Here is a 55,923-nt window from a genome sequence, read left to right as displayed (position 1 = left end):
ATGGTAAGTTGGAAGAGAAAGATGAAAATTTTTCAAATGGTCGCTTAGTTAGAAACTTTTTTGATGATGTTGTGTTGGCTCAATCTAAACGATTAGCAGCAGAAAGTGGAGGATTGAGTAAAACACAACTTGTCCAAATAATTGAGTCGGATATACCAGTATGCACTTCAAAGACTATAGAGTAACTATTTAATCTTTCTATACATCTATAGGAAGTCTTATGCCAACTGTTACATTTTAAACTCAACATAATTGATGATTATTTCTGATTGAATGATAAACAAAAAGAAGCTGGAATGATTGTTCCAGCTTTTTTGCTTATCTTGAACGTTGTTTTCCAGCGTTACGATTTTTCTTTTTATTTTGTTTTCTATTTTCAATAACGGCCTGTGCTTGAGGTGTTACATCTTTTTTACGACCAGAATTTTTAATGGCTTTAGGCGGATTATTTTTATATTCTTCAGCTACGCGTTTTCTGAGTTGAGGACGGATGTAATGATTGATAATCAATTGTTGGATAATCATGATGAAACCACCGACTACCCAATAAAGTGTTACACCTGCTGGAGCTGTGAACGAGAAGATGACAATCATGAGCGGACTCATGTACATCATTTTCTTCATTTGCTCTTTTTGAACCTCATCAACGCCGACAAGGGTCAAAGCAGATTGAATGAAATACAAAATTCCGACGATAATGGTGAGAAGAATGCTGGCTTTTCCGAGTGGAATTCCTAGGAAGACACTCTTAGCTACTCCTTCAGTGTATTGAGCAGAGAAATAAAGGGCAGAGAAAAATGGTAATTGAATCAGGAGAGGAAGACATCCGATACCTCCGAGCATATTGACACCATTTTCTTTTTGAGCAGCCATGAGAGCTTGCTGAGCAGCCAGTTTTCCTTCTTGTGTTTCAGCGTTCTTCATGCGTTCTTGGATAGGTTCAAAAATAGGCTTCAAATAATTCATCTTTTCTGATTGGTAAGTTGATTTCCAAGACTGATAAAGTCCAAGCGGAAGGATAATCAAGCGGACAATCAAAGTAACAATGATGATGGCAACACCAAAACCAAGCCCCATATTATTAGCAAAATACTGAATGGCAAGGCTCATTGGTCTTCCGATAATATCCCAGACAAATCCAGCAGGCTTACCATTTTTGACTTGTACACATCCTGAGAGTAGCAGAAGCATAGACAGCCCTAACCCTGAGAATAAAATACGATTTAATTTTTTCACGTGTTTGTTTCCTTTTTCTAAAAAATAATACCTTTCTATTCTACTGTTTTTTTCCTAAATATACAATAGTTCTTGAGACCTAATTTGCAATTTTAAAATCTGAATAGGAATCAAAATTAGCCATTGTGACATCTAAATAGCTGACTTTTGAAAATGGCGTTGGTCCTTTGCGGATTTCTTGGATAAATTTTGCCATGAGGGCAGAATTCTTCGCTTGTGCTAAAATCTCTACAGTTCCGTCTTCATTATTCCAGACACGACCGGTGATACCACCGATTTCTTTGGCAAGTGTGTAAACACCCCAACGAAAGCCGACACCTTGCACACGACCTTGCGCAATCATTCTTACTTTTTGCATGTGAGCCTCCTTTTTGTGATATAATAGTTCTATGAATATTATAACCTCAAAAGCTAATAATGTGGTAAAAAATACTAAAAAATTACTTCAAAAAAAATATCGAAAAGATTCTTATTTGATTGAAGGCTGGCATTTATTTGAAGAAGCAGTCAATGCACAAGCTAAAATTCGGCATATCTTTGTTTTAGAAGAATTTGTCGACAGAGTGCAGGATTTTCCTCAAGTTCATGTAGTGACGGCAGAAATTTTGGCGGATTTGGCTGATTCCAAAACACCGCAGGGCATCGTGGCAGAAATTGCTTTTGAAAAACAGATGCTTCCTTCCGTTCTCAAAGGGAAATATCTTTTTTTAGAAGATGTGCAAGATCCGGGGAATGTGGGCACGATTATCCGAACAGCTGATGCGGCTGGCTATGATGGGGTGTTTATTTCGCAGCATTCAGCAGATATTTACAATCTGAAAACTCTGCGTTCCATGCAAGGCAGCCATTTTCATTTGCCTGTTTACCGAGTAAAAACAGCAGATTTTCTTGACCTTGCTAAACAGGCACAATTGCCGATATTGGCAACAACGCTTTCAAAAGATTCGATGGATTATCGGAAGTTAGCACCACTGTCGAATTTTGCTCTTGTGTTGGGAAATGAAGGTCAGGGGATTAGTTCTGAAATGGCAGAAGCAGCTGATTACCTCATTCATATTTCGATGAAAGGACGAGCTGAGAGTTTAAATGTCGCCGTGGCAGCAGGCATTCTCATCTTTGCTTTAAGCTAAAATTTAGAAATATATTTATAATTAGAAGCACATGGAGGTGGTTCTATGCTTTATAAAGAAGACAAAGAGTATATGGAGCATGTTGGACAATTGATTGCTCAACCACGCGTCCAGAAATTAAAAACCATAACACACCATATTTATTCCAATCGCTTGGAGCATTCGATTCATGTTAGTTATACGAGTTATAAAATTGCTAAAAAATTAGGTTGGGATGCAAAAAGTACCGCACGTGGCGGACTTCTGCACGATATGTTTTATTATGATTGGCGGGAAACGAAATTTAATAAAAGTCATGCTTGGGTACACCCTCGCTTAGCAGTACGAAATGCACGGAAAGTAACCAATTTAAATAAAGTGGAAGAAGACATCATTATCAAACACATGTGGGGAGCAACATTGGCACCACCACGGTATAAAGAAGGCTATATTGTCACCATGGTGGATAAATACTGGGCGATCAAGGAAGCCATGGCGCCAGTTCGGAAAAGAATGGCTAAAAGAAGACTTTTTCATCGAAAAATGTTAAAATCGTAACATATCATAATAAAGGAGAGAGCTTATGAACAATACAGTTATTCAAGAAAATAGTGGTATCAATAGTTTTTACGCTAAAGTTTATTCATTAGTCGGTATGGGGATTGGCATTTCTGCCCTTGTCTCGGCTTTGATGTTAACAATATTTCAAGATGTGATTTATTCAGTAATAATGGCGAATAGTTGGATTTTTTATTTGGCAATTTTTGCTGAGTTGGTTCTTGTCTGGGTGGCTTCAGGGATGTCTGCCAAAAACAATCCAGCTGCGTTGCCAACTTTTCTAGTTTATTCGGCTTTAAATGGCTTTACGATTAGTTTAGTGTTGGCTCTTTACACACAAGCAACGGTTTTAGCAGCCTTCGTTACTTCTTCAGCGATGTTTTTTGCTATGGCATTGATTGGGAAATTTACCAAAAAAGATCTTTCTGGTCTGGGCAGAGCCTTTATTGCAGGTCTGATTGGAGTTATCATCGCTAGTTTGGTGAATATTTTCCTTAGAAGTTCTGGACTAGATTTCATCATTAGCATTATTAGTGTGATTATCTTTTCTGGATTGATTGCTTGGGATAATCAAAGAATCCGCTATGTCTATGAGCAATCAGGCGGAAATGTAGCGGCTGGTTGGGCAGTTTCACTCGCCTTAAGCCTTTACCTTGATTTTATCAATCTGTTCCTCAGCATTCTTCGTATTTTTGGAAGAGATAATTAAAAGTAAGAATTAGAAGCTGGACTGATTCCAGCTTCTTTTTTTATGGCTATGGCTTCTTCTTTTATGATATAATAAAGCAAATGAAAAGAAAGTATGAGACTTGCTATGAAAGAACCATTTCTTAGTCGCGAAAAGTTAGCTGAAATCACAACTCAATTTCCAACTCCATTTCATTTATATGATGAGAAAGGAATTCGTGAGACAGCTCGTGCGCTTCAGAAAGCCTTTTCTTGGAATCAAGGATTTAAAGAGTATTTTGCAGTGAAAGCAACTCCGAATCCGACTATTTTAAAAATCTTGAAAGAAGAAGGTTGTGGAGTAGATTGCGCCAGCTATGTAGAACTTTTGATGAGCCAAAAAGTAGGCTTTTCAGGAAATGACATGATGTTTTCGTCCAATGATACGCCTGCAGAAGAAATACAATTTGCGCGTGAATTGGGAGCTACTATCAATCTTGATGCTTATGAAGATGTTGCATTTTTACAGGAAGTGGCGAGCATTCCAGAAATCATTTCTTGCCGCTATAACCCAGGCGGTGTATTTGAGTTGGGAACAGATATTATGGATTCTCCAGAAGAAGCCAAATTCGGGATGACCAAAGAACAACTCATCCAAGCATTTAAAGATTTAAAAAATTTGGGCGTTAAAAAATTTGGGATTCATGCCTTATTAGCTTCTAATACTGTTACGAATGATTATTATCCTGAATTAGCCCGTCAGCTATTTGAATTAGCCGTTGAGGTCGTAGCTGAGACCAATGTGGACCTGGATTTTATCAATCTTTCAGGCGGAGTAGGCGTTCCTTATCGTCCAGAAGAAAAAGCAAATGACATTTTAGCGATTGGGCAAGGAGTTCGCCGAGTTTATGAGGAAATTTTAATACCTGCAGGTTTAGGAAAGGTTAAAATTTTTACGGAACTGGGACGTTTTATGCTGGCCACTCATGGGTTATTGGTGACGAAAGTATTGCATAAAAAGAAGACTTATCGCACTTACATTGGTGTAGATGCTTCAGCAGTGAACCTGCTGCGTCCTGCTATGTATGGCGCTTATCATCATATTACAAATATGGATCACCCAGACGGACCGACAGAAATAGTGGATGTGGTCGGCAGTCTTTGTGAAAATAATGATAAATTTGCCATTCAGCGCGAACTGCCGATTACCAATATTGGGGATACCCTAGTGATTCACGATACAGGAGCGCACGGTTTTTCAATGGGCTATCAGTACAATGCTAAACTTCGTTCAGCTGAAATTTTACTGGAAGAAGACGGCGGTGTACGAATGATTCGGCGTGCTGAAATACCAGAGGATTACTTCGCAACTTTGTATGGCTTTGATTTTGAAAAATAGACAATTTTTGATATAATAAGAAGATGTAAAAAGGGAAAAGAGGATTACATATTTATGAATTTACTATTAGCTATTTTGTTGATTATTGTGGCTTTTTTTGGTGGCATGCTCGCTGGAATGTATCTAGTTCGCAAACAAATTGAAAAAGAATTTGCAGACAATCCACGTTTGAATATTGATGCGGTTCGTACAATGCTATCTGCAAATGGACAAAAACCAAATGAAGCAAAGGTACAACAAGTGTATCGTCAAATTAAAAATCAACAAAAAGCAGCACTTGAAAATGCTAAAAAGAAAAAATAAGCTGTTAAAACAGTATAAAATTTGATTTTTAAAGAGATAACTGAATGGGGATTTGGGCCTTGCACCCAGTCCCTTCTTTAGAAAGAAGAACTTATGGATAATCGACCAATTGGTTTTTTAGACTCAGGCGTGGGCGGTTTGACAGTTGTTCGCGAACTGATGCGGCAGCTTCCACATGAGGAAGTGATTTATATCGGTGATTCTGCACGTGCGCCTTATGGACCAAGACCAGCAGATCAGATTCGCGAATATACATGGCAATTAGTGCAATTTCTTTTAACTAAAAATGTCAAAATGATTGTTCTTGCCTGCAATACAGCTACTGCTGTGGTTTGGGAAGAAATCAAAGAAAAATTGGATATTCCAGTTTTGGGAGTGATTTTACCGGGAGCTAGTGCAGCAATTAAAGCCTCTCAACATGGGACGATTGGCATTATTGGAACGCCAATGACGATTCAATCAGATATTTATCGGCAAAAAATCGAACGTCTCTTACCGGAAGTGGAGGTGACAAGTCTTTCTTGTCCCAAGTTTGTCCCACTGGTAGAGTCTAACGAGCTGTCGTCTAGCATTACGAAAAAAGTGGTCTATGAGAGCTTGATGCCGTTAAAAGGCAAGGTAGATACTTTAGTGCTAGGCTGTACGCATTATCCTTTACTAAAACCAATCATTCAAAATGTAATGGGACCAACAGTGAAACTGATTGATAGTGGAGCAGAATGCGTGCGGGACATTTCTGTTTTGCTCAATTATTTTGAAATCAATCACAGCAGAGAAGGAGAACTTCCTCAACACCGCTTTTTTACAACAGCAAATGCGAAAAGTTTTGCTGAAATTGCAGAAACGTGGTTAAATAAAGAAATAAATGTGGAGCATGTGACCTTATGAGTAGCAAAATTTATGAGTATAAAGATACCCAAGATTGGTATGTTGGAGAATGGTCTCCCTATGGTGGTGGATTCTATTTTAAAGACGTCGTTTCAGAAGAATTGAGTCGCATGGAAGAAGGGCTCCGTCAATTAGTAGTTGAAGAGCAGTCTTTTTCTGTTGCAGTGATTCAATATAACTCCATAATGTCTTTTGTTCAATTTGTCCTGCAAATGATTAATGAAAATCAAGATTCACAGTTTCAGGCGCAATTTCATAAAGGTGCTATTCTGATTACGGAAAAGGGACAGTTAGTTTTAGTGCATTTGCCTAAAAATGGGATTCAGCTGAATGATTTCTTTTCTCAGAAAAACTTGTCAGGTTTGACAGTCGGAGATACGATTTTAGTCGCTACTCGCAATGAAGGAAAAACTGCTGAATTTCGTAAAATATTTGAAAAATTAGGCTACAAAATTGAAAACCTGAATGACTACCCTGATTTGCCAGAGGTCGCAGAAACTGGGATGACTTTTGAAGAGAATGCTCGTTTGAAAGCAGAGACCATTTCTAAGCTGACTGGCAAAATGGTATTGGCGGATGACTCAGGCTTAAAAGTGGATGCACTAGGTGGTCTTCCTGGAGTTTGGTCTGCTCGCTTTGCTGGAAATGATGCAACAGACTTAGAAAACAATGCAAAATTGCTACATGAATTAGCAATGGTTTTCGACTTGAAAGATCGCTCTGCACAGTTTCATACCACTCTGGTAGTGGCAAGTCCTGACAAAGAAAGTCTGGTCGTAGAGGCTGACTGGCCAGGCTATATCAATTTTGAGCCGAAAGGTGAAAATGGATTTGGCTATGATCCTTTATTTTTAGTAGGTGAAACAGGCAAAACATCTGCAGAATTAACAATGGAAGAAAAAAACGCTCAATCACATCGAGCTCAAGCAGTTCAAAAATTAGTGGAGGTATTTCCAACATGGCAAAACAAACCATCATCGTAATGAGTGATTCTCATGGAGATCGTGCTATTGTAGAAGAGATAAAGACCTATTATCTCGGAAAAGTAGATGCTATTTTTCATAATGGTGATTCTGAGCTGCCAAGTGATGACGAAGTGTGGCAAGGAATTTACGTTGTAGCTGGGAACATGGATTTCTATGATGGTTATCCAGATCGCTTAGTGACAGACTTAAACGGCACCATTATTGCGCAAACTCACGGACATCTTCAACAGATCAATTTTGGTTTTCAAAAATTGGATCTCTGGGCACAAGAGGTAAATGCAGATATTTGTTTGTATGGGCATTTACATATTCCAGATGCGTGGATGGAAGGAAAAACACTCTTTTTAAATCCAGGTTCTATCAGCCAACCGCGCGGTGTTATCAATGAGCGACTTTATGCTAAGGTAGAGATTAGTGATGATGCATTTCAAGTGGACTATTATACGCGTCAACACGAACTGTATTCTCGCCTATCAAAGGAGTTTGCTCGATGATTGCTAAGGAATTTGAAGATTTTCTCTTACAGCAAGAAGATACTTTTTTAACACCGGCAGAAAACTTAGCTGTCTTGATTGATACTCACAATGCTGATCATGCTATTTTGTTGTTGAGTCAGATGACCTATTCGCGAGTACCCGTTGTGACAGATCAGAAAAAGTTTGTTGGAACTATTTCGCTGACAGATATCTTGTCTTACCAAATGCAGCATGAAATCCCTGATGAGGAATTTATGACAACGGATATTGTTCACATGGCGAAAAAAGATGACCTGACAGTCGGTCCGGATTTTACATTGACAGAAGTGCTGCATAAGTTAGTAGATGAGTCCTTCTTGCCAGTCGTTGATCAGGACAATACATTTCAAGGAATTATTACACGCAAATCTATCCTAAAAGCAGTTAATGCTCTTTTGCATAGTTTTGCGAATGAATACGAGATTCATCCAAAATGAAAGAAGAAATAACAACCTTTTTAGAAGGAAAAAATTTATCTGAGAATTCAAAAACAGCTTATTTTTATGATTTGGAGCAGTTCGTAGATGTGACCCATGCAAAAATTACAGAGACCAATCTGCGGATTTATCAGGCTTCTATCGCTGACTTTAAACCTTCTGTTCAGAAACGAAAATTATCTGCTGTTAATCAATTTTTGCATTATTTATATAAGCAACGATTGATTTCAGACTTTTATCGTTTGGAGTTGCCAAAAGTGGGAATTCCGAAAGAACATGATGCGGAAATTTTGGATTTGTCTGATTTTTATGCAGATACAAATCAATACAACGGTCGTTTAATTGCCTTACTTATTCTAGAAATGGGGCTTTTACCAAGCGAAATTTTGCAGTTGAAGGTAGCAGATGTCAATCTGGATTTTCAGATTATTCGCATTGAGAAAGCAGGTCAAAAGCGCATTGTGCCCATTCCAGACCAATTGATTGGAGAATTGGAAACAACTCTGGAAGGAACTTACTTGTTAGAAAAGAATGGAAAAAGCTATTCGCGGCAATGGGGCTTTCGTCAATTAGAAGCTTTTTTGATTGAAAAAAATCAAGCTACTTTATCAGCTCAGAGTTTGCGGGAGCAATATATTTTACGCCAGCGAGAAAAAGGCATAGGAATATATGAAATTGCGCGCAATTTAGGCTTAAAAACAATGATGACGTTGGAAAAATACAGATAATGGACATAAAAATTAAAGATTTTGAAGGCCCATTGGACTTATTGCTTCATTTGGTGTCAAGATACCAAATGGATATCTATGATGTGCCGATTACAGAGGTCATTGAGCAATATCTGGCTTACGTAGCGACGCTTCAAGCTATGAAGTTAGAAGTGACGGGTGAATACATGGTAATGGCAAGTCAGCTCATGTTGATTAAAAGCCGTAAACTCTTGCCAAAAGTAGCTGATAGCTTAGAAACTGAAGAAGATTTGGAGCAAGATTTGCTTTCTCAAATTGAGGAATATCGGAAATTCAAATTATTAGGTGAGAAAATGGCGGAGCAACATGAAGAACGAGCTCTTTATTATTCCAAACCTAAAATTGAATTGGTGTATGAAGGTGCAACATTGCTCCATGATAAGACAACGATTGATTTATTTTTGGCTTTTTCTAAATTAATGACGCAAAAAAGAGAAGAATTTGCTCAAAGTCATACAACGATTGTCAAAGATGAATATAAAATCGAAGACATGATGGATGTGATACGTGAACGCTGTTATTCTCAAGAAAAAATTGCTCTGCAAGCCATTTTTTCAGAAACAAAAGATATGAATGAAGTGATTACCTTATTTTTAGCGACATTGGAATTAGTAAAAGTTCAGGAAGTTCAAGTGATACAAGAAGAAAATTTTGGGAATATTTATCTAATAGGAAAAAGAAATGAGTAAGTTAGCAGAGATTGAAGCCCTGCTCTTTGTGGCGGGCGAGGACGGCTTGCGTGTCCGTCAACTGGCAGAGCTCCTCTCTATGCCTCCTACGGGAGTGACACAGAGTTTGGAGAAATTGGCAGAAAAGTATCAAAAAGATGAAGATTCAAGTCTTGCCTTGTTAGAGACGTCGAATACTTATAAAATTGTTACCAAGCAAGATTTTGCTGAATTGTTGCGGGAATATTCAAAAGCCCCTATCAATCAAAGTTTATCAAGAGCTGCCTTGGAAACTTTGTCCATTATTGCTTATAAGCAGCCCATTACGAGAATGGAAGTGGATGAGATTCGTGGGGTCAATTCTAGTGGTGCTATTTCAAAGTTGCAGATATTTGACTTGATTCGTGAAAATGGAAAAAAAGAAGTGCTAGGGCGCCCAAATCTTTATGTGACAACGGATTATTTTTTGGATTATATGGGAATCAATAGCTTAGAAGAATTGCCAATAGTAGAAGAGACAGAGTTAATGGCAGAAGAAAGTCAGCTATTTACTGAAAGGATAGAGGATGAGAATCAATAAATATATTGCCCATGCTGGGATTGCGAGCCGTAGAAAGGCAGAAGAGTTGATAAAACAAGGGCTTGTCACTGTGAATGGACAAGTTGTTCGTGAGTTGGCGACGACGATTAAGTCAGGTGATCGTGTTGAGGTCAGTGGTCAGCCAATTTACAATGAAGAAAAAGTGTACTATCTCTTAAATAAGCCACGCGGTGTCATTTCCAGTGTGACAGATGACAAAGGTCGCCCAACGGTGGTTGATTTGTTGCCAAATGTCACAGAGAGAATCTATCCAGTTGGTCGACTTGATTGGGATACGTCAGGTGCTTTGATTTTGACAAATGATGGTGATTTTACAGATGAGATGATTCATCCGCGAAATGAAATTGATAAGGTCTATGTAGCTCGTGTTAAGGGGATGGCTGATAAAGAAGTTCTCCGTCCCTTGACCAAAGGTGTGGAAGTTGATGGCAAAAAAACCAAACCAGCGGTTTACGAAATTCTGAAAGTAGACCCGGTTAAGAATCGTTCGGTTGTTCAGTTGACCATTCATGAAGGACGAAATCACCAAGTGAAAAAGATGTTTGAAGCTGTTGGTTTGCAAGTAGATAAACTTTCTCGTACGCAATTTGGTCATTTGAATTTAACTGGTCTTCGTCCGGGTGAAGCTCGCCGTCTCAATAAAAAAGAGGTCAGCCAGTTACATAACCTAGCTGTGACGAAGAAAAAATGATGAAAAAAATCTTTATCGAACCAGTGCGCTTTTATCAAAAGTTTATCTCGCCAGCCTTTCCACCCTCTTGTCGCTATCAGCCGACTTGCTCAAATTACATGATTCAAGCGATTGAAAAGCACGGTGCTAAAGGTGCCTTAATGGGAATTGCACGTATTTTGCGTTGTCATCCTTGGGCAGAAGGAGGAGATGATCCTGTACCAGATGTTTTTAGTTTGAAGCGCAATTATGCAGAAGACAAAGAAAAAGGTTGAGACGCATCCTCTATAAAGAGGTCAACCAGAGATTCTTTATAAAATACTATAACTTAATAGTACAAATATAAAAAACGAACAATTTTGACATTCTAACTAACAGAAAATCAAAATTGCTCGTTTTTTATATTTCTTGCTGGCCTTTTGTTGCCGGTTCATCTCATACTCAATGAAAATTGAAAAGTTTTAAAGGTATTCGCTGTGTGAAATCTAACTATCTTTTCTATAAAGTCAGCTTAGACGAACGATTAAAATATCTTGAATCTACTTCGTATTTACTCTTCATTTAAAGACTGATATAATAATCATGAAAGCGCTTGTAAATTTAATCTTAAAAAGGAGAGCAAATGATTTTGGAAACAAGAAATATTGCCATTCAAGATACTTATGGTGAGCGATTCCAGCATTGTTGGGGATGCGGTCCTAAGAATGAGTCAGGCTTGCATTTAAAAACTTATCCTAGTCTAAACGGAACTAGCTGCATTAGCAAGATAACACCAGCTCAACAGTATACCGGTGGTGTTCCAGCTAATCTATTTGGCGGTATGATTGCCATGATTTTTGACTGTCATGGTACCGCTTCAGCAGCCTGGTTTGCTCATCAAAATAAGGGCTTAGATTTGACAGAAGAAACGGTCATTGGACGATTTATCACAGCTCGCTTGGAAATAGATTATAAAAGTCCAACGCCCATTGATGAGGAAATTACGGTCATCTCTCGACTTGAAGAACTAGGCCAAAGAAAAGCCATTGTGGCAATGGAGATGACAGTAGCGGGTCAGGTGCGTGCCAAAGCTAGAATGGTAGCAATCGCAGTGAAAGATAACATGTAGTATGTTTCGAAGATGAGACTACGCACTAAATTGTTGTTTCATTTAGTTCCTATACGGTAAACTTTAAAATAGTGCAAAAATGCTTTCTCTATAATATAATCAGAGTGAAAAATTATGGAATGTTAGTTTGTCTCTAACATTCTTTTTTGTGTTTAAATAGAATCATCATAGCTTATCTGATAAGAAGTAGATAGTAAACCAATCTCAGCGGAGAATGAGTAAGAATTATTGTTGCTTTTTGAGATGAACACAATAAATTACTAATCACAAAGATCTCACTAGGATTACACACCTAATGAAGATTTTATATTGGTTTGCATGGTTTTTTAAGCAAGTGTAGCAAAACCATGGAAGGTATTTTAGGATTTATCTATTTAAAATTTTTTTAATTATTTGAATAGTTATATGTTTAAACGGGGAAGGATAATATCTAAAAGTTCCCATTTTTCTCAGGACATAACCATTGAAATTTTGTTTAAAACGAAATACACTGTCAGAACCATCAAAATGACCAGTAATACCCAAAAGGTTGTAATAGGGAATACCTCGCTTGATTGATTCTCGCATTACATAATCTTGCAAAAGAGCGGGTGCGTAGAATTTGTTAAATTCAGGATAGGATCCAGAAAAGAGATAGACCGTCGAGATAGACCGTCTCTTGGGAAGTGTATACAAAAAGACTGCCAGCTAATATTGTACTTTTGTCTCCATACTTTTTAATAGTTGGTATACTTCGTTTTTTCGTATTTCAAACGTTTCAAATTGACTAGATAGTTCTCGAAATTGATTCAGTTTTTTTTCAGAGGAATGGTTGTTTTCTTCAAGATAATCTTGTAGTAATTTAATCTTTTTAGATAATTCATTCTGATTATTTTGTAAATGCTCCAGATAATTTTTGAAATTTATGCTCGCTATAATAAATTCTGCATTGCTTCCAAAGCTATCATAAAATTTTTCATAATAATCTAAAGTCTTATCATTATAGTTGCGACGTTCAGAAGTTGATGAAGTAATCTGCTTAAATTTATAAAGCTCATTACGTTTAAGTTTATGCAGTTCTATACCAAATGTTTTAGCCTTTTTGACTAATGATTTTCCTTGTTTAATAAAAGACTTTAGTAATGTTTCTTCTGTTAAGTCATCTAGGTCTTTTACAAAATGCCAATCACCTTCACCTCCAGGATAGTCCTTTTGCAAGCCATCAAATTGGTAATTCAGGTTGGTGAGCATAGATACAAGTTCCTTCTTTTCTGTACTAATGGGATCGCCTTTACTATTGAAGACTTGATAAATATCATAGGGTTTCACAACCAGCTCCATAGCATTTAATTGTTTTGCATAGATTTTTAACTCTTCATAAAATTTAGGCAAGAACTCATAGTTAGTGACAACAGGTCCAGAGTTGATTTCTAGGTATGGACCACCTGCCATTTTTGTACTAAATAATAATGCTGATACTTGTAATTGATTGTTATCAAAGAAGCCAATGAACTCAACATTATATCCTCTTTTTTTCAATAGAATAGACATTTCTACGGATTGGATAAAGGATTTTCGTTTCGCTTTTTGATAATGTTGCTTAAATGCTTCTTTAGTAATTATTTCTAAAGGCATTGTTCTGTACTCCTTAATCATTTGTAGGTTAATAAACAGAGCTGGTGAAGCTACAGAATAAAATTATTTCTTATTTGAAAACGTTTTTATTTTGAACTATTTTATCACCCAGAATTTAACCCTGTCAAAATATTTGCTCTTGAATTTTAATATTATGAAATTTTTAATTCACCAAAATTTTGTATTTATAAAAGAATAGGCAAACGAAGCCATATGAAATTCAGGTTTCTTACGGATTTTATTTATGACTTAGTTGATAAAAGAAAATAAAAAAACAATCCAAAGGAGCATTTCCTCTAGAAAACAAAAGACAAACCTACCAAAATGGTGATTTGTCTACAGTCTGAGATATTAGTTTTATGACCAGCGTTTAGGCAATATGCTATCGTTTGGACCATGTCTGTGGCATAAAGAGCAGGATCATTGGGTAAATCTCTAAACGCCCTGCGATCATGGCAAGAGAGAGTAGGAGTTTGGAAATAGGACCAAAGATGGCAAAGCTATCAGTTGTTCCTAACATTGGTCCAATGTTGTTGAAACAGCTAAGAACGGCACTGACGACTGTCATCAAGTTATTATTATCTAAACTAACGATGAAAATGAGAAAGATGATAATCATCGTATAAAGTACAAGGTATTTTAAGATTTTATGCTGAGTGTCTTTGTCAATGACACTATGATTGACGTGCAGAGTCAATACCCGCTTTGGTGAGAGGGTGGACAATACTTGATTTTTAGCAATGCGAACCAGCATTAAGCAACGAACTACCTTTAAACCGCCGGCGGTTGAACCAGCAGAACCCCCTATACACATAAGAATGAGGAGGATGAACTGAGAAAAGAGTGGCCAAGCCGTGGTGTCTCCAAAACCAAAGCCGGTTGTAGTAATAATATTAGAGACTTGAAAAAATGAAATCTCCAAAGTTTGAGAGAGGTCTTGATAGATATGAAAGACATTAAGGCAGATGAAAATCGTTGCAGATGCTACAATAATGAGATAAGTTCGCAATTCTTCATCGCCAAAGGATGCTTTAAATTTCCTCAATAGTAAAAAGTAATAGAGATTGAAATTCACTCCAAAGATAAGTACTCCAAAACTGACTAGATACGTAATGAGAGAGCTGTTATAGTGAGCAATTCCGTCATTGTAGACACTAAAGCCTCCTGTTCCCGCTGTTCCCATGGCAATGATAAAGCTATCAAATAGAGGCATGCCTGCCAGATAATAAATCACTACAAAAATAGCAAAAAGTGCTAAATACAGCAAATAGAGAATTTGTGCAGTATCCTTTAATTTAGAGACAACTTTACCAAAAACAGGACCAGGGACTTCTGCTCGCATTACTTCCAAATGACCATTTTTATTATTTTCCATAATAGCAAGAGCAAAGACAAGTACTCCCATACCTCCGATTAAGTGGGTAAAACTACGCCAAAAGAGTAAGGAATGTGACAAAACAGAGACGTCTGGTAAGATAGAAGCTCCAGTTGTTGTAAAGCCTGAACTGATCTCAAAGAAAGCGTCGATGAGATGAGGAATTTGTCCTGAAAAAACAAAAGGAAGCGCCCCAAAGAAGGACCAAAGTATCCAGCATAAGGCGACAATTAAAACCCCTTCTTTGGCATAAATATGATGATTTTTGGGCTTAAAAGAACTGCCTAAAAGTCCGACTGCCAAGAGAATGCCAATTGTAGCGCTAATTGAGAGCAGGTTTTGATTGGGTTCATGATAGATAAATGCTACAATGAGGGGAATCAGTAGCAGTCCTGCTTCAATGATTAACAATTTTGAGAGGAGGAAACGAATCATACTTCTATTCATGGCTTACCTCTCTAACAAATCATATATTTGCGTGATATTTTGGATTAGTGTCGTGACGATGATTTGGTCGCCTATTTGAATGTGGTCTTCCCCCGTTGGGAAAATAGGTTTTCCATTTCGGATAATGGCAGCAATCAAGACACCTTTTTTCAGTTTGAGGCTGGAAAGTGGTCTTCCAGTCATTTTATTTTCTTCCTTTATTTGAAATTGCAGGGTTTCGATTTGTCCATTGGCAAGGTGGTGCATGGCTTGTAAATCAGAATATTGGGCATTCACACGTCCGCGGACAAAGTGCATAATCGTGTCAACAGCGATTCTCTTTGGTGTTACAATGCTTGAAAATTCCTGACTGTCAATGATTTCAAGCAAGCTAGTCCGATTGACTTTCGTGATATTTTTTTGAATACCCATGCTTTCAAGGAACATAGATGAAATGATATTTTCCTCATCGATACCAGTCAAAGTGGCAACAGCGTCATAGTGCTGAGCACTTTCTTCTAGTAAAATGTCTTTTGCGGTACCGTCTCCTTGAACAATATGTAAATGTGGAAATTCTTGACTAAACCATTCAGCATGTCTCGGATTGATTTCAATCACCTTCAGTTTTATTTTGCTATTTTTTAGGATATTGAGTAGGTAATAAGCAATTTTCCCAGCTCCAATGAGCATCAGACTTTTTATGACTTTTGGTCGAACGAAATTATGGAAAAGAATAACCTCAACTCGGTTTCCAGTGACATAGATAGTATCATTCTGCAAAATGGTGATTTCACCGTCTGGAATGAACAATTGGTTATCGCGTTCGATGGCACAAATCAGAACATTTCCAAATTTTTTTCGGAATTGAGATAAAGTCATCTGGCAGAGGTTGCTATTTTGTTTGACTTTGAAGGCCATTAAACTGACACGTCCATTTGAAAAATGCTCCACAGAAAGCGCGTTAGGAAATTCGATGATATTTGCAATGTATCGGGCTGCTAGTAGCTCAGGATTAACAATGAGCGAAAAACCAAGAATATTTTTTTCTTTAAAATAAGAATTTGAATATTCTGGGTTACGAGCACGAACAATCGTTTCTTTTGCCCCCATTTTTTTAGCTAATACAGCTGAAATCATATTAACTTCATCTTGCTCCGTCATGGCAATAAAAATGTCACAATGTCCGACATCAGCCTGTTCTAAAATTTTAAAATTGGCACCGTTACCCACAATGCCCATAATATCATAACGTTTTGTAACCCTATTGAGGACAGATTCATTTTGTTCGATTAGAATCACATCATGATTTTCCGCCACAAGTGAACGGCAGAGTGCAGCTCCAACTTTACCGCCACCGACGACAATAATTTTCATCTTATACCTCCCAAGTATCCTATCCTATCATACCTTTTTTTGCAAAAATTTCATTATTTTGAAGAAAGAAAAAGAGATATTTTATTCAGAAGAGTCCAGTAATTGAAAATAAAAAGATAAAACTTGAAAATTCATCATAAAAATCTAGAAAATATGAAAAAATAAAGCTTTTTTTGTTGACATGTGCTAAGAAAGTGATATACTAAGAAAGTACCCTCATTGATTTACCTCAAACCTGTTGTGATGTAAGTTAATGAGCCTTAAACCACGCTGTCTGCTGAGCTTGACTCCGGGCAGTGTGGCTATTTTTTTGCTTGATAGCAATCACAGCTCACTAAGATAGATGAGAAGGCTATAACATATGACAACATTTCAAAATCACATTGTTCTTTTTGAACCACAAATTCCTCAAAATACAGGAAATATCGCACGGACTTGTGCGGCAACCAATTCACCTCTTCATATCATTTTACCAATGGGATTCCCGATTGATGACCGTAAGATGAAACGAGCTGGCTTGGATTATTGGGATAAGCTGAACATTACTTATTATGACAATTTAGAAGAGTTCATGAGTAAAATGGATGGACATCTCTATTTGATTTCTAAGTTTGCGGAGAAGGTTTATGCGGAAGAAAATTTTGCAACTGCTGGAAATCACTATTTCATGTTTGGGCGTGAGGATAAGGGATTGCCAGAAGATTTTATGCGTGCTCATTCTGAAAAAGCCTTGCGGATTCCGATGAATGATGAACATGTCAGAAGTCTGAATTTGTCAAATACAGTTTGTATGATGGTGTATGAAGCCCTGCGCCAGCAAGATTTTACAGGATTAGATCTAGTACATCACTATGCATATGACAAATTAAAATAGGATTTCTTAAAAGAATGGACGACATCGGATAAAATGCTTGCTCTAGCAGGCTTTTTTTGTTATGATTAAAGGGTCTTCAGGGCAGGGTGAAATTCCCGACCGGCGGTAATTTGTAGCCGTTGACAATCTTTTGTTTTTATATAGCGTTGTAGTTTCTTTGTGTACCCTTGAAACGCCACTTCATTTAAAAACAAAATCTTTGCCAACTGGATAGCTGCTTTAAGTCCGCGAGCGTAAGCTGATGTGGTGCAAGTCCACAACCGACAGTACAGTCTGGATGGGAGAAGACGAAAGGCAATGAAGAAGGTCTAAAAGTACAGCTTTTAAATTTTATTTAAGGAGATTTTCTTATACTATTTCAAAGGTTCCGTTGATTTAGAGAAATCGTTCTTCAGTAAGCCTTCCAGCTTCTCTAATTTTTATAAATTGGAGGAACCTGTTATGACACATACACGCAAAATGGCTGTTGTTGCCATTCTTTCAGCAATTTCATTTTTGCTGATGTTCTTTGATTTCCCGATTTTACCGGGGGCTAGCTTTTTAAAGTTAGATTTCAGTATTTTACCAATCTTACTGGGATTAGTGGTGCTGGATTTAGGTGGTGCTTTGAGTATTTTATTGGTTCGTTCGGCGCTCAAACTGCTGCTGAACAATCAAGGCGTCAATACTTATATTGGCTTGCCGATGAATATCATTGCGGTTGCTGTTTTCGTAATTGCTTTTGCTTTTATTTGGAAAAAAGAACAAACTACCGTTCGTTTTCTAATCGCTTCTGTGGTGGGAACGCTCGGATTGACCTTGGCAATGCTGATTCTCAACTATGCCTATGCTATTCCACTCTATGCAACATTTGCTAATTTTGATATTTCAAAGATTCTGGGCGTGGCAAACTATCTATTTGCAATGGTCATTCCATTTAATCTATTAGAAGGTGTGGTTTTTGCAGTTGCCTTCTGGCTGATTTATCTGCTTTTAAAGCCGATTTTAATCAAATATGAAAAATAAACAAACTTTTTTAACCAAGGGCTCTTTTGCCCTTTTACTTTTTGTGATTTTAGGATATGTTGTCAAGTTTCATCCTAATTATTTAAAAGGCTTTGATAGTCTAATTCAGATAACTTTACGTGGAGATTTGCCACATACTTTGACATTTTTCTTTTCTAGCGTAACGAGTCTGATTAATACGCCCGTTATTATGACCTGGGTCGCAGTTTTGGCTGGTTTTTTCCTTTATAAGAAATGGTGGAGTGAGGCTATTCTTTTAATTGGGAATCTTGCCTTGACGGGGCTTTTAGTTGCTTTTTTGAAAAATATCTATCAACATTCGCGTCCTGCTATTCAACATTTGGTAGAAGAAGGTGGATTTTCTTTTCCGAGTGGGCATGCCTTGGCTTCTACACTAATCTTTGGTACGCTGTTGATTATCGTTAGTCAACGAATAAAATCAGTGCAGACGAAGCGTATCTTGCAAAGTTTGATGATTGTGATGATTTTTATCATTATGACGTCACGTGTGTATCTGGGAGTACATTATCCGACAGATGTGTTGGGAAGCTTTCTCTTAGGCCTAGGAATTTTGCATGTTGAATTTCCTTATTATGATAAGTTGCGTTTTCAATGGCGTTTCAAAGGAAAACAAAAATAGCATTGCTACAAGGAAAAAGATGATGCAAAAAGTGTTAAATGACAAGTTAGTACATCAAATTTTATCAGTTGTGTCCTGTATTCCCTTAGGGAGCGTAGCGACATATGGGCAAATTGCGCAGTTGATTGGGCGAGAAAGAAATGCTCGTTTGGTAGGTCGCGTCCTGTCTCAGGCTGGACTTTATGGGAAGTATCCTTGCCATCGTGTGGTTAATTCCGCAGGACGCTTAGCGCCAGCGTGGGAGGAGCAGAGACATCTCCTTTGGGCCGAAGGAGTGACTTTTAAAACGAATGGCTGTGTGGATTTGAAAAAGCACCAATGGAAGCCAACGGACATTAGTAAAGTGTAAATGGAACTCCGAACGCGAGTTCTGTTTTATTTTGTGGTACAATGAAAGTTATGAAACCATATAATTCGTTAAATGCTTATTATCGAAAACTATTTGGAGAGAAGACATTTAAAGTTCCGATTGATGCTGGCTTTGATTGCCCTAATCGAGACGGAACGGTAGCTCATGGTGGCTGTACTTTTTGTACGGTATCTGGGTCAGGTGATGCCATTGTAGCACCAGAAGCACCGATTCGTGAGCAATTTTACAAGGAAATTGATTTTATACATCGAAAGTGGCCTGAAGTCAAGAAATATCTAGTTTATTTTCAAAATTTCACCAATACCCATGATAAGGTGGAGGTCATTCGTGAGCGATATGAGCAAGCCATCAATGAGCCAGGAGTTGTCGGTATTAACATTGGAACCAGACCAGACTGCCTGCCTGATGAGACGATTGCTTATCTAGCAGAATTATCTGAACGCATGCATGTGACGGTAGAGCTGGGCTTGCAGACGACTTATGAAGCTACTTCGCAATTGATTAACCGCGCACATTCCTATGAATTATATGTTGAAACGGTTCAACGTCTGCGGAAATTTCCAAAAATCGAGATAGTTTCTCACTTAATCAATGGCTTACCTGGTGAAACTCACGAAATGATGATAGAAAATGTTCGCCGCTGTGTGACAGACAATGACATTCAAGGGATTAAATTACATCTTTTGCATTTAATGACCAACACACGCATGCAACGAGATTATCATGAAGGACGCTTGCAGCTGCTTAGCCAAGATGAGTATGTTTCAATTGTTTGTGACCAATTAGAAATAATCCCTAAGCATATCGTCATTCATCGGATTACAGGCGATGCGCCACGAGATATGTTAATTGGCCCTATGTGGAGCCTCAACAAATGGGAAGTTCTCAATGCGATTGAACAGGAAATGAACCGTCGCGGCAGCGTTCAAGGGTGTAAAGCAAAGGAGCAACGATTTATATGTTAAGACCATTACAAATGGCACATGCTTTTTTAGAGGAAGTAGTGACTGATGAAGACATCGTCGTTGATGCCACTATGGGCAATGGGCACGACACGCTTTTCTTGGCACGATTGGCTAAAAAAGTGTATGCTTTTGATATTCAAGAGCAAGCCGTTGAGCAAACTACCAAGCGCTTGGCAGAAGCTAAATTGGACAATGTTGAACTGCTTTTAACAGGTCACGAAAATGTGGATCAATATGTTGCAAGTATTAAAGCAGCTATTTTTAATCTAGGCTATCTTCCGTCGGCAGATAAAACAGTGATTACGCAGCCACATACAACTATTCAGGCTTTGGAAAAATTATGTCAGCGCTTAGTAACTGGCGGTCGGATTGCAATCATGATTTATTATGGACATACAGGTGGCGATGTGGAGCGAGATGCAGTTTTAGATTTTGTCAGTCAATTGCCGCAGCAGGAATTTACTGTCGCCCTTTATAAAACAATCAACCAAATCAATCAGCCCCCCTTTTTAGTGATGATTGAGAAATTAAAAATGACCTAAGTGGGGAGAAAAATGGATAAGCAATATCTACATGAAAAATTGAACTGCTTGCGTAGTCAATATCTAGATTCAACCAATGGAGAAATCTTAGCAAAGCAAGTAAACGATGCGCAGATGAGCAAAAAAATGCTTCGGATTAAGAAAAAATTAGTCAATCTTGAAATGGAGCGCTGTCAAAAAATGATTGAGCATCGCGATTTATCGAAAATAGATCAAAAAATCTCCGAGCAGAAGATGCTTTTTGAAAAATGCTGTAAACAAAAATAAAGGAGGAAAATGTGGACTTACTCCTTTATATTATTATCTTTTTATCTGTTCTGATTGTTTCAAATGCCACCAACAAGCTATTTCCAAGCTTGCCGACGCCACTCATACAAATTTTATTAGGGATTGGCTTGGGATTTTTCATTCCAGTTGGGACGTTTCATTTAGAGACAGAGCTGTTTCTAGCTTTAATCATTGGACCGCTACTGTTTCGAGAAGCAGAAGAAAGCGATATTACCAGTATTCTTAAGCATTGGAAGATTGTTATTTATCTGATTTTTCCAGTTATTTTTCTATCAACTTTGAGTCTTGGTTTTTTATCGCATGGGCTATGGGTGTACCTTCCTCTTGCAGCTTGTATCGCGGTTGGAGCCGCCTTGGGTCCGACTGATTTAGTGGCTTTTGCGTCCTTATCTGAGCGCTTTACCTTTCCAAGACGTGTAGAAAATATTTTGAAAGGGGAGGGCTTGCTAAATGATGCGAGTGGTTTAGTTGCCTTTCAATTTGCCCTGACGGCTTGGACAACAGGGAAATTTTCAGCTCAGGAAGCCAGCACCTCACTTATCCTTTCAATCATTGGCGGTTTTATTGTGGGTGGTCTAACTGCTTTTTTAAATCGTCAATTGCAAAAGCTGCTGTATACGGTGCGAGCCTCAGACACAGCAGGAGAACTGTTGTTAGAATTAAGTTTACCGTTGCTGACATTCTTTTTGGCCGAAGAACTCCATGTATCAGGAATTATTGCAGTGGTCGTGGCAGGGATTTTTAAGGCTAGTCGTTTTAAAAGGATTACTTTATTAGAAGCTCAAGTTGATACCGTGACAGATACGATTTGGCAAACTGTCACATTTATGCTGAATGGATCGGTCTTTGTCATTTTAGGAATTGAGTTAGAAACGATAGCTGAACCCATTTTGAAAAGTCCGATTTATGATAATCTCTGGCTCCTTCTGACAATTCTTTTACTGACGATTGTGCTATTTGCCATTCGTTTTGTCATGATTTATGGCTTTTATTTCTGGAGAAGTCTGCGTTTGAAAAAGAGAATGTCGAAATATTGGAGAGATATTGCTCTGTTAACTTTTTCAGGCGTGAAAGGAACGGTGTCTATTGCGACCATTCTCTTGATTCCAACAGCGTTAGAACAAAAGTATCCTCTCTTGCTTTTCTTGGTGGCTGGGGTTACGTTGCTTAGTTTTTTGACAGGGCTTGTAATATTACCTCGTTTATCAGAAAACAAAGAAGAATCATCCGACTACCTCATGCATATTGCTATTTTAAATGATGTTGTCCAAGAATTGGAAGAAGATTTGAAACATACCAAAGTTAAGGCTCCGCTTTACGCGGCTATTGATAATTATCATGGACGAATCGAAAATCTTATCTTGGAGCAAGAAGGAAGATCTGTTCAAAAAGATTTGACAGATTTACAATTGCTGATGCTGAGTATCGAAAGTGACGGTTTGGAACAGGCTTACGAAGAAAGAAAAATAAGCAACCGTGCCTATTCCATTTACCAACGTTATTTATGGAATATGGAGCAAAGAATCAACCGCAACCTTGCTTCGCGCTTCACTTATTTTTTGATTAGCTTTTTCAGAATGACTCGCTTATTGCTGCATGAGATTGTTACATTTGGCTCTACTTTCCGTAATTGGCTCAATCAAGATAGAGCAAAGCCTAGTAAGGCTGAAAGAGAAGAGATTGCCGAACTGTATCTAGCCAATACAGAAGTAATTATCGGGAGTTTAGAAAATCTGAAGGGTGTTTATAATACTGCACTTATCAATTTCTTGCAAGATTCGCGTATTCGTGAGACAGCAATTATTGAAAGCAGTGCTTTTATTGAACGGGTTATCACGCGTATCAAACCGAATAATATCAAGGAAATGCTACGAGGCTATTATTTGGAGCGGAAGATTATTTTTGAATATGAACACGAAAAGCTGATTTCAGCTAGTTATGCAAAATTTCTCCGTCAAAATGTCAATAATTTAGAAAATTATTCTCTCAAAGAAACCGCCAATACATTACCATACGACATGATGAACTATGTCAGACAGAAATAAAACGGGAGTGGATTGAGCACTTAGTTGCGAATTCACTCTTTTTTAAACAAAAAAATAAGCCTTGACAGGCTTATTTAGTTGGGATGGATATTTCAATGAGGTTTGTTGAATAGAGTGTCTTAATTCGAGAAGCATCAATCGATTTTGTATCAATTTTTCGTTTCAAAAAAAATTCTCGAATTTTTTCAACTTCTTGTTCGCGAATGGCGCGGTGTTTATTTGAAATCAGAATTTCATAATGAAAAGGTGCTTGCGTAAAGACGACGTCTGTATTTCCAGCGGAAAAAGTCTCAACTAGTGTAGCATCTGTACTTTCTAATTGACTTTGTACAAGGCGTGCATGGCTGTTTGTCGTGTTAATAAGCTTCATCTGACTTCCTCCTATATTCTATTCCTATTATAGCACTTTTTCATAAGAAATGTGAACAATTTCTCATACTTTATGATTCTTTTTCCACATTTCAATTCCCCATTTATGACTGCCGCGTTTTAATTTGGAAATAGCTTCTTTGATTGGAAACCAGGCGAGCTGATTAAAATCTTCTAAAGGTGCTTGCGATTGCTCATACTGGCTTACTTCATAAATGTAAGCAGGGTTATAAAAATAGGTATCGCGGTGGCGAGAATAAAAATATTCATCTGCTTGTCCGTAATATTGACCGATTTGAGCAGTAAAACCAAGCTCTTCAATCAGTTCACGTTTTAAGGCAGTCAAACGATCCTCATCTTGCTCAATCTCGCCTCCGGGCAAGAACCAAGCGCCGTTGGGGGCTTGCACTAAAATTATCTTTTCTTGCTTTTCATCTGGAATAACTGCATAAACGCCATAGCGATTCACATATTGAACGTCTTCTTGCTTTTCTCCAAAAGTTGCGACTGTCATATCGTTTCCACTCTTTCTTATATGCTACTAATATCATAATGCAGAAATCAAGTGCTGTCAAGGCTTTCAAGCATTTTAAGGTTCAAATTTGAAAATATCTGCTGTATATAAATTGAGCACTTTTTCAAAGAGAAGACGGAAAAGAATGGCAACGACTGTTGGGATGACAAGCCAAGCTAAGATTGCCAGTCCCATGGAAAGTCCGCCTGTAACAGAAGCGAAGAGTCCAGTCAGACCAACTAATCCAAAACCTGCTGATGCAGGCGTCCCGGTAATGGTGAAGAGCGGAACCAATAGTCCAGTTACAACAGAAGTTGCAATGATAGGAACATAAGAGATTGGATGTTCAAAGACATTGGTCATCATCATTTTCATTGAACCAAGGGCGACAGCAGCAGTTACACCAGGTTTATTGACGAAGAATGAATGAACAACAAGGACGATACAAGTTGTTCCGACCCCCATAGCAGAAGCACCGGCAGCGAGTCCATTTAGTCCAATGGCAAGACCGATTGCAACTGTTGAGATTGGAGCCACGATTAAGATAGCAAAAGTAACACAGATGAGAACACTCATTAAGTAAGGCTGAAGATCCGTAAAGTAGATGATTCCTTGCCCGATTAAGCTAGAAATCATTTTGACATAAGGAAGTGTGAATAACCCCACAGTCGCAAGAAGCGATCCAACGATTGGCAGAAGAACAAAATTAAAAGATTCAAATTTTCCTTCTAGCCAGAGCAATACGAGGACGCTGAGGGCACAAATTAGCATGACATTGATAATGTCCCCTGTACCGGTCGTGTAGAATCCAGTAACCATTTTGTTTGCAGTTGCGGTAATTTCAGCAGGGGCTTTTTGCTTTTGAACATATCCTAATAACTCCGTTGCTCCAGCTAGTTTGCTAGAAGCACCAGAACTAACAAAAGCAATGGCTGTCAGAAGTGCAGCTTTCATTCCTTTGAAATTAAATTCTAAGGCAACCAGCGTTCCAATTACGGCAGATAAAGTGGCTTGGAAAAGAACGTTAGCCACATTCCAAGTTGCAAAGAAAGCATTATTTTTGAAAAAGTCTAAAGAGAAAATAATGGCAAAGATACAGTTAGGCAGCAAGGCTACGATAACACCAATTGCGGTTCCGTTTAGAACTTTATGCAAAAATGATTTAGGGGTAAGTGATGCGGTTGTGTTTTCTTTTGTCATAAAAAACTCCTTTATTTTTGAAAAATAAAATCCGCCTTATCCCAAATGAGAATAAGGCGGAGTCATGTAAAAATGGAGATGATTATCCCATTTTAAAACGGTAGCTACGCCTTGATAAGATACTATAAATAATGATAATAATATCTATAATCAACATAACGTAACTCCTTTTTTATTTTTCTTGTTGTCTATTATAACATCTTATTCCAAAAAAACAATAGAAAAATTGAAATTTTCTGATTATTTTGAAAAAACAGAATATCTATTATAAAAAATATGGGAAAACAGAAGAAAAATCTTCAAACAAATTTTACTTTTATATAAAAGTTGACACCAGGCGACAAGTTTCTTCTGTTATACTCATGATAGAAAAATGAAAGGAGCAAACAAATGAAATATGAATGGAGAAAATTAGATAAAAAACTTTATCAAGGTCCAAAAACTCCTGTGGTCATTGAACACCCTGTGCAGTCATTTATCATGTTAAATGGTCAAGGAAATCCAAATAAAGCTGACTTTTCAGAAAGGGTTTCTGCTCTTTATTCCCTCGCTTATGCGATTAAAATGGAGTATAAAAAAACTGCTCATCATCAGGAATTTACTGATTTTACCGTTTACCCTTTGGAAGGGAGTTGGCAGCAAACAGAAGCAGAGACTTTGGTAAAAGACGACTTGGTTTATACGATTATGATTGCTCAGCCAGAGTTTATTACAAATGAAATAGTTGAAACAGCTCTCGAAAAAGTAAAAGTGAAAAAGCCAAATCCGTTTTATAATGAGATTCGCTTTGAACGAATAAGCGAAGGAAGCAGCGTTGCCATGCTTCATGTAGGACCATTTGACGATGAACCACAAACCTTCGCGAAAATGGATGCTTTCTGTCAAGAAAATGGGTTAAAACGCTGCACAGCATATCATCGTGAAATTTATTTGAACAATAAAAATCGCACCGCTCCAGAGAAACTAAAGATAATTTTGAGATATAGTGTTCAGTAACTAAAAAGTCACTCCCTAGACTTCTAAGGAGTGACTTTCATGTTTAATTAGCATTGTTATCTGCTGGTTTTTGGATTTCTTTGTCGGCTTCATTTTCAGCTTTTTTAGCCGATTTGATGACAATTTTACCGTTGCTTGTCATGACAGCCTTGAGTTCTTTTTCACTTGGGTGTTCAAGGTAGTAGTCAGTAATGGCGTCTTCGATGTGATCTTGGATTGTCCGACGCAGAGGACGAGCTCCCATTTTCGGATCGTAACCCAAGTCAACTAATTTTTCCTTGACTTTATCTGTCACATCTAGGTGAATATCATTTACAGCTAAGCGATTATTTACATCTTCGAGCATCAAATCTACGATTTTTAGGAGATTTTCTTTGCTTAGAGATTGGAATTCGATGATACCGTCAAAGCGGTTCATAAATTCTGGACTGAAGAAGTTGCCTAATTCACCGAGAACAGAGTTAGTCCGTCCTTCGCGTGTTGCTCCAAAACCAACATTTGCTTCAACTTTGCCAGTACCGGCGTTTGAAGTCATGATGATAATTGTATCTTTAAAGCTAACTGTGCGCCCTTGTCCGTCTGTCAGACGTCCATCGTCAAGAACTTGCAGGAACATGTGCATAACATCTGGGTGAGCTTTTTCTATTTCATCAAGTAAAATGAGAGAATAAGGATTACGACGTACACGTTCTGTTAATTGTCCAGCTTCTTCGTAGCCAACGTAACCTGGAGGCGCTCCGACGAGTTTTGCTACGCTATGTTTTTCCATATACTCACTCATATCAAAACGAATCATGCTGTCAGCTGAACCAAAGAGCTCAATCGCTAGTTGTTTAGAAAGTTCTGTTTTGCCGACACCGGTTGGCCCAACAAAAAGGAAAGAACCAATTGGTCGGTCTGGTGTACCTAGTCCAACTCGATTACGGCGAATGGCCTTCGCAATTTTATCAACAGCATCATCTTGGCCAATGACATGAGCTTTCAAATCATCGGCTAGACTAATCAGTTGCGATTGTTCCTTTTCTTTTAAGTCACCAACTGGGATATTTGTTTTTTGCTCAATGATATGTTCAATGGTTTTTTCACTAATGATAGGCGTGTCTTGGTTTACCATTTTATTTTGCTGCATTTCTTTGTATTTAGCAATTTGGTCACGGAAATAAGCAGCTTTTTCAAAATCCTCATCACGAGTAGCTTGTGCCTTGAGGTTTTCAGCTTCTACCAATCGTTGATCAATGACTTTTGGATCGACAAAGTTAAGTGTCAGATTCATCTTAGAGCCTGCTTCGTCTAGCAAGTCAATGGCCTTATCAGGCAAGAAGCGATCTTGGATATAACGATTGGACAAGACAGCTGCCGCTTCAATGGCATCGTCTGTGTATTTGACGTGGTGATAGTCTTCGTATTTCTTTTGAATACCTTTGAGGATAGTGATCGTTTCTTCAACTGTTGGTTCATCAACTTTTACAGGCTGCATACGGCGTTCCAGTGCAGCATCTTTTTCGATAATCCGGTATTCATTGAGAGTTGTGGCACCGACTAATTGGAGTTCACCGCGAGCAAGTGCTGGTTTTAGGATATTTCCAGCATCCATATTTCCATCGCCAGCAGAACCAGCTCCAACAATTTCGTGAATTTCATCAATGAATAATATAACATCTTGTCGAGAGCGAATTTCGTTCATGAGTTTTTGCATTCGCTCTTCAAATTGACCACGGATTCCAGTCCCTTGAACCAAACTAACGACATCTAAACGGATGACTTCTTTTCCTTGAAGTTTATGTGGAACATCACCGTCCACAATCTTCTGTGCCAAGCCTTCTACAACAGCTGTTTTACCGACACCGGGCTCTCCTATGAGGACTGGATTGTTCTTTGTTCGACGGTTGAGAATTTCAATGACGCGGACGATTTCCTCATCACGACCGATCACGGGGTCAATTTCACCGCGCCGAGCAAATTCGGTTACATTGATACCAAATTCTTCTAGGAGTCCTTTTGGCTGTTGCGGAGTTTGCTGGCGTGCACCCCCACCTTGATTGGAACCGTAACCTCCATTGCCGTAACCACCTCCAGATTGAGTCGGAGGGGTCTGCGGTTCTTGATGATTTTGAAAATTCCCTAGATTGTTAAAGAAATCATCAAAAGGGTCTAAATTGTTTTGATTATTCATATTGGTCATTCCACGAAATAAGGCATTGTTTGGGTCTGTTTTCATGATTTGATAACAATTTTGACAGAGGTCAACTTGGTGTTGTTTTCCATTCACATTCGTGTAAAGATGAATGGTAGATTCATTTATTTTACAATTTTGACAAAGCATGTGCTACCTCTTTCTTTTAAAATTTGTTTGAATAATACCAATTGGTCAATAATAGTCAAATTTCTTAGTTTTATTATAGCAGTATTCTAAAACATTGCAAGAATAAAGTGTTAAAAGACAGATTTTTGTACTGAAGCGTTTTATTTTGTGTTAAATTTATCAAAAACAGGGCTTTTACTGGTATTTCATCTTTCATTTGTGGTAAAATAGTAACGTATAAATGAATAGGAGAAGGAAAATGGAATCACATTTAGTAAGAATTATCAATCGTTTAGATGCTATGACAAAAGATGGCGGCAATTTGAAACGCAATTTTGAGCGTGACGGAGTTGTTGTAGCAGAAGTAGCTTATAGCTATGACGAAGAAAATGGCTCAGTATTCACTCTTCGTGATGTAGCAGCGCGTGAAACTTACACATTTGACAGCATTGATTTGATTGCTATGGAAATTTATGAATTGTTGTATTAATTTGCTAGTCTCTAATAAGATATCCTCTAGGCACCTGCTTAGGGGGTATTTAATTTGCAATAATTTTTGCCTATCTACCTTAGAATTGTCAGAAATTCTTAGAAAAAAGTGGTATACTAATAATGATAGTAAGCATATTTCTTGACAAACAGAAAAGGAGAGAGTATGGATTTATCTCAAATGAAATTAGTAACAGAATATGAAATTGTCGGAATTGATTTAGAGGAAGCGAGCGTCCGTCATTTAGCAGATTTAGGGATTAAGATAGGAAGTTTTATTCAAATCATTTCAAAAACAAATGATACAGCCATTCTCTTAGTTCGAGCTGCGAGGATTGCCTTGGATAATTCTATTTTGAAAAAGCTGGATGTTGTTCTGAAAGATAGCAACTGCTCAGCTCTTCCTTTATCTGAGTTAATTGTTGGAGATGTGGCATACATTGAAGCAATTCATGCGGATGGTGCTTTAAAACGGAGGCTGATGGATATGGGTTTGACGAAAAACACAAAAGTTCAGTTGCAGAAAGTCGCACCATTAGGTGATCCATTAGAAATTAAGTTGAGAGGTTACGATTTGACGTTGAGAAAGTTAGAAGCGAGTCTGGTTAGTGTTGTGAAAAGCGAAAAGGGAGCAAAAGGATGAAAGAATTAGCGCTTGCGGGAAATCCGAATAGTGGAAAGACCAGTTTATTTAACATTCTAACCGGTAGTAGCCAGCATGTGGGAAATTGGCCTGGTGTCACTGTCGAGAAGAAAAGTGGTCTGTTTCGTAAAAATAAAGATATTATTATTCAAGATCTACCGGGAATTTACTCGTTGTCGCCTTATACTTCTGAAGAAGTGATTAGTAGAAATTATCTTTTAAGCGGTAATGCAGACGGGATTTTGGATGTAGTTGACGCAACCAATTTGGAACGAAATCTATACTTGAGCTTGCAATTGATTGAGACGGGGATTCCGGTTGTGCTGGCTTTAAATATGAGCGATGTCGTTGAAAAACAAGGAAAATGGATTGATACGACTAAATTAAGTTATCAACTAGGTGTGCCAGTCGTTGCGACCAGTGCTTTGAAAAAGACTGGGATTGACCAAGTCATGCAGAAGGTCTTACGAGAAATGGAGCGCACGGATGAAACGCTCTATCCTGTTTACGACAGTCATTTTGAAGCGGCCTTGTCAGAAATTATCCGCATTTTAGGAAATGCAGTGCCTCAAAAACAGGCTCGGTTTTATGCCATTAAGCTTTTTGAACGCGATAAAGAATTATCTGAACAGCTGGTATTGTCTGATTTTCAAAAAACAGAGATTGAAGATGCGATTAGGATTACGGAGGAAATCTACACTGAAGACGCAGAGACCATTGTTGTTAATGCGCGCTATGAGTTTATTGAGTCAGCAGTCAAAATGGCGCTGCAAGCCGATGTTACTAAATTAAGTTTGTCAGATAAGATTGACCGTATTGTGACCAATCGTTATTTAGCTTTACCAATCTTTGCGCTTGTTATGTGGTTGGTGTATTTCCTCTCTATTCAAACGATTGGAACGATGGGAACGGATTGGACAAACGATGTTCTCTTTGGAGAATGGATTCCAAATGGTGTTAAATCATTGCTAGAGCAATTAGCTGTAGCTGACTGGCTTCAATCTTTAATCATTGATGGGATTATCGCAGGCTGCGGAGCTGTGCTAGGCTTTGTGCCTCAGATTTTTGTCTTGTTTATCTGCTTGGGCTTCTTGGAAGACATCGGCTATATGAGCCGGATTGCCTTTGTGATGGATCGAATCTTTCGGCGGTTTGGTTTATCTGGAAAATCCTTTATCCCCATGTTGATTTCGACGGGGTGTGGCGTTCCTGGTGTCATGGCGAGTAGAACCATTGAAAATGAACGTGACCGTAGAATTACCATTATGACAACAACCTTTATGCCTTGTTCTGCCAAGTTGCCGATTATTTCCTTGATTGCGGGAGCTTTCTTCCCCGGCAATCCTTGGATTGCACCAAGTGCTTATTTTGTCGGAATGGGAGCGATTGTCTTATCAGGGATTGCTTTGAAAAAGACAGCGAGTCTCGGTGGAGCAGTAGCGCCCTTTATCATGGAGTTGCCGAGTTACCACCTGCCACAAGTCAAAACGGTTTTGCGCTATGCTGGTCAAAAGGCTTTGAGCTTCATTAGGCGTGCTGGAACGATTATCTTTGTGACCAATATATTCATTTGGTTTGCTAGTTCCTATAACTTTGGCTTGCAGGCGGTTGAGACGGAAGATAGTATCTTAGCGGCATTAGGAAAGGGGCTAGCTTGGATCTTTAGCCCTCTTGGCTTTGGCAATTGGCGAGCAACGGTTGCGGCTATTACGGGATTGTTGGCTAAGGAAACGGTGATTTCTACTTTTGGAATCTTGTATAAAGTGACAGACGCGACAGAGACCACCAAAGAGTTGTGGACCAATCTCCAACAGCATTATACGGCACTTTCCGCTTACTCATTCCTTGTCTTTAATCTACTCTGCGCTCCTTGTTTTGCAGCGATTGGTGCTATTCATCGGGAAATGGGAAATGCTAAATGGACGTGGATTGCTATTTCATTTCAAACCCTACTGGCTTATAATGTCAGCCTTGTGATTTACCAATTTGGTCAAGTTTTGCTGTACGGAAAAGGAATATCTCCTGTGACTGTCTTTGCTCTGCTCGTTGTAGCAGCGGGTCTCTATTTCATCTTTAGAAAACCGCACAAAGAAAAAGTAGAGGTTATCACTTTAGATAGTCTGGCACAGCAAACAGTATAGGAGAAACCATGTCAACGATTATTGTATTTATCATCATTTTAGTTTTAGCAGGTGCAGCGATGCATCATATCATTAAGGGAAAAGGAAACTGTGGCGATTGCGACTGCCAATGTGAAATCAAAGAAAAAATGAGACAAAAATAAAGAGAAAACTAAAAATATGACAGAGGTTGTCAGGTCATTTGTTGTATGATTTATTAAAAAAGGAGAACACAACATGGTAAGACCTACTAGCAAGACTGAGTTGATCAGTGCAGCGACGCAGCAATATGCAAAGCTGCAGTCATTGATTTCCCAATTAACAGAAGAAGAGTTAAAGACTCCATTTGATTTTTCAAAAGATGAAAAAAAGAAAGAGGCGCATTGGAAGAGGGATAAAAACCTCAGAGATGTTCTCATTCATCTTTATGAGTGGCAGCAATTGCTTTTGGATTGGGTGCATTCCAATCAAAATGGTGTCGAAAAATCGTTTTTGCCAGCACCTTATAATTGGAGAAGCTATGGTGAGATGAATGTGGCATTTTGGCAAAAACATCAACAGACACCGCTAGAAAAAGCAATCAAGTTGCTTCATCAATCACAGGAAAAAGTGCTAACCCTGGCTGAAACCTTTACAAATGAAGAGCTGTTTTCAAAGAGCGTTTATAAATGGGTTGGTGGGAGTACCCTTGGCTCCTACTTTGTCAGCTGCACATCGAGTCACTACGACTGGGCCATGAAGAAGCTGAAAGCACATCAAAAGAACTGTAAAAATCAGTAAACAATCAGTAGGACTGGCAGCAAAAAAGAGGGCAACAATAGGCAAGTGAGCCACATCCAATGTGCTTCATTTCGTCCGTCGGGCTGACAGAGTAAATCAAAAGAGTTTCACCTCGTCCGCCTGGCTGACGGAGCAAACCAAAAGAGCTTCACCTCGTCCACCGGGTCGACGTGGTAAACTAAAAGTCATTTATCTTTTCGACTGGGTCGACAGAGCCAATCCAAAGCGGTTCATTTTATCGGCCAAGTCGACAAAGCGAACCTCACGTCATTTCATCCGAGAGTCAGTCTAGCTGTCTATAAAATAAATCGGTCCGTCAACTTAGCTGACGGACCGATTTTGTCTGAACTCATTGATATCTTATTTGCTGTTATCTCCCATTAGTAAGTCTTTTGGTTGCTTACTAAGGAGCGTGATTGAAGCAATGAGGACGGAAACGATGATAATGGCAAGCCCAAAGATGACCACCTTGGTCATATCATCAGGAGATACATGTACATTGAGGCTAGTGAGGGTCTTGTTAAAGCCATCCACTTCAGCCCCGCCTCCAAGATTGGCGCTCTTACCTTCTCGAGCTAGTTTTTCAGCAATACCACTGGTAACTTGTTTTAAAATGCTATTTCCCATCACCTTGCTGACAGCACTACCTGCAAAGTAAGCACCAATGAAGCTAAATATACTTACAAAGAGAACTTCTGTGATAAATTGGAAGAAAATCTTTATTTTACTAATTCCCATTGAAAGCATGATTCCCATTTCTTTTCTACGACCATTGATCCATAAGAACAAGACTAGGGTAAGAACAATCGCTCCAAAGATTAGAGTTCCGATTAAGAGATTTCCAGTAACGCCATAAATACCGTTAATAGAAGATTGAAGTGCTGGGAAGTTGCTTGTACTCTTAACAAGGGTGTAGGCTTCCCAATCAATAGATGATATTTCTTTTACTTTCGCCATCACTTTATCAATGTCTTGGCTACCATTTACAAAGAAAGTAGCATCTTGATAAATAGCGTTTTTATCTGTTGAACCTTGTAAAGTTTTAGTCGTTTCTAAGTCTGTGATAAAGGTATTTTCATACAATTCTTGAGGACTAGAAACGCCTCCTTTATTTTTCCCGTCAAAAATTCCGATAACTGTCACTTTAGTAGTTTTATTAGCTTTGCGAACGTTATCATAGTCATAAGTATTCGATTTTATATTAATCGTATCGCCGACTTTAAGTTTGTTCTTTTCTGCAAAATCTTTATGAATTAAAGCAACATTTTTGTCATTTTTGTTGATATGTCTACCTTCAACTAGTTTGAAGGTTTCTGCGGTAAATTTATCATCTTTAGATGAATCGTTGATACCTGTTGCCATAATGGCACGGCCGAATTTTTGTTTTCTATCTTCGCTTTCAAAGTCGGTTTCTCCAGATTCAACCAATTGGTGATCAATTAAGTCAGCGACAACATTCATTCGTTTGATGTAGCCAGAGATACCTTTAACTTTTTCCACAGCTTCGATATCTTCGCCTTTAAGATTTCCTGCTCCGCGAGGGGTACCTTGGTTCACTTCGCGGTTAATCTGCATTGAGAAACTGCTAGTGATATTTTTGAAAGTCTCTTTTGAAGCAGCGTCTGTTGCATTTTTAACAGCAATACTGCCTAAGGTTAAGGTAGAGATGGCTAGCAGGATGAAAAAGATAATCAAGCTTTTGATTTTCTTGCGCCAGACATAAGCCAAAGCGTTTTTTATTGGTAACATATCATTTCTTCTCCTTGGGGTATCATTTCGCTTTCTTAGTGATTTCCACTAAGTTTTTATTTTTTAATTCGAGGACAACATCTGCTTGATCAGCCAGCTCTTTGCTGTGTGTCACCACAATGACACATTTCTTCTTCTCTTTGGCAGAGGTGATAAGAATGTCAATAATGTCCATGGCAGTAGCAGCGTCTAGATTCCCTGTTGGTTCATCGGCTAAGATAATCGGGGCTTCTGATGCCAAAGCACGTGCAATAGCCACCCGTTGCTGTTGACCGCCAGAGAGGCGCATGACATTGCGGTGAATCTCTTTCTCGCTCAAGCCTAACCGTAACAAGATTTCTTTATCTGCATGTGGATTGACCAAACGGACATTTTCAAGAGGGGTGAGGTAGTCAATTAAATTATAATTTTGAAAGACCAAAGAGATTTGTTTGCTTCTGTGGTGATTGTAGCCTTTCTCAGCAATGTCTTGATTTTCAAAGAGGATTTTTCCTTTTGTGGGAGTGTCAAGTCCTGCTAAAAGGGAAAGTAAGGTGGATTTTCCAGCACCAGATTTCCCGATGATGGCGTAAAATTTCCCTTTTTCAAATGAAGTCGTGATTTGTTGCAATACATTTTCTTGTAAAGTGTTGTACTGATAACTAACAGTATCTATTTTTAAAATCGTCATTTTTTGTCTCCTTAACTAATATCGGTTAAAATTTCCTTCGGTTTTTTATGTAAAATAATAGAGGACGAGCCCACTACGGCAAATAAGATAATGATGAGTAAAATGCCATAGGTCAACATCATCGTGGTCAGGTCTAACTGCGGTACCACATTTTCAAAGAGTGCCGCTGAATCAGCTCCGTCTTGTCCTTTCTTGATAAAGCCTTTAAAGACCATGGTAGCCAGATAAGAACCGCTAATCGTGGATAGAACCATGCTAAACACAGAGATGATGACAAGCTCTAGCACAAATTGAGACATAATCATTGTCTTTGAAATACCAAGCGACAGAAGCACTCCGATTTCATAAACTCTCTCTCGCAACCAAAACATAAGAATCAGGGCTAGAATGATGATACTGCCGATAATGATACTGAATGTTAGGACACGAACAATCTGTTTAAAACTCGTAATAGAAGAAGAGATAGTCTCAAATGCTTTCGTATTTTTAACAAGGTCTAACTTGCTCCAGTCAATAGGCGCTTTCTTAACGGCGGTCACCACTTGGTCAATGTTCCTTGGATTGGCAACATAGTAAACTGCTGATGTGACTTGATAGTCAGTTGCTTTGTAGCCTGCTAAGCGTTGACTGGTTTCATAATCCAAATAAAGGGTATTTTCCGTTGCATCAGAACTCAATCCAGTTTGTTTTTCTTCTTTTTTACCAGAGAAAATCCCAGCAACTTCAACTTCTATTTCATCGCCTTTTTTTGCATCACCGTCTCGCAATGATACGCCTTGCAGTTTGAATTTATCACCTACTTTGAGATGATTTTGCGTAGCTAATTTTTCATGAATCAACACCTTGGAGCGGTCACTTTTTTGAAGATGTTTTCCTTTTTCTAACTTAAAAACACCACTGACAAAGGTCGTTTCCAACTGAGAATTATTTGTGCCCAATGCTGCAACGAGATTGTTGAGAATAGGATTTTGATTATCTCGCGTCACTCCTTGTCTCTTCTTGACAACCGTTTTATTTGTCAAGGTTGCCAGTGCATCGTATTTTAAGTTATGTTTTGAGATTTCTTTGTTCTCTAACAATTTCTCTGCTGTTCTTAATGAAATGGGATTTTCAATATTCTTACTGGTGATAGCAAAGCCAGTATTTGAAGCATCATAAATCCTTTTTTCGATATTATCTGTCGTTTTCATAATCGAAAAACTACTGGATAAAGCAGTGGAAATAAATGTTAGTATCAGAAAAATCAGAACCGTTTTAACTTTTTTTCTACTGATGTAATTCAAAGCCTGTTTGGCTATTTGCATAATTTTCTTCCCTTCTATATATTTTTAAACTAAATCGGTACCGTGTTCTATGTTAAAGCAGTTACCTTAAAATAGTTTTAAGGTTTAAGATAATTTTAAGTTTTTTAGCTCCTTTTTTTCTGTTTTTTGTGTAAATTTTCATAAAATAGTAGAAAAAGGTGGAAAGACAAGGTTGGTTTCGCTCTATAACTTTCTATAAAAAGTCTATAGGGCAAATGAATGAATTTTTGCTATAATAGTAACGAAGAAAATAGAAATGAGGGTTATATGGCAAAGATAATCGACGGAAAAGCTTTGGCAGAAAAATTACAAGCACAACTAGCAGAGAAAGTTCGTAAACTAAAAGACCAAACAGGCTTAGTTCCTGGACTTGTAGTCATCTTGGTCGGCAATAACCCAGCTAGTCAAATCTATGTGAGAAATAAAGAACGGTTAGCTTTGGCTGCAGGACTTCGAAGCGAAGTGGTGCGTCTGCCAGAAACAACTAGTCAAGAAGAATTGCTTGCTCTGATAGACCAATACAATCAAGATTCAGCTTGGCACGGGATTTTAGTTCAGTTGCCACTGCCAAAGCATATTGATGAAGAGGCAGTGTTGTTAGCAATTGACCCTGATAAAGATGTGGACGGCTTTCACCCAATGAATATGGGACGCCTTTGGAGTGGTCATCCTGTCATGATTCCCTCCACACCTGCTGGAATTATGGAAATGTTTCATGAGTACGGTGTAGAATTAGAAGGTAAACGTGCTGTTGTCATTGGACGGAGTAACATTGTCGGAAAGCCCATGGCACAGCTTTTACTTGCTAAAAATGCAACAGTAACTCTGACGCATTCACGGACACATCACTTGTCAGAGATTACAAAAGAAGCTGATATTTTAGTTGTAGCTATTGGTCGCGGACATTTTGTGACTAAAGATTTTGTCAAAGAAGGCGCGGTCGTGATTGATGTCGGTATGAATCGTGATGAAAATGGTAAATTGATTGGCGATGTGAAATTTGATGAAGTATCTGAAACCGCAAGTCTCATTACTCCTGTACCAAGAGGGGTTGGTCCGATGACCATTACCATGCTCATGGAGCAAACCTATCAAGCGTGTAAACGTAGTTTGAAAAAATAAGAATGTCACGGGAGTGGGACAGACAACAGCCATGATTACTACGAACTCCCCCACAGAAAGAGTGTAATCGTGAAAATTACGTATAAAAATGGTATTTCGTAAGAAATCAAATTTGTTGCCCCACCCTGCAAGGTTGAGTAGGTTTGTAAAAGCTGATATCATCAGCGTAATAAAGGCCACTCAATTGCGTATTGAGTTTTATTCTAGAAAGTAAACGAGTCTGAGACAAGAATGTCCTAGACAGGTCTTTTTTCCTTTATATAGAATAGAGGTAGACAAAGAGAATCGCAGTATGCAAAAGGAGAAAATAATGGAAGTGGTCAATTGTACATTATTGGAAAAGGTCGTTCAGCCACGTGCACTCCATAGTCACAAGGGAGATTACGGTCGCTTGTTGTTAATTGGCGGGACATATCCTTTTGGTGGAGCGATTATCATGGCAGCCTTAGCTGCAGTTCATAGCGGAGCTGGTCTAGTGACGGTGGCGACGGATAGGGAAAATATCGCAGCTCTCCACGCTCATTTACCAGAAGCAATGGCTTTTGATGTACAAGATAAAAAGCTATTGACCGAGCAAGTCCAAAAAGCAGATGTAGTATTGATTGGATCAGGTTTAGCTGAAAGTAAACTTGAAAAAGCCGTTTTGCAGCTGGTAGTGGAACTTGTCAGTGAACATCAAATCTTCATCATGGACGGTGGAGCTATTTCACTTTACAGCAAAGAAACTCTGCCATTTCCAAAAGCACAGACAATTTTTACCCCGCATCAAAAAGAATGGGAGCGGTTGAGCGGACTAAAGATAGCTGAGCAAACGGTTGAAAAAAGCCAAGAAGCTGTTAATTCCTTCCCTGCTGGAACTATCGTTGTTCAAAAGAAGCACGGAACGACTATTTTTCAAAGTGGAAATGGAAACCATTTTCAACTGACTATTGGTGGTCCTTATCAAGCAACGGGTGGCATGGGAGATACTCTGGCAGGCATGATTGCGGGTTTTGCAGGGCAGTTCAAGACTAGTTCTTTACTGGAACGTGTAGCAGCAGCAGTCTATCTGCATTCAGCCATTGCAGAGGAGTTAAGCAAAGAAAACTATGTAGTCTTGCCAACGGAAATCAGCAAAGAAATCCCTAAGTGGATGAAGAAGTTAACTAAAAATGAAAATATATTATAATGAAAAAGCCTGCAAAAATATTTAAAAACTTAGAAAGTTTAGATTTTCTTAGCTATTTATAAAAGTAATATTTAGCTCATGAGGCTTAGTATAAATTGAAAGGGAGAATAAACTTTTTCAATATCCACTATCTTATGAAAATTCATTGCATCTAATGAGGTTGAGATTTTTTATCTTGACCTTATTTTTTCTGTCTTACAAAATTATCACTTTTCTTTCTGAAAATGTAAGTTTATGTAATGGAAAGATCGGGAAATTTTCGGTAAGATTATGCTTGCTGAAAAAATGAAATGGAGAATTTATGATGTTACAATCTTTAAAGAAAATATCGAATGCAATGAACTTGAAAATTTTAGCTATTTTACTCATGTTTTTAAATCATATCTACGAAATGTTTGGTGCTTTTGGCGCCCCGATGTGGTTAACAATGTTAGGACGCATAGTTTTTCCTCTTTTTATGTTTCTGGCAGCTGATAGTTTTTATTATACGCATAATCGAAAAGCTTATTTGAAACGGTTGCTCTTTATGACATGGTTTATGATTATTGGAAACATGATTGTCAGTCAATTTTTCACTAATGGTCAAGTTGGGCTGGCGAATAATGCTTTTGGCGCCTTTTTCTTAGCGGGCGTATCTATCTGTGCTTGGGATTTGATGGTTGAAGGGGTGAAGGAAAAGAAACTTTATTCATTTTGGAAAGGGCTAGGGCTTTTTCTTTTGCCGATTCTTATGACTCTGCCGACTTTGTTTCTATCAGGTTATCTAGCTAGTGAAAATATATCGCCTCTTATGGTTCAAATTATTGCCCTTTTTATCATGGCTATTCCGAACATTCTCGTGGTTGAAGGAGGGGATGTCATGGTTTACCTTGGTCTTCTCTTTTATATTTTCCGCAGACACCGCATAGCACAAATGGTGACATTAACACTAGTCTCTTTATTTGTGTATCTAACAGATCCAACGTCTGTGCAATGGATGATGGTTTTTGCGGTTATTCCAATGTATTTTTACAACGGTGAAAAAGGTCGTGGTATGAAGTTATTTTTCTACATTTTCTATCCTGCGCATATCTATCTTTTGTATATTTTGGCAAGTTTGTTGGGCTAGGCTCTGCTTGAGATATGGGAAACTAGTCTTTCCTTTTTCGTTGAGGGCTGGAAATGATTTTTTATAGATTGTTTGGTATAATAAAAATTATGAATAAAGAAGCATTACAGGAAATGAAAGGAGAGGAATGTCTGAGTATTTATCCGTGTCAACCTTGACCAAATACTTAAAATTAAAGTTTGATAAAGATCCTTATTTAGAACGAGTTTATCTGACGGGGCAAGTTTCTAATTTTCGTAGGCGACCTAATCACCAATATTTCTCTCTCAAAGATGAAAAAGCAGTCATTCAGGCAACAATTTGGGGTGGTGTTTATAAGAAGTTAGGTTTTGACTTGGAAGAGGGCATGAAAATCAATGTCGTCGGTCGTATTCAGCTTTATGAGCCAAGTGGATCTTACTCTATTATCATTGAAAAAGCGGAACCAGATGGTGTCGGGGCTTTGGCGATTCAGTTTGAACAGCTCAAAAAAAAGTTAGGCGAGGAAGGGCTTTTTGAGGAGCGTTTTAAGCAGGCCTTGCCACAATTCCCCAAGAAAATTGGGGTAGTAACCAGTCCAAGTGGTGCAGTGATTCGCGATATTATCACAACTGTCAGTCGTCGTTTTCCGGGAGTGGAAATTGTTCTTTATCCGACGAAGGTGCAGGGAGAAGGTTCCGCTGCTGAGGTGGCAGATAATATCCACCGCGCAAATACAAGGGGAGATTTAGATGTGCTCATTATCGGTCGAGGTGGTGGCTCAATTGAAGATCTCTGGGCGTTTAATGAGGAAGTGGTTGTCCGTGCAATTTTTGAATCGCACATTCCGATCATTTCGAGTGTAGGGCATGAAACGGATACGACCTTGGCAGATTTTGTTGCAGATAGACGCGCTGCAACGCCGACAGCGGCTGCTGAATTAGCAACACCTGTAACAAAGCTGGATCTCCTAGCACACTTGCAGCAGCAACAAAATCGGTTAGCAGCTGCCACATCGAATCGTCTTACTTACAATCGTGAGCGATTAGCTAAGCTGAGTCAGTCTGTCATTTTTCGACAACCAGAACGACTATATGATAGCTACCTGCAAAAATTAGATCAACTTAATTTACGGCTCAAGCAAAAAATTCGCGAATATTATAACGAGGAAGTGCAGCGAGCAAGGCTTTTACAACATCGTTTGGAGGCTCTGGCTCCCTTAAGGCAGGTTCAGATTTATCAAGAGCGTGTAGCTCAGTTGGAACGGCTTCTGCGTAGCAATATGGCAGTTGTTTATGACCATAAAGTGGCTGAAGTCAAGCGTCTGTCTGACGCTTTGCTCATGCTGGATACTAGCCGAATTGTGGCTCGGGGTTATGCTATTGTCAAAAAAGATGAACAGGTGTTAGAATCTATTGAGAAAGTCAATAAAAAAGATCAATTAACCATTTTGATTCGAGATGGTCAGATAGAAGTTGAGGTAAAAGATGTCGAAAGAAAAGAAATTTGAAGAAAATTTAGCAGACTTAGAAGTTATCGTACAGAAGTTAGAAAACGGAGATGTGGCTTTGGAAGAAGCGATTTCTGAGTTCCAAAAGGGGATGCAGCTTTCAAAAGAACTTCAAACAACCTTGGACAAAGCAGAAAAAACGCTGGTAAAGGTTATGCAGGCTGATGGCACAGAAACGGAAATGGAATGAAACAAGACGAAAAATTAGCTAGAATTGGACAGACTATCGAGGGATTTTATGCTCAAAAAGTGGTGTCTGCTGATTTGATAGAAGCGATTCTTTACTCAGTTAATGCAGGCGGTAAGCGAATTCGTCCTCTTTTACTTTTAGAATTGTTAGAAGGTCTAGGACTTGAACTGACAGAAGCACATTTCCAAGTGGCAGCAGCACTTGAAATGATTCATACAGGTAGCTTGATTCATGATGATTTGCCGGCTATGGACGATGATGATTATCGTCGTGGTCGCTTGACCAGCCACAAGAAATTTGGCGAAGCAATGGCTATTTTAGCGGGAGATTCTCTCTTTTTGGATTCTTATGCCTTGATAGCAGAAGCGGCACTACCTAGTCAAATCAAGGTAAATTTGATTGCAGAATTGTCATTAGCGGCTGGAACTTTTGGTATGGTCGGAGGTCAAGTCCTTGATATGCAGGGCGAAGGAAAGGACATCAGTTTAGCAGAGCTGCAGAATATTCATGCCAATAAGACTGGCAAACTCCTGACCTATCCCTTTATTGCTGCGGGTTTGATTGCTGAAGTAGGAGAATCACAGCAGGAAAAATTGAAAGTAATAGGTCAGCTGCTGGGACTAGCTTTTCAGGTACGAGATGATATTTTAGATATCACAGCGAACTTTGAAGACTTGGGGAAGACACCGCAGAAAGATGTGGCAGCAGAGAAAGCCACCTATCCAGCCATTTGGGGTTTGGATGGAGCAAAGCGATTCTTTGAAAAACAGATAGAGGAAACAGAGCATTTATTGGCAGAATTAGAAGCAGAGCTTGCTTTTTCAGGCGCGGCTATCAGAAAGATAATAGAAAGTTTAAAACTCAATGACGAAAGAAAGAGTAGATGTTCTAGCTTATAAGCAAGGGCTTTTTGAAACAAGAGAACAGGCCAAGCGCGGTGTGATGGCGGGCTTAGTTGTTGCTGTTGCGAATGGTGAGCGTTTTGATAAACCTGGCGAAAAAATTGATGAAGGCATTGAGTTAAAACTCAAAGGTGAAAAGCTCAAATATGTTAGTCGTGGTGGTTTAAAATTAGAAAAGGCTTTGCAGATTTTTGAAATTTCAGTTGAAAATCAGGTCACGTTGGACATTGGGGCATCAACGGGCGGTTTTACGGACGTCATGCTACAAAATGGGGCACGACAGGTCTATGCGGTAGATGTCGGCACCAATCAATTGGCTTGGAAATTGCGCCAAGATGAACGCGTCATCAGCATGGAGCAATTCAATTTTCGCTATGCAGAGGCGGCTGATTTTGAGGAGACACCTCGCTTTGCCTCCATTGATGTCAGCTTTATCTCGCTGCGACTCATTTTGCCAGCTCTGTATAAGATTTTGGCTGAAAATGGGAACGCTGTGGCACTCATCAAACCTCAGTTTGAAGCAGGTAGAGAGCAGATTGGTAAAAATGGGATTGTGAAAGATAAAAAAGTGCATCAAGCAGTTTTAGAAAAAGTAACGGACTTTATGGTTGAAGCAGGATTTTCTGTCCAAGGTCTGGATTTCTCCCCTATTCAAGGTGGGCATGGGAATGTGGAATTTTTAGCCTATTTGGAAAAAAATCCTCATCCTGAAAACCTAGTAAAAGCAATGATTACAACGGTCGTAGAGACAGCACATAAGGAATTTAAAGATGAATAAAAAGGAAAGATTAGAAAAAATTAGACATTTTGTGTCGGACTATGAAGTTGGGACACAAGAAGCAATTGTAGAATATCTGAAGAAATCAGGAATTACAGCAACACAGGCAACTGTTTCGCGTGATATTAAAGAATTGGGCATTGTCAAAATTCCGCTGAAAAATAACACTTATATTTATGAACTACCGAAATCAGCTAGTACGAGTTTGAAGTTAGCAGACAATAATATCTTAAAGTTTGAGCTATTGGGAAATATGATCAATCTCAATCTTGTCCCTGGAAGCACAGCTTTTGTGAAGCGACAAATTGTAGAAGATTTTTCTAAGGACATTTTTAGTATTTTAGCCGATGATGACACGATTCTCCTTATTTTCCGTAGTGAAGAAATGGCTCATCAGGTATTGGAACAAATCAGAAATTGGTAGATAGCCTATGTTACTTGAAATTTCCATTAAAAATTTTGCAATTATTGAAGAGATTTCCCTCAATTTTGAGCAAGGCATGACCGTTTTGACAGGTGAAACAGGGGCTGGAAAGTCTATTATTATTGATGCTATGAACATGATGCTAGGAAGCCGCGCGACAACAGATGTGATTCGTCACGGTGCATCAAAAGCAGAGATTGAAGGGCTTTTTGCAATTGAGCAGAGTAAGGCTTTGGTTGAAATTTTTGAGCAGCAAGGGCTTGATATGACAGATGAGCTGATTATTCGGCGGGAAATTTTTCAAAATGGGCGTAGTGTCAGTCGTATTAATGGTCAAATGGTTAATTTGTCTGTTTTGCGGGCTGTTGGACAGCATTTGGTGGATATTCACGGTCAGCACGATCAAGAAGAACTCATGCGACCACAACTCCATATTGCCATGTTGGATGAGTTTGGGGATGAAGCGTTTTTTAAACTCAAAGCGGATTATCAACAGACTTTTGATCAGTATCGTCAGTTGCGCAAGCAAATTGTAACGATTCAGAAGAATCAAGAAGAAAATAAAGCGCGGATTGACATGCTGGAATATCAAATTGCAGAGATTGAAGCAGCTAATTTAAAAGCAGGTGAAGATTTAGCTTTAAATCAAGAACGTGATAAGTTGCTCAATCATAAGCAGATTGCGGACACTTTGACCAATGCTTATGCCATGCTGGATGATGAAGAATTTTCTAGTTTAGCGAATGTTCGTTCTGCCATGAATGACATGGAAGCTATTGAAGACTATGACGCCACTTACAAAGAAATTGCGACCAACCTTTCTGAATCTTACTATGTGTTGGAAGATGTGACAAAGCGTTTGGAGGATATTCTAGAAGACTTGGATTTTGATGGTGGCCGTCTCTTAGAAGTAGAAAGTCGCCTAGATTTAATCTATAGTATTACTCGCAAATACGGCGGTCAAGTAGATGATGTCCTAGCTTATTTTGAGCAGATTTCTAAAGAATATGCTCTACTTACTGGGAAAAATCTTTCATCAGATGATTTGAACAAAGAGCTGAAAAAGCTGGAAAAAGACTTGGTTTCTCTAGCAAGCAGTCTTAGTCAGGCTCGGCACGAATTAGCCCAGCAGTTAGAAGCAGAGATTCAGCAAGAACTGCAAGACCTCTATATGGAAAAGGCGAATTTTCGAGTTCAATTTACCAAGGGAAAATTTAGCCGCGATGGGAATGAACACGTTGAATTTTATATTTCGACTAATCCCGGTGAAGATTACAAACCGCTCGTTAAGGTTGCTTCAGGTGGTGAATTGTCTCGTTTAATGTTGGCAATCAAGTCTGCTTTTTCTCGCAAGGAAGGCAAGACCAGCATTGTCTTTGATGAAGTAGATACAGGTGTATCGGGACGTGTTGCACAAGCTATTGCTCAAAAGATTCATAAAATTGGCTCCAATGGACAAGTTCTTGCCATCTCGCACCTACCACAAGTGATTGCCATTGCAGATTATCAATTTTTCATTGAGAAAATATCTGATGAACATTCGACCGTTTCAACTGTTCGCTTGTTATCAGATGAGGAGCGTGTCGAAGAAATTGCCAAAATGTTGGCGGGTGAAAATGTGACCCAAGCAGCCCTCACGCAGGCTAGAGAGCTCTTGAAAAAATGAAATACTCTTTGGCTTGTGCTAAATGAGTTGTTATCAGGAGGTAATCATGACAAATTATTTTGTAATTGGTGACGTACATGGAAAAGCAAAAATGCTAAAAGAATTACTCAAAAAATGGGATGGAGAAAGTCAGCTCATCTTTTTGGGAGATTTGATTGACCGTGGCGAGGACAGCCGAGCGGTTTTAGAGTGTGTGAAAAGTCTTGTCGACAAGCAAGGAGCGATTTGTATTTCTGGGAATCACGAATACATGTTTTTAACTTGGCTGGACAATCCTGAGAGCGGCTATGCTCATTATCGTCGCAATGGCGGTGACACAACAATCAATTCCATTTTGGGGCGACCTTTAGATACTCCTGTTGATGGAGTTGAAGACGCGAAGCGCGTGTCGGAAGAGGCGCCAGACCTCGTGTCTTTTATTCGTCAGATGCCTTTCTTTGTTGAAACAGATAACTATATTTTTGTACACGCTGGAGTTGACTTAACTTTAAAAGATTGGCATGAAACAAGCGATTATCAAAAGGTTTGGATACGTGAGCCCTTTCATCAAGGTCTTAATCAAACAGGAAAGATAATTGTATTTGGGCATACTCCGACTTTTTATCTTTTTTCTGAGATGCCTGGGACAAGTCACCTTTGGCAAACGCAGGATCAAAAAATTGGCATGGATGGCGGTGCTGTCTATGGCGGTGTTCTCCACGGAGTTTTATTTGGAAATGAGGGAATTTTAGAACATCATTTCATCACAAATGATGGTTTCGCGGTAGAGGATAATTAGAAGTTGAGGATGATAAAAGAGCTGGAGAAAATTCATTTAAGGTTTTCTCCAGCTCTTTTATATTATTTCCCAGCTACATTTTTTACATCTTCAATCATCAATTTTGTGGATTCAAGTCCGCCTCCGCTTAGGTACCAGAGGTCGGATGTCAAGTTTACAATAGTTTTGTTTTTAGCAGCATTTGTTTCTTGGATCAGTGAGTTATTCAGTAAGTCTTTATTAGCCGAATTGTCCCCACCGATAGCAAGAGTGCGATTCAGAACAAAGATAATGTCTGGATTGATCTGTTTGATACTTTCAAAGCTGACTTCTTGTCCATGTCTTGATTCTTTGATTTTAGCATCTGTTGGTTTGAATTTCAAAGTGCTGTAAAGGAAAGCAAAACGTGATTTAGCGCCAAAAGCAGACATGGAGCCTTCATTCAACATCATCGCAAGAGCCTTTTTATTTGATTTTTCATTGGCAGCAACAACGGTTTGAATTTCTTTGTCTAATTTAGCTAATTCACTTTTAGCATTTTTCGTTCCGTCTTCCCCAAAGATACTTGCTAAAGAAAGTATGTTTTTCTTGGTAGAACCCCAGTAGTCTTTGTTATCTGTTTGGAATAACACAGTAGGGGCAATTTCCTTGAGTTTCTTGACATATTGAGCTGTACGACCAGAAGCAATAATCAAGTCTGGTTTTAAAGCTGCGATAGCTTCCATATTCGGTTCTTTCATGCTACCTACATTTTTAATGCTACTTGGTAAATTTTTTAAGTAAGCAGGCAGAGTTTTCTTTGGCATACCGACAATGCTGCTTTCTTTTCCTAAAGCACGAATGGTATCAGCTGCACCTAAATCCAGTGTTACAATTTTTTTAGGGTTGGTAGGGACTTTCACATCTCCATTTGCTGTTTTGATAGTGACTTCACTAGAAGCAGACGAAGAGTTTGTCGTTTTTGAATTGGACTGTTTATTGTCGCTGCAAGCAGCGAGTAGCACAACTGCAACAGCTGCGAAGAGAGATAGAAGTAGTGTTTTTGTATTCTTTTTCATTAAAATTCCTCCAAAATTAATATTTATAGGTAAATACAAACTTTTTTACCATTGATTTCCCCAAGGGTAATGTCCATTTCATACAATGGATCTAAAATTTCTTTTCTCATGACCTGATTGGTTGTACCTTGATAAAAGACTTTTCCGTCTTTAAAGGCGACAATTTCATCAACATACTGACTGGCAATATTGATGTCATGAATGACAATGATAATCGTTTTTCCTAAGTCATCAACGAGAGAACGCAAGATTTTCATCATAGAAATACTTTGCTTAATATCTAGATTGTTTAGTGGCTCGTCCAAAAGGATAAAATCAGTGTCTTGAGTGAGCACCATAGCGATAAAAACGCGCTGCAATTGACCTCCGGAGAGTGTATCAATAAAACGGTTTCTTAAATCAAGAATGTCCAGATATTCAAGTGCTTGCTCTACTTTTTTGAAATCTTCTTTTGTCAAACGATCCTGACTATAAGGAAAGCGACCGAAGGAAACCAATTCTTCAACCGTTAATTTAGATTGATAATTGATTTTCTGTTTTAAAATGGTTAATTCTTTGGCGAGCTCTTTTGAGTTCCAAGCTTCAATTTCTTTTCCCTTGATACTGAGAAAACCGTGATCTTTCTTGAGCAAACGGCTCATAATGGAAAGCAGCGTTGATTTTCCAGCACCATTTGGTCCAATAAAGGCGGTGAATTTGCTCGGTGAAATATTCAGTTGAATATCTTCTAAAATTGCTTGATTTCCAAATGATTTGCCAACGTTTTTTAATTGCATTCTAGCGTTTTGCCTCCTTAGCTAAAAGATAAAAGAAGAATAACCCTCCGACAAGCTCAATGACCATGCTGACATTGATTTGGAGCTGAAAGACACGCTCTACCAGCATTTGCCCAGTAGTTAGAGAAAGAAAACCGAGTAAAATTGCTACTGAGAATAACCATTTGTGTTGGTATTCTTTGATTAACAGATAGGCTAAATTGGACATCATAAAGCCGAAGAACATCATAGGTCCAACGAGAGCAGTTGTCGTTGAAGTCAGCAAAACAATTGCCCATAGTATTTTTTTTTGCTCTTTTTCAACTTCTACACCTAAAATAGTTGTTGTCTTTTTATCCAAATGAAAGACATTCAAAATAGCGTTCTTCTTTAACAAATACAAACCTGCTAGTCCAATGATGATTGTAGCGACAGATAGAATATCCATATTTATTCGTTGAAAGGAAGGAAATAGTTTTGTCTGCAGTTTATCATATTCGTTAGGATCCATTAGCACCTGCAAGAATGTGCTGGCGCTTCTAAAGAGCGTCCCTAGTGCCATGCAAATCAATAAAATAAATACAAATCCTTGTTGGAGTAGCCTTTTTAATGCAGGTTGCAGGCAGAAAAAGAAGCCACACTGTATGAGTAAGACTAAGATAAACTCAAGCAAAGGATGACCAGTATTGCCGATGAATTTGCTAGCAAAGAAAAGATAAATCGTCTGCATAAAGACATAGAGAGATTCCATTCCAAGAATGCTTGGTGTTAAAAAACGATTCTCTGTGATTGTTTGAAAGCTGATTGTAGCAAGACCTCCAGTTATGGCGACTAAGAGATAGGCTAGTAACTTTTGCGAGCGCAATTTCATAATAAAACCTGTTAAAGGATAGTCCATTGGCATGAGATATAACAAGCCACTCAAGCTAGCTACCAAAAGCAATAAAAGTAAGCGATTTCTTGTTTGACTCTTCATTTTATTCATGAGCAGCACCTCGCCATAAAAGATATACGAAAGCCAAACTACCTAAAATTCCTAAAATCAAGCTGACGGAAACTTCGTAAGGGCGAATGACTAGACGAGCTACAATATCACAGACCAAGATGAGACAGGCACCAGTTAATGCGGTCAGTCCCTTAATGCGCGTGATATGGTCACCATAAAATTTCCGAATGATGTTTGGAACAATGACTCCGATAAATGGAAGAGAGCCGACTGTAATCATCGTCACACTTGTCGTCAATGCAATGAGAAACAACGTCATTCCTTCCATTTGGTAAAAGGAAATGCCTAGATTATGACTAGCGTCTTCCCCTAGATTCATAATGGTAAACGTGGCTGATAGCTTCCATACTGCAATCAAGATGATTAAACTTAAAAATAACCATTCATATTGATGTTTCTGAATCATGGAAAAAGAGCCTTGTGTCCATGAAGTCATGCTTTGGACAAGATCAAAACGATAAGCAATGATTTCTCCAGCTGCACTAATCACCCCACTATAAATAATTCCGACAAGCGGTAACAACCATTTTTCTTTAAATGAGAATTTTCTGATAAATCTAATAAAAATAATCGTAAAAAAAATAGCAGATACAAAAGCAAATAGCATTTTTTGCGCTAATGTGGCTGACGGAAAGAAAAATAAACTAAGCAACATACCAAATTTCGCAGCCTCGACCGTTCCAACTGTACTAGGAGCAGCAAAATGATTTTGTGTAACAGTCTGCATAAGAAGCCCGGCAATGCTCATGCTAGAGCCTGCTAGGAGAATGCTGACTGTCCTTGGCAAGCGAGACTCCCAAAATAGTAGCCCGGTCTGCTTATCTCCATGTAGCAGCTGCCACCACGAAAAGTGACTAGAACCAACTGTAATTGAAATCATAACCAGAGCAAGACAAAGAATTCCTAAAAATTTTGTCTGTTTCATTTATCAACCCTTTCTTCAAAGCAACAGCTTCAATAAGATACATCACTAGGCTAACAAAAAAATAAAACAGTGTCAATTATTTTCTGAAAATTTAATAATTCTGTCTATTTAGAAAAGTAAGAGGTTCTTACACATCTTTTACATATTTTATCCAGAAAAATTATTCCACAAAAAGTTATTTTTTTGATATAATAAATTAAATAGATAAAATTTATAAAAGTAGGAAAACCATGACAAAAATCAAAATTGTAACGGATTCATCTATTACGATTGAACCGCAAGTTGTAGAGGATTTAGAGATTACAATCGTTCCTTTGTCTGTAATGGTAGACGGTGTTGTTTATTCAGACGCTGACTTAAAAGAAGGAGAGTTTCTTCGTTTGATGCAGTCAAGCAAAAATCTACCGAAAACCAGTCAACCACCAGTTGGTGTTTTTGCAGAAATCTTTGAAACACTCGGAGAAACTGCCGATAAAATCATTTCTATCCATATGTCGCATGCTTTGTCTGGAACGGTCGAAGCTGCACGACAAGGGGCAACCTTGGCAAATGTAGATGTAACAGTGATTGATAGCTCTTTTACGGATCAAGCTTTGAAGTTTCAAGTGGTTGAAGCTGCAAAACTAGCAAAAGAAGGTGCAGACTTTGATGCTATTTTAGCAAGAATCGAAGAAGTACGTGAAAAAACAGAATTGTATATCGGCGTTTCAACGCTTGAAAATCTTGTAAAGGGTGGTCGTATTGGTCGTGTGACTGGGCTTCTCAGTTCGTTGCTTAATATTCGAGTAGTTATGCAAATGAAAAACCATGAATTACAACCGATTGTTAAGGGGCGGGGCGTAAAAACTTTTAAAAAATGGGTCAATGATTTGGCTGTAAGTCTGAAGGATAAAAAAGTAGCAGAGATTGGAATTTCGTATGCAGGAACTGCCGAATTGGCGAACGAAATGAAACAGATTTTGCAACCGTGTGTGGAAAAAACGATTTCTGTTTTGGAGACTGGTTCTATTATTCAAACACATACAGGTGAAAATGCGTGGGCAATCCTCGTTCGCTATGAATAAGTTTGATATCTTTGGAAAAATTGAAAAAAGTTCGTTTTGTGCTTGACCTAATAACATTTTTTAGATATGATAATACTTGTTAGAGTTAGTAACTACTAATTCATAAAATATTTTGGAGGATTTGTTAAATGGCTAACAAACAAGATTTGATTGCAAAAGTAGCAGAAGCTACAGAATTGACTAAGAAAGATTCAGCAGCAGCAGTTGATGCGGTATTTGCAGCAGTGACTGAATACCTTGCAGCTGGTGAAAAAGTTCAATTGATTGGTTTTGGTAACTTTGAAGTTCGTGAACGTGCAGCTCGTAAAGGTCGCAACCCACAAACTGGTGCAGAAATCACAATTGCAGCTTCTAAAGTACCAGCATTTAAAGCAGGTAAAGCTCTTAAAGACGCTGTTAAATAATTGAGATTAAAAAAGCCTGTTGTATCAACATTTATTCGTTGTACAACAGGCTTTTTCCGTGTTCAGGGGGCAATAAAAGGGGTAAAAATGATGTAGAAGTTTATCATTTGCATTTATTTGCAATCATTCTCAATACGCATTTTCCTATTTTCGTGATATAATAAAGGAAAAAATCATGAGCAGGTAGGAAATGAACTCACATCCTTATTTAGAAACCACAGTTCAAGGTGATTATGAAAACGTTATTCAACGCTTAAAAACAAAAGGAGTGCGTATTACAGAGACTAGAAAGGCAGTCATTGCCTATATGATTCGGACGCATGAACATCCAAGTGCGGAAGCAATTTATCATGATTTACTTCCAGACTTTCCTAATATGAGTTTGGCAACAGTTTATAACAATCTCAAAGTTTTGGTGGAAGAGGGCTTTGTAGAAGAAATTAAAATTAGCCATGATAAGACAACCTATTTTGATTTTATGGGGCATGAACATCTGAATGTTGTCTGTGAAAAATGTGGTCGAATTGCAGACTTTGAAGATGTGGATATTCCTGATTTGAAGCGCGAAGCTGAAGAACAAACAGGTTATAAAATTACAAAGACACAAGTTTTGATGTACGGAATTTGCCCTGAGTGCTCGAAAAATAGTTAAGGAATTGATGTACATTGCTTGAATAAAGTAAATTATCAAAAATCAAATATTCTCCCATTGATACTGGATTTTTTTGAAAAAATTTTGTAAAATATAGTAGTGACTGTGAGACAGTTTTCAAAAATCAAAGGAGAATTTCTAATGGTAAAATTAGTTTTTGCTCGCCACGGTGAGTCTGAATGGAACAAAGCAAACCTCTTTACAGGTTGGGCTGATGTTGATTTGTCTGAAAAAGGGACGCAACAAGCTATTGATGCTGGTAAATTGATTAAAGAAGCTGGTATTGAGTTTGACCAAGCTTACACATCTGTTTTGACACGCGCTATCAAAACAACAAATCTTGCCCTTGAAGCGGCAGGTCAACTTTGGGTGCCAGTTGAAAAGTCATGGCGTTTGAATGAACGTCACTATGGTGGTTTGACAGGTCAAAACAAAGCTGAAGCAGCTGAAAAATGGGGTGACGAACAAGTTCATATTTGGCGTCGTTCTTATGATGTATTGCCACCAGCTATGGCAAAAGATGATCAATATTCAGCACACACTGACCGTCGTTATGCAAATCTTGATGACTCAGTTATTCCAGATGCAGAAAACTTGAAAGTAACCTTGGAACGCGCTCTTCCATTCTGGGAAGATAAAATCGCTCCAACTTTGAAAGACGGTAAAAATGTATTCGTAGGTGCACATGGTAATTCTATCCGTGCCCTTGTAAAACACATCAAACAATTGTCAGATGACGAAATCATGAATGTGGAAATTCCCAACTTCCCACCACTTGTATTTGAATTTGATGAAAAATTGAATCTAGTGAAAGAATACTATCTTGGAAAATAAGTCCAATATAATATTAAGAGGCTCTGCGTAAGCAGGGCTTTTTAATATCATGCAAAGCTTTCGTTTTTTAGCTGTGTTTTTTATCAATTTTTTCCATTTTCCACGACTTCATTTAGGTGGATTTATGGTACAATAAAAGATAGCATTTTGACTAGAATGAGAGATACCATGTCTAAGAAAAAAAGAACATTTAATAGCCATTCAATCCCACGACGCTTGAATTTATTATTTGGAATTGTGATTTTACTGTTTATGAGTTTGATTGTGCGTTTGGGCTATATGCAGGTTGTCCATAGGAATTTTTATACAAAAAAATTAGCGACAGCTAGTAAGACTAAGGTGACGACCAGCTCGGTTCGGGGGCAGATTTATGATTCGAGTGGGAAACCGTTGGTTGAGAATACAACCAAGCAAGTCGTTTCTTTCACACGTAGTAACAAAATGACGGCTGCAAAGATTAAAGAAATTGCTCAAAAATTGCTTCCATTGGTTTCTATTTCCAACGCAGACGTTACTGAGCGTCAACAAGTAGATTATTATTTGGCAGACAGCGAGGTTTATAAGAAGGTCGTTAATCAGCTGCCTAAAAATAAAAAATATGGTACAGATGGAAATCGTTTGGCAGAGTCTCAGATTTATAATAATGCCGTTAAGAATGTTGATGTAGCAAAGTTAAACTACTCAGATGAAGATAAAAAAGCTATTTATTTGTTTAGTCAGATGAATGCTATTTCTAATTTTGAAACGGGAAATATTCGTACGGATAATTTATCAGCTGATCAGATTGCGACAATCGCCTCTAGCTCGAAACAACTGTCTGGTATCAGTATTACCACCAGCTGGGACAGGAAAGTGTTGGATACTTCTTTGGCTTCTATCATCGGAAGTGTTTCAAGTGAAAAGGCAGGGCTACCCGCAGAAGAAGTGGATGCTTATTTGAAAAAAGGCTATTCTCTTAATGATCGTGTTGGGACGAGTTATTTGGAAAAACAATATGAGTCTACACTTCAAGGAAAACGCGCAGTCAAAGAAATCAATCTTGATAAAAATGGAAATATGGAAAGCGTGAAAAATATTTTCAATGGTAGTAAGGGAAATAATCTAAAATTAACAACAGATTTAGCTTTTCAGAACGGTGTAGAAGACATTTTGAGAAAGTATTTTAGTGCGGAATTAGCGAGCGGAAATGCGACATATTCTGAAGGCGTATATGCTGTTGCGATGAATCCTAAAACGGGTGCTATTTTAGCCATGGCTGGTCTGAAGCACGATACCAATACAGGAGAACTAACAACAGACTCTCTTGGAACGATTATGAACAACTTTGTGCCGGGTTCTGTGGTGAAAGGAGCTACTTTAACAGCTGGCTGGGAATCTGGAGCTATCACAGGTAACCAAGTTCTGACAGATCAACCGATTTCTTTTGGAGGTTCCTCTGCCATCACTTCTTGGTTCACACAATATGGGGCTCGCCAAATTACGGCTTTAGAGGCACTAGAATATTCATCCAATACTTATATGGTTCAACTAGCTTTAAATATGATGGGAACGCCTTATACGCCCAATATGGCGATTGATTTGACGAATTTGGACTCCTCTATGGACAAATTGCGTAAAGCTTTTGCTCAATATGGCTTGGGAGCATCTACAGGAATTGATTTGCCAAGTGAATCAGAAGGTTACACACCTAAGAAATATACGTTTGCGAACTACTTAACCAATGCTTTTGGGCAGTTTGATAACTATACTCCAATGCAGTTGGCGCAATATGCTGCAACGGTAGCTAATGGCGGTACTCGTATTGCACCACACTTAGTAGAAGGAATTTATGACAACAATGAGACGGGCGGGCTTGGAAAGCTGATTGAATCCAAGTCAACCAAAGAGCTGAATAAGGTGGACATTTCAAAAGACAACATGGATTTGATTCGTCAAGGTTTCTACCAAGTAGTACATGGAACAAGTGGCTTTACCACAGGGCGTACTTTGTCACAAGGTGAAGCAGTGCCGATTAGCGCCAAAACAGGGACGGCAGAAACCTTTGCAGGTGGAAAGGAAGCCATTAATACGAATGTAGTGGCTTATGCGCCAAGTAACAACCCGCAGATTGCAGTGGCAGTTGTGTTCCCGCACAATACAAACTTATCGTCAACCGTTAGCCATAGTATAACTCGTGATATTATTAACTTGTATCATCAACAGCATCCAATGAATTAGAAAGGATACTATGCTTTATCCAACACCGATTGCAAAATTGATTGATAGCTTTTCAAAATTACCAGGAATTGGCATAAAAACAGCAACGCGTTTGGCGTTTTATACCATTGGTATGAGTGATGATGATGTCAACGAATTTGCTAAAAATTTGCTTGCAGCAAAACGTGAGCTGACCTATTGTTCTATTTGTGGTAATCTAACGGATGATGATCCTTGTGCTATCTGCACCGATGAGACACGGGATCAATCTACTATTTTGGTTGTAGAAGATAGCCGAGATGTATCTGCTATGGAAAATATTCAAGAATACCATGGTTTGTACCATGTTTTGCAGGGATTGATTTCTCCTATGAATGGTATTGGACCAGACGACATCAATCTGAAAAGTCTCATTACACGGTTGATGGATAGTGAGGTAACAGAGGTAATTGTGGCAACCAATGCGACAGCAGATGGGGAAGCGACTTCCATGTATATCTCGAGGGTGTTAAAGCCAGCTGGTATCAAGGTAACGCGCCTGGCTCGTGGATTAGCAGTTGGTTCTGATATTGAATATGCAGACGAAGTAACGCTGCTTCGGGCTATTGAGAATCGCACAGAATTGTAAAAAAGAAAATAGAGCTTTCCTTTAAAAGAAAATGGAAGCTCTTTTTCTATTCAAAAACAATCTAAAATATGATATACTAAAAAGCGATTAAATTTGTAGATTTCTTTTAAGATAAGAAGGTTAGGTATAAAAATGGCAAAACAACAAATTATTCTCCTTTACGGTGGTCGCAGTGCCGAACGAAAGGTCTCTGTCTTATCAGCGGAGAGTGTCATGCGTGCGATTGACTATGATAAATTCTTTGTGAAGACTTATTTTATCACACAAGCGG

General features: G+C 38.5%; 62 protein-coding genes, 1 pseudogene and 1 riboswitch (2 of these 64 only partly in view). Of the genes and pseudogenes, 47 read left to right on the top strand and 16 right to left on the bottom strand.

All coding sequences use genetic code 11. From position 1 onward, the window contains the following. On the top strand, positions 1-185 hold the 3' portion of the coding sequence (locus tag EHW89_RS09370; protein WP_162614550.1) for a hypothetical protein. It extends 82 nt beyond the left edge of the window; the window shows 185 of its 267 coding nt (coding positions 83-267); its start codon lies beyond the left edge, outside the window; the stop codon is at positions 183-185. Between the two features lie 133 nt (positions 186-318). On the opposite strand, the gene yidC is transcribed toward EHW89_RS09370, so the two are convergent. Beyond that, positions 319-1,236: a membrane protein insertase YidC gene (gene yidC, locus EHW89_RS06800; protein ID WP_126467486.1), complete on the bottom strand. Its 918-nt coding sequence runs from the start codon at positions 1,234-1,236 to the stop codon at positions 319-321. A gap of 79 nt (positions 1,237-1,315) precedes the next feature. After that, positions 1,316-1,594: an acylphosphatase gene (locus EHW89_RS06795; protein ID WP_022526596.1), complete on the bottom strand. Its 279-nt coding sequence runs from the start codon at positions 1,592-1,594 to the stop codon at positions 1,316-1,318. A 31-nt stretch (positions 1,595-1,625) separates the two neighbouring features. Here EHW89_RS06795 and EHW89_RS06790 point away from each other — a divergent pair, with 31 nt between their 5' ends. From EHW89_RS06790 to EHW89_RS06720, 15 genes are all read left to right on the top strand, one after another. Beyond that, the gene (locus tag EHW89_RS06790) at positions 1,626-2,366 is read left to right on the top strand and encodes a TrmH family RNA methyltransferase (RefSeq protein ID WP_022526597.1); all 741 of its coding nucleotides are present in this window, start codon (positions 1,626-1,628) and stop codon (positions 2,364-2,366) included. Between the two features lie 45 nt (positions 2,367-2,411). Further along, the gene (locus tag EHW89_RS06785; RefSeq protein ID WP_003029959.1) at positions 2,412-2,903 is read left to right on the top strand and encodes an HDIG domain-containing metalloprotein; all 492 of its coding nucleotides are present in this window, start codon (positions 2,412-2,414) and stop codon (positions 2,901-2,903) included. 25 nt (positions 2,904-2,928) lie between these two features. Continuing rightward, positions 2,929-3,612 (top strand): Bax inhibitor-1/YccA family protein, encoded by a 684-nt coding sequence (locus EHW89_RS06780; RefSeq protein WP_003029961.1) that lies wholly within the window; start codon positions 2,929-2,931, stop codon positions 3,610-3,612. A 105-nt stretch (positions 3,613-3,717) separates the two neighbouring features. Further along, entirely contained in the window at positions 3,718-4,968 is a 1,251-nt protein-coding gene (locus EHW89_RS06775) for a diaminopimelate decarboxylase (RefSeq protein ID WP_126467483.1), read from the top strand. A 54-nt stretch (positions 4,969-5,022) separates the two neighbouring features. Further along, a complete protein-coding gene (locus EHW89_RS06770) occupies positions 5,023-5,271 on the top strand; it encodes a YneF family protein (protein WP_003031614.1) in 249 nt (82 codons plus the stop codon). Between the two features lie 93 nt (positions 5,272-5,364). After that, positions 5,365-6,159: a glutamate racemase gene (gene racE, locus EHW89_RS06765; RefSeq protein ID WP_003038626.1), complete on the top strand. Its 795-nt coding sequence runs from the start codon at positions 5,365-5,367 to the stop codon at positions 6,157-6,159. Next, positions 6,156-7,142 carry a nucleoside-triphosphate diphosphatase gene (locus tag EHW89_RS06760; protein ID WP_003038538.1) on the top strand — a complete coding sequence of 329 codons (987 nt, stop codon included), beginning with the start codon at positions 6,156-6,158 and terminating at the stop codon, positions 7,140-7,142. The genes racE and EHW89_RS06760 overlap by 4 nt, the downstream gene beginning before the upstream one ends. Next, on the top strand, positions 7,118-7,639 hold the full coding sequence (locus EHW89_RS06755) for a metallophosphoesterase (protein ID WP_126467481.1): 522 nt from the start codon (positions 7,118-7,120) through the stop codon (positions 7,637-7,639). Before EHW89_RS06760 ends, EHW89_RS06755 begins: the two co-directional genes overlap by 25 nt. Beyond that, positions 7,636-8,097, top strand: coding sequence for a cyclic-di-AMP-binding protein CbpB (gene cbpB / locus EHW89_RS06750; RefSeq protein ID WP_003023640.1), 462 nt, complete (start codon positions 7,636-7,638; stop codon positions 8,095-8,097). The genes EHW89_RS06755 and cbpB overlap by 4 nt, the downstream gene beginning before the upstream one ends. Beyond that, positions 8,094-8,825: a site-specific tyrosine recombinase XerD gene (gene xerD, locus EHW89_RS06745; RefSeq protein ID WP_126467479.1), complete on the top strand. Its 732-nt coding sequence runs from the start codon at positions 8,094-8,096 to the stop codon at positions 8,823-8,825. The genes cbpB and xerD overlap by 4 nt, the downstream gene beginning before the upstream one ends. Beyond that, complete coding sequence (locus tag EHW89_RS06740; RefSeq protein ID WP_049516802.1) at positions 8,825-9,535, top strand: segregation/condensation protein A; 711 nt, start codon at positions 8,825-8,827, stop codon at positions 9,533-9,535. The genes xerD and EHW89_RS06740 overlap by 1 nt, the downstream gene beginning before the upstream one ends. Continuing rightward, entirely contained in the window at positions 9,528-10,094 is a 567-nt protein-coding gene (scpB, locus tag EHW89_RS06735) for an SMC-Scp complex subunit ScpB (protein WP_117644233.1), read from the top strand. The genes EHW89_RS06740 and scpB overlap by 8 nt, the downstream gene beginning before the upstream one ends. After that, complete coding sequence (locus EHW89_RS06730; RefSeq protein ID WP_024051496.1) at positions 10,081-10,806, top strand: pseudouridine synthase; 726 nt, start codon at positions 10,081-10,083, stop codon at positions 10,804-10,806. The genes scpB and EHW89_RS06730 overlap by 14 nt, the downstream gene beginning before the upstream one ends. Then, the gene (yidD, locus tag EHW89_RS06725) at positions 10,806-11,060 is read left to right on the top strand and encodes a membrane protein insertion efficiency factor YidD (RefSeq protein ID WP_126468079.1); all 255 of its coding nucleotides are present in this window, start codon (positions 10,806-10,808) and stop codon (positions 11,058-11,060) included. Before EHW89_RS06730 ends, yidD begins: the two co-directional genes overlap by 1 nt. A gap of 347 nt (positions 11,061-11,407) precedes the next feature. Next, complete coding sequence (locus EHW89_RS06720) at positions 11,408-11,893, top strand: acyl-CoA thioesterase (protein WP_126467477.1); 486 nt, start codon at positions 11,408-11,410, stop codon at positions 11,891-11,893. A 366-nt stretch (positions 11,894-12,259) separates the two neighbouring features. Here the strand turns inward: EHW89_RS06720 and EHW89_RS06715 are convergent. The 3 genes and pseudogenes from EHW89_RS06715 to trkA form a co-directional block, all read right to left on the bottom strand. Further along, positions 12,260-13,507 (bottom strand): annotated as a pseudogene (locus tag EHW89_RS06715) (aminoacyltransferase). 382 nt (positions 13,508-13,889) lie between these two features. Continuing rightward, entirely contained in the window at positions 13,890-15,329 is a 1,440-nt protein-coding gene (locus tag EHW89_RS06710; RefSeq protein ID WP_126467475.1) for a TrkH family potassium uptake protein, read from the bottom strand. 3 nt (positions 15,330-15,332) lie between these two features. Continuing rightward, complete coding sequence (gene trkA, locus EHW89_RS06705; protein WP_126467473.1) at positions 15,333-16,682, bottom strand: Trk system potassium transporter TrkA; 1,350 nt, start codon at positions 16,680-16,682, stop codon at positions 15,333-15,335. A gap of 361 nt (positions 16,683-17,043) precedes the next feature. Here trkA and EHW89_RS06700 point away from each other — a divergent pair, with 361 nt between their 5' ends. The 8 genes from EHW89_RS06700 (at position 17,044) to EHW89_RS06665 (ending at position 23,411) form a co-directional block, all read left to right on the top strand. Further along, complete coding sequence (locus tag EHW89_RS06700) at positions 17,044-17,556, top strand: tRNA (cytidine(34)-2'-O)-methyltransferase (protein ID WP_126467471.1); 513 nt, start codon at positions 17,044-17,046, stop codon at positions 17,554-17,556. Between the two features lie 68 nt (positions 17,557-17,624). Beyond that, positions 17,625-17,849, top strand: a riboswitch (FMN riboswitch). Positions 17,850-17,997: 148 nt separating this feature from the next. Next, positions 17,998-18,561: an ECF transporter S component gene (locus tag EHW89_RS06695; protein WP_106083789.1), complete on the top strand. Its 564-nt coding sequence runs from the start codon at positions 17,998-18,000 to the stop codon at positions 18,559-18,561. Continuing rightward, positions 18,551-19,201, top strand: coding sequence for a phosphatase PAP2 family protein (locus tag EHW89_RS06690; RefSeq protein WP_126467469.1), 651 nt, complete (start codon positions 18,551-18,553; stop codon positions 19,199-19,201). The genes EHW89_RS06695 and EHW89_RS06690 overlap by 11 nt, the downstream gene beginning before the upstream one ends. 22 nt (positions 19,202-19,223) lie before the next feature. Continuing rightward, positions 19,224-19,550, top strand: coding sequence for an MGMT family protein (locus EHW89_RS06685; RefSeq protein ID WP_037598806.1), 327 nt, complete (start codon positions 19,224-19,226; stop codon positions 19,548-19,550). Positions 19,551-19,591: 41 nt separating this feature from the next. Beyond that, positions 19,592-20,536 (top strand): TIGR01212 family radical SAM protein, encoded by a 945-nt coding sequence (locus tag EHW89_RS06680; RefSeq protein ID WP_126467467.1) that lies wholly within the window; start codon positions 19,592-19,594, stop codon positions 20,534-20,536. Continuing rightward, positions 20,530-21,078, top strand: coding sequence for a tRNA (mnm(5)s(2)U34)-methyltransferase (locus EHW89_RS06675; protein ID WP_003023670.1), 549 nt, complete (start codon positions 20,530-20,532; stop codon positions 21,076-21,078). Before EHW89_RS06680 ends, EHW89_RS06675 begins: the two co-directional genes overlap by 7 nt. Before the next feature lie 12 nt (positions 21,079-21,090). Beyond that, a complete protein-coding gene (locus EHW89_RS06670) occupies positions 21,091-21,345 on the top strand; it encodes a hypothetical protein (RefSeq protein WP_106384696.1) in 255 nt (84 codons plus the stop codon). An 11-nt stretch (positions 21,346-21,356) separates the two neighbouring features. After that, positions 21,357-23,411, top strand: coding sequence for a cation:proton antiporter (locus EHW89_RS06665; RefSeq protein WP_126467465.1), 2,055 nt, complete (start codon positions 21,357-21,359; stop codon positions 23,409-23,411). Positions 23,412-23,481: 70 nt separating this feature from the next. Here EHW89_RS06665 and EHW89_RS06660 read toward each other — a convergent pair whose 3' ends face one another. From EHW89_RS06660 to EHW89_RS06650, 3 genes are all read right to left on the bottom strand, one after another. Next, positions 23,482-23,781 (bottom strand): DUF1827 family protein, encoded by a 300-nt coding sequence (locus tag EHW89_RS06660; protein WP_003023675.1) that lies wholly within the window; start codon positions 23,779-23,781, stop codon positions 23,482-23,484. A 63-nt stretch (positions 23,782-23,844) separates the two neighbouring features. Continuing rightward, on the bottom strand, positions 23,845-24,294 hold the full coding sequence (locus EHW89_RS06655) for an NUDIX hydrolase (RefSeq protein WP_126467463.1): 450 nt from the start codon (positions 24,292-24,294) through the stop codon (positions 23,845-23,847). A gap of 75 nt (positions 24,295-24,369) precedes the next feature. Next, positions 24,370-25,494, bottom strand: coding sequence for a PTS sugar transporter subunit IIC (locus tag EHW89_RS06650; RefSeq protein ID WP_106384278.1), 1,125 nt, complete (start codon positions 25,492-25,494; stop codon positions 24,370-24,372). A gap of 390 nt (positions 25,495-25,884) precedes the next feature. Between EHW89_RS06650 and EHW89_RS06645 the strand changes: the two genes are divergently transcribed. Continuing rightward, a complete protein-coding gene (locus tag EHW89_RS06645; protein ID WP_126467461.1) occupies positions 25,885-26,490 on the top strand; it encodes a GyrI-like domain-containing protein in 606 nt (201 codons plus the stop codon). A gap of 43 nt (positions 26,491-26,533) precedes the next feature. On the opposite strand, the gene EHW89_RS06640 is transcribed toward EHW89_RS06645, so the two are convergent. Next, positions 26,534-28,813, bottom strand: a complete 2,280-nt coding sequence (locus tag EHW89_RS06640) for an ATP-dependent Clp protease ATP-binding subunit (protein ID WP_126467459.1) — start codon at positions 28,811-28,813, stop codon at positions 26,534-26,536. Between the two features lie 238 nt (positions 28,814-29,051). On the opposite strand from EHW89_RS06640, the gene EHW89_RS06635 reads away from it, so the two are divergent. From EHW89_RS06635 to EHW89_RS06615, 5 genes are all read left to right on the top strand, one after another. After that, the gene (locus EHW89_RS06635; RefSeq protein ID WP_003023686.1) at positions 29,052-29,282 is read left to right on the top strand and encodes a DUF1797 family protein; all 231 of its coding nucleotides are present in this window, start codon (positions 29,052-29,054) and stop codon (positions 29,280-29,282) included. A 165-nt stretch (positions 29,283-29,447) separates the two neighbouring features. After that, positions 29,448-29,924, top strand: a complete 477-nt coding sequence (locus EHW89_RS06630; RefSeq protein ID WP_126467457.1) for a FeoA family protein — start codon at positions 29,448-29,450, stop codon at positions 29,922-29,924. Beyond that, positions 29,921-32,065, top strand: coding sequence for a ferrous iron transport protein B (gene feoB, locus EHW89_RS06625; RefSeq protein WP_126467455.1), 2,145 nt, complete (start codon positions 29,921-29,923; stop codon positions 32,063-32,065). Before EHW89_RS06630 ends, feoB begins: the two co-directional genes overlap by 4 nt. A gap of 8 nt (positions 32,066-32,073) precedes the next feature. Beyond that, on the top strand, positions 32,074-32,208 hold the full coding sequence (locus tag EHW89_RS06620; protein ID WP_126467454.1) for a FeoB-associated Cys-rich membrane protein: 135 nt from the start codon (positions 32,074-32,076) through the stop codon (positions 32,206-32,208). A gap of 73 nt (positions 32,209-32,281) precedes the next feature. After that, positions 32,282-32,824 (top strand): ClbS/DfsB family four-helix bundle protein, encoded by a 543-nt coding sequence (locus EHW89_RS06615; protein ID WP_018543567.1) that lies wholly within the window; start codon positions 32,282-32,284, stop codon positions 32,822-32,824. A gap of 360 nt (positions 32,825-33,184) precedes the next feature. On the opposite strand, the gene EHW89_RS06610 is transcribed toward EHW89_RS06615, so the two are convergent. From EHW89_RS06610 to EHW89_RS06600, 3 genes are read right to left on the bottom strand one after another with little or no spacing between them, the layout of a single operon-like run. Further along, positions 33,185-34,573 (bottom strand): ABC transporter permease, encoded by a 1,389-nt coding sequence (locus EHW89_RS06610; RefSeq protein ID WP_126467452.1) that lies wholly within the window; start codon positions 34,571-34,573, stop codon positions 33,185-33,187. A 22-nt stretch (positions 34,574-34,595) separates the two neighbouring features. Then, the gene (locus tag EHW89_RS06605) at positions 34,596-35,243 is read right to left on the bottom strand and encodes an ABC transporter ATP-binding protein (protein WP_126467450.1); all 648 of its coding nucleotides are present in this window, start codon (positions 35,241-35,243) and stop codon (positions 34,596-34,598) included. Between the two features lie 11 nt (positions 35,244-35,254). Then, positions 35,255-36,547, bottom strand: a complete 1,293-nt coding sequence (locus EHW89_RS06600) for an ABC transporter permease (protein WP_126467449.1) — start codon at positions 36,545-36,547, stop codon at positions 35,255-35,257. Between the two features lie 267 nt (positions 36,548-36,814). On the opposite strand from EHW89_RS06600, the gene EHW89_RS06595 reads away from it, so the two are divergent. From EHW89_RS06595 to EHW89_RS06550, 10 genes are all read left to right on the top strand, one after another. Next, positions 36,815-37,669 (top strand): bifunctional methylenetetrahydrofolate dehydrogenase/methenyltetrahydrofolate cyclohydrolase, encoded by an 855-nt coding sequence (locus tag EHW89_RS06595; protein ID WP_126467447.1) that lies wholly within the window; start codon positions 36,815-36,817, stop codon positions 37,667-37,669. 310 nt (positions 37,670-37,979) lie between these two features. Continuing rightward, positions 37,980-38,837 carry an NAD(P)H-hydrate dehydratase gene (locus EHW89_RS06590; protein ID WP_106384271.1) on the top strand — a complete coding sequence of 286 codons (858 nt, stop codon included), beginning with the start codon at positions 37,980-37,982 and terminating at the stop codon, positions 38,835-38,837. Positions 38,838-39,138: 301 nt separating this feature from the next. Further along, positions 39,139-39,945 carry a TraX family protein gene (locus EHW89_RS06585; protein WP_126467445.1) on the top strand — a complete coding sequence of 269 codons (807 nt, stop codon included), beginning with the start codon at positions 39,139-39,141 and terminating at the stop codon, positions 39,943-39,945. A 127-nt stretch (positions 39,946-40,072) separates the two neighbouring features. Further along, positions 40,073-41,413: an exodeoxyribonuclease VII large subunit gene (xseA, locus tag EHW89_RS06580; protein ID WP_126467442.1), complete on the top strand. Its 1,341-nt coding sequence runs from the start codon at positions 40,073-40,075 to the stop codon at positions 41,411-41,413. Beyond that, positions 41,391-41,603, top strand: coding sequence for an exodeoxyribonuclease VII small subunit (locus EHW89_RS06575; RefSeq protein ID WP_003023708.1), 213 nt, complete (start codon positions 41,391-41,393; stop codon positions 41,601-41,603). Before xseA ends, EHW89_RS06575 begins: the two co-directional genes overlap by 23 nt. Beyond that, positions 41,600-42,502 (top strand): polyprenyl synthetase family protein, encoded by a 903-nt coding sequence (locus EHW89_RS06570; protein WP_126467440.1) that lies wholly within the window; start codon positions 41,600-41,602, stop codon positions 42,500-42,502. The genes EHW89_RS06575 and EHW89_RS06570 overlap by 4 nt, the downstream gene beginning before the upstream one ends. Further along, positions 42,468-43,283, top strand: a complete 816-nt coding sequence (locus EHW89_RS06565; RefSeq protein WP_126467438.1) for a TlyA family RNA methyltransferase — start codon at positions 42,468-42,470, stop codon at positions 43,281-43,283. The genes EHW89_RS06570 and EHW89_RS06565 overlap by 35 nt, the downstream gene beginning before the upstream one ends. After that, positions 43,276-43,707, top strand: coding sequence for an arginine repressor (locus EHW89_RS06560; RefSeq protein ID WP_003031395.1), 432 nt, complete (start codon positions 43,276-43,278; stop codon positions 43,705-43,707). Before EHW89_RS06565 ends, EHW89_RS06560 begins: the two co-directional genes overlap by 8 nt. A 7-nt stretch (positions 43,708-43,714) precedes the next feature. After that, on the top strand, positions 43,715-45,373 hold the full coding sequence (recN, locus tag EHW89_RS06555; RefSeq protein ID WP_126467436.1) for a DNA repair protein RecN: 1,659 nt from the start codon (positions 43,715-43,717) through the stop codon (positions 45,371-45,373). Positions 45,374-45,419: 46 nt separating this feature from the next. After that, the gene (locus tag EHW89_RS06550; RefSeq protein ID WP_021001932.1) at positions 45,420-46,151 is read left to right on the top strand and encodes a metallophosphoesterase; all 732 of its coding nucleotides are present in this window, start codon (positions 45,420-45,422) and stop codon (positions 46,149-46,151) included. A gap of 62 nt (positions 46,152-46,213) precedes the next feature. Here EHW89_RS06550 and EHW89_RS06545 read toward each other — a convergent pair whose 3' ends face one another. From EHW89_RS06545 to EHW89_RS06530, 4 genes are read right to left on the bottom strand one after another with little or no spacing between them, the layout of a single operon-like run. After that, positions 46,214-47,188 carry a siderophore ABC transporter substrate-binding protein gene (locus EHW89_RS06545; RefSeq protein ID WP_126467434.1) on the bottom strand — a complete coding sequence of 325 codons (975 nt, stop codon included), beginning with the start codon at positions 47,186-47,188 and terminating at the stop codon, positions 46,214-46,216. Positions 47,189-47,211: 23 nt separating this feature from the next. Beyond that, positions 47,212-47,964, bottom strand: coding sequence for an iron ABC transporter ATP-binding protein (locus tag EHW89_RS06540; RefSeq protein WP_003023720.1), 753 nt, complete (start codon positions 47,962-47,964; stop codon positions 47,212-47,214). Position 47,965: 1 nt separating this feature from the next. Continuing rightward, entirely contained in the window at positions 47,966-48,928 is a 963-nt protein-coding gene (locus EHW89_RS06535) for an iron chelate uptake ABC transporter family permease subunit (protein ID WP_126467432.1), read from the bottom strand. After that, the gene (locus EHW89_RS06530) at positions 48,921-49,874 is read right to left on the bottom strand and encodes an ABC transporter permease (RefSeq protein WP_049516671.1); all 954 of its coding nucleotides are present in this window, start codon (positions 49,872-49,874) and stop codon (positions 48,921-48,923) included. The genes EHW89_RS06535 and EHW89_RS06530 overlap by 8 nt, the downstream gene beginning before the upstream one ends. A gap of 230 nt (positions 49,875-50,104) precedes the next feature. Here EHW89_RS06530 and EHW89_RS06525 point away from each other — a divergent pair, with 230 nt between their 5' ends. The 7 genes from EHW89_RS06525 to EHW89_RS06495 form a co-directional block, all read left to right on the top strand. Then, positions 50,105-50,938 (top strand): DegV family protein, encoded by an 834-nt coding sequence (locus EHW89_RS06525; RefSeq protein WP_049516669.1) that lies wholly within the window; start codon positions 50,105-50,107, stop codon positions 50,936-50,938. Positions 50,939-51,066: 128 nt separating this feature from the next. Beyond that, complete coding sequence (locus EHW89_RS06520) at positions 51,067-51,342, top strand: HU family DNA-binding protein (protein ID WP_003023726.1); 276 nt, start codon at positions 51,067-51,069, stop codon at positions 51,340-51,342. Between the two features lie 190 nt (positions 51,343-51,532). Further along, a complete protein-coding gene (locus EHW89_RS06515; RefSeq protein WP_003041524.1) occupies positions 51,533-51,994 on the top strand; it encodes a Fur family transcriptional regulator in 462 nt (153 codons plus the stop codon). 141 nt (positions 51,995-52,135) lie between these two features. Next, positions 52,136-52,828, top strand: a complete 693-nt coding sequence (locus EHW89_RS06510; protein ID WP_126467430.1) for a phosphoglycerate mutase — start codon at positions 52,136-52,138, stop codon at positions 52,826-52,828. Positions 52,829-52,984: 156 nt separating this feature from the next. Next, positions 52,985-55,045, top strand: coding sequence for a penicillin-binding protein PBP2B (gene pbp2b / locus EHW89_RS06505; RefSeq protein ID WP_193552990.1), 2,061 nt, complete (start codon positions 52,985-52,987; stop codon positions 55,043-55,045). 10 nt (positions 55,046-55,055) lie between these two features. Continuing rightward, the gene (gene recR / locus EHW89_RS06500) at positions 55,056-55,652 is read left to right on the top strand and encodes a recombination mediator RecR (RefSeq protein ID WP_021001926.1); all 597 of its coding nucleotides are present in this window, start codon (positions 55,056-55,058) and stop codon (positions 55,650-55,652) included. 132 nt (positions 55,653-55,784) lie between these two features. Continuing rightward, positions 55,785-55,923, top strand: the 5' end (the start) of a protein-coding gene (locus tag EHW89_RS06495) for a D-alanine--D-alanine ligase (protein WP_126467426.1). Its footprint extends 908 nt past the window's final position; only the first 139 of its 1,047 coding nucleotides appear in the window; its start codon is at positions 55,785-55,787; the stop codon falls past the right edge of the window.

Source organism: Streptococcus periodonticum (assembly GCF_003963555.1).
Taxonomy (GTDB): Bacteria; Bacillota; Bacilli; order Lactobacillales; family Streptococcaceae; genus Streptococcus; species Streptococcus anginosus.
This window is presented reverse-complemented; position numbering and strand designations above follow the sequence as displayed.

Bases quoted from the DNA above. Each gene is read 5' to 3' on its own strand.
- EHW89_RS06790 (WP_022526597.1), top strand. From the start codon at position 1,626: ATGAATATTATAACCTCAAAAGCTAATAATGTGGTAAAAAATACTAAA.
- EHW89_RS06780 (WP_003029961.1), top strand. From the start codon at position 2,929: ATGAACAATACAGTTATTCAAGAAAATAGTGGTATCAATAGTTTTTAC.
- EHW89_RS06760 (WP_003038538.1), top strand. From the start codon at position 6,156: ATGAGTAGCAAAATTTATGAGTATAAAGATACCCAAGATTGGTATGTT.
- EHW89_RS06610 (WP_126467452.1), bottom strand. From the start codon at position 34,573: ATGTTACCAATAAAAAACGCTTTGGCTTATGTCTGGCGCAAGAAAATC.
- EHW89_RS06605 (WP_126467450.1), bottom strand. From the start codon at position 35,243: ATGACGATTTTAAAAATAGATACTGTTAGTTATCAGTACAACACTTTA.
- trkA (WP_126467473.1), bottom strand. From the start codon at position 16,682: ATGAAAATTATTGTCGTCGGTGGCGGTAAAGTTGGAGCTGCACTCTGC.
- xerD (WP_126467479.1), top strand. From the start codon at position 8,094: ATGAAAGAAGAAATAACAACCTTTTTAGAAGGAAAAAATTTATCTGAG.
- EHW89_RS06540 (WP_003023720.1), bottom strand. From the start codon at position 47,964: ATGCAATTAAAAAACGTTGGCAAATCATTTGGAAATCAAGCAATTTTA.
- EHW89_RS06660 (WP_003023675.1), bottom strand. From the start codon at position 23,781: ATGAAGCTTATTAACACGACAAACAGCCATGCACGCCTTGTACAAAGT.
- EHW89_RS06710 (WP_126467475.1), bottom strand. From the start codon at position 15,329: ATGAATAGAAGTATGATTCGTTTCCTCCTCTCAAAATTGTTAATCATT.
- EHW89_RS06640 (WP_126467459.1), bottom strand. From the start codon at position 28,813: ATGCTTTGTCAAAATTGTAAAATAAATGAATCTACCATTCATCTTTAC.
- racE (WP_003038626.1), top strand. From the start codon at position 5,365: ATGGATAATCGACCAATTGGTTTTTTAGACTCAGGCGTGGGCGGTTTG.
- EHW89_RS06785 (WP_003029959.1), top strand. From the start codon at position 2,412: ATGCTTTATAAAGAAGACAAAGAGTATATGGAGCATGTTGGACAATTG.
- EHW89_RS06720 (WP_126467477.1), top strand. From the start codon at position 11,408: ATGATTTTGGAAACAAGAAATATTGCCATTCAAGATACTTATGGTGAG.
- EHW89_RS06595 (WP_126467447.1), top strand. From the start codon at position 36,815: ATGGCAAAGATAATCGACGGAAAAGCTTTGGCAGAAAAATTACAAGCA.
- EHW89_RS06590 (WP_106384271.1), top strand. From the start codon at position 37,980: ATGGAAGTGGTCAATTGTACATTATTGGAAAAGGTCGTTCAGCCACGT.
- EHW89_RS06515 (WP_003041524.1), top strand. From the start codon at position 51,533: ATGAACTCACATCCTTATTTAGAAACCACAGTTCAAGGTGATTATGAA.
- EHW89_RS06685 (WP_037598806.1), top strand. From the start codon at position 19,224: ATGCAAAAAGTGTTAAATGACAAGTTAGTACATCAAATTTTATCAGTT.
- EHW89_RS06655 (WP_126467463.1), bottom strand. From the start codon at position 24,294: ATGACAGTCGCAACTTTTGGAGAAAAGCAAGAAGACGTTCAATATGTG.
- EHW89_RS06690 (WP_126467469.1), top strand. From the start codon at position 18,551: ATGAAAAATAAACAAACTTTTTTAACCAAGGGCTCTTTTGCCCTTTTA.
- yidD (WP_126468079.1), top strand. From the start codon at position 10,806: ATGAAAAAAATCTTTATCGAACCAGTGCGCTTTTATCAAAAGTTTATC.
- EHW89_RS06560 (WP_003031395.1), top strand. From the start codon at position 43,276: ATGAATAAAAAGGAAAGATTAGAAAAAATTAGACATTTTGTGTCGGAC.
- EHW89_RS06630 (WP_126467457.1), top strand. From the start codon at position 29,448: ATGGATTTATCTCAAATGAAATTAGTAACAGAATATGAAATTGTCGGA.
- EHW89_RS06730 (WP_024051496.1), top strand. From the start codon at position 10,081: ATGAGAATCAATAAATATATTGCCCATGCTGGGATTGCGAGCCGTAGA.
- EHW89_RS06770 (WP_003031614.1), top strand. From the start codon at position 5,023: ATGAATTTACTATTAGCTATTTTGTTGATTATTGTGGCTTTTTTTGGT.
- EHW89_RS06530 (WP_049516671.1), bottom strand. From the start codon at position 49,874: ATGAAACAGACAAAATTTTTAGGAATTCTTTGTCTTGCTCTGGTTATG.
- recR (WP_021001926.1), top strand. From the start codon at position 55,056: ATGCTTTATCCAACACCGATTGCAAAATTGATTGATAGCTTTTCAAAA.
- EHW89_RS06545 (WP_126467434.1), bottom strand. From the start codon at position 47,188: ATGAAAAAGAATACAAAAACACTACTTCTATCTCTCTTCGCAGCTGTT.
- EHW89_RS06550 (WP_021001932.1), top strand. From the start codon at position 45,420: ATGACAAATTATTTTGTAATTGGTGACGTACATGGAAAAGCAAAAATG.
- recN (WP_126467436.1), top strand. From the start codon at position 43,715: ATGTTACTTGAAATTTCCATTAAAAATTTTGCAATTATTGAAGAGATT.
- EHW89_RS06700 (WP_126467471.1), top strand. From the start codon at position 17,044: ATGACAACATTTCAAAATCACATTGTTCTTTTTGAACCACAAATTCCT.
- EHW89_RS06520 (WP_003023726.1), top strand. From the start codon at position 51,067: ATGGCTAACAAACAAGATTTGATTGCAAAAGTAGCAGAAGCTACAGAA.
- EHW89_RS06575 (WP_003023708.1), top strand. From the start codon at position 41,391: ATGTCGAAAGAAAAGAAATTTGAAGAAAATTTAGCAGACTTAGAAGTT.
- EHW89_RS06755 (WP_126467481.1), top strand. From the start codon at position 7,118: ATGGCAAAACAAACCATCATCGTAATGAGTGATTCTCATGGAGATCGT.
- EHW89_RS06565 (WP_126467438.1), top strand. From the start codon at position 42,468: ATGACGAAAGAAAGAGTAGATGTTCTAGCTTATAAGCAAGGGCTTTTT.
- EHW89_RS06535 (WP_126467432.1), bottom strand. From the start codon at position 48,928: ATGAATAAAATGAAGAGTCAAACAAGAAATCGCTTACTTTTATTGCTT.
- xseA (WP_126467442.1), top strand. From the start codon at position 40,073: ATGTCTGAGTATTTATCCGTGTCAACCTTGACCAAATACTTAAAATTA.
- EHW89_RS06635 (WP_003023686.1), top strand. From the start codon at position 29,052: ATGGAATCACATTTAGTAAGAATTATCAATCGTTTAGATGCTATGACA.
- cbpB (WP_003023640.1), top strand. From the start codon at position 7,636: ATGATTGCTAAGGAATTTGAAGATTTTCTCTTACAGCAAGAAGATACT.
- EHW89_RS06620 (WP_126467454.1), top strand. From the start codon at position 32,074: ATGTCAACGATTATTGTATTTATCATCATTTTAGTTTTAGCAGGTGCA.
- EHW89_RS06525 (WP_049516669.1), top strand. From the start codon at position 50,105: ATGACAAAAATCAAAATTGTAACGGATTCATCTATTACGATTGAACCG.
- EHW89_RS06775 (WP_126467483.1), top strand. From the start codon at position 3,718: ATGAAAGAACCATTTCTTAGTCGCGAAAAGTTAGCTGAAATCACAACT.
- pbp2b (WP_193552990.1), top strand. From the start codon at position 52,985: ATGAGAGATACCATGTCTAAGAAAAAAAGAACATTTAATAGCCATTCA.
- EHW89_RS06795 (WP_022526596.1), bottom strand. From the start codon at position 1,594: ATGCAAAAAGTAAGAATGATTGCGCAAGGTCGTGTGCAAGGTGTCGGC.
- EHW89_RS06570 (WP_126467440.1), top strand. From the start codon at position 41,600: ATGAAACAAGACGAAAAATTAGCTAGAATTGGACAGACTATCGAGGGA.
- EHW89_RS06680 (WP_126467467.1), top strand. From the start codon at position 19,592: ATGAAAGTTATGAAACCATATAATTCGTTAAATGCTTATTATCGAAAA.
- EHW89_RS06510 (WP_126467430.1), top strand. From the start codon at position 52,136: ATGGTAAAATTAGTTTTTGCTCGCCACGGTGAGTCTGAATGGAACAAA.
- EHW89_RS06600 (WP_126467449.1), bottom strand. From the start codon at position 36,547: ATGCAAATAGCCAAACAGGCTTTGAATTACATCAGTAGAAAAAAAGTT.
- EHW89_RS06615 (WP_018543567.1), top strand. From the start codon at position 32,282: ATGGTAAGACCTACTAGCAAGACTGAGTTGATCAGTGCAGCGACGCAG.
- EHW89_RS06650 (WP_106384278.1), bottom strand. From the start codon at position 25,494: ATGACAAAAGAAAACACAACCGCATCACTTACCCCTAAATCATTTTTG.
- EHW89_RS06670 (WP_106384696.1), top strand. From the start codon at position 21,091: ATGGATAAGCAATATCTACATGAAAAATTGAACTGCTTGCGTAGTCAA.
- EHW89_RS06585 (WP_126467445.1), top strand. From the start codon at position 39,139: ATGATGTTACAATCTTTAAAGAAAATATCGAATGCAATGAACTTGAAA.
- EHW89_RS06675 (WP_003023670.1), top strand. From the start codon at position 20,530: ATGTTAAGACCATTACAAATGGCACATGCTTTTTTAGAGGAAGTAGTG.
- feoB (WP_126467455.1), top strand. From the start codon at position 29,921: ATGAAAGAATTAGCGCTTGCGGGAAATCCGAATAGTGGAAAGACCAGT.
- EHW89_RS06695 (WP_106083789.1), top strand. From the start codon at position 17,998: ATGACACATACACGCAAAATGGCTGTTGTTGCCATTCTTTCAGCAATT.
- EHW89_RS06645 (WP_126467461.1), top strand. From the start codon at position 25,885: ATGAAATATGAATGGAGAAAATTAGATAAAAAACTTTATCAAGGTCCA.
- scpB (WP_117644233.1), top strand. From the start codon at position 9,528: ATGAGTAAGTTAGCAGAGATTGAAGCCCTGCTCTTTGTGGCGGGCGAG.
- EHW89_RS06740 (WP_049516802.1), top strand. From the start codon at position 8,825: ATGGACATAAAAATTAAAGATTTTGAAGGCCCATTGGACTTATTGCTT.